The organism is Bifidobacterium sp. RTP21102st3_E2_RTP21102_210122 (assembly GCF_040916945.1).
In the GTDB taxonomy this organism is placed as follows: domain Bacteria; phylum Actinomycetota; class Actinomycetes; order Actinomycetales; family Bifidobacteriaceae; genus Bifidobacterium; species Bifidobacterium longum.
The window spans coordinates 1-41,885 of sequence record NZ_JBCPAN010000009.1 but is presented as its reverse complement, the minus strand read 5'-3'; the positions used below and the strand labels follow the sequence as shown (position 1 = coordinate 41,885).

35 protein-coding genes, 3 tRNA genes and 1 pseudogene are annotated in these 41,885 nt (G+C 59.6%); 7 read left to right on the top strand and 32 right to left on the bottom strand.

Features of this window, described 5'->3' with window-relative positions; genetic code table 11:
• From AB5287_RS09695 to AB5287_RS09680, 4 genes are all read right to left on the bottom strand, one after another.
• Positions 1-311, bottom strand: a 311-nt coding sequence (locus AB5287_RS09695; protein ID WP_368221128.1) for an alpha-amylase family glycosyl hydrolase, incomplete at its 3' end; no start/stop codon positions are given.
• 91 nt (positions 312-402) lie between these two features.
• Positions 403-1,260 carry a carbohydrate ABC transporter permease gene (locus AB5287_RS09690; RefSeq protein ID WP_038426636.1) on the bottom strand — a complete coding sequence of 286 codons (858 nt, stop codon included), beginning with the start codon at positions 1,258-1,260 and terminating at the stop codon, positions 403-405.
• Positions 1,261-1,262: 2 nt separating this feature from the next.
• Positions 1,263-2,174 carry a carbohydrate ABC transporter permease gene (locus tag AB5287_RS09685; RefSeq protein WP_038426550.1) on the bottom strand — a complete coding sequence of 304 codons (912 nt, stop codon included), beginning with the start codon at positions 2,172-2,174 and terminating at the stop codon, positions 1,263-1,265.
• Positions 2,175-2,185: 11 nt separating this feature from the next.
• The gene (locus tag AB5287_RS09680; RefSeq protein WP_007055228.1) at positions 2,186-3,520 is read right to left on the bottom strand and encodes an ABC transporter substrate-binding protein; all 1,335 of its coding nucleotides are present in this window, start codon (positions 3,518-3,520) and stop codon (positions 2,186-2,188) included.
• A gap of 181 nt (positions 3,521-3,701) precedes the next feature.
• Between AB5287_RS09680 and AB5287_RS09675 the strand changes: the two genes are divergently transcribed.
• Positions 3,702-4,727, top strand: coding sequence for a LacI family DNA-binding transcriptional regulator (locus AB5287_RS09675; protein ID WP_061870239.1), 1,026 nt, complete (start codon positions 3,702-3,704; stop codon positions 4,725-4,727).
• A 9-nt stretch (positions 4,728-4,736) separates the two neighbouring features.
• Here AB5287_RS09675 and dapC read toward each other — a convergent pair whose 3' ends face one another.
• From dapC to AB5287_RS09635, 8 genes are all read right to left on the bottom strand, one after another.
• Entirely contained in the window at positions 4,737-5,981 is a 1,245-nt protein-coding gene (dapC, locus tag AB5287_RS09670; protein ID WP_368221126.1) for a succinyldiaminopimelate transaminase, read from the bottom strand.
• A 114-nt stretch (positions 5,982-6,095) separates the two neighbouring features.
• Entirely contained in the window at positions 6,096-6,416 is a 321-nt protein-coding gene (gene fdxA, locus AB5287_RS09665; protein ID WP_007053016.1) for a ferredoxin, read from the bottom strand.
• Positions 6,417-6,476: 60 nt separating this feature from the next.
• Positions 6,477-8,003 (bottom strand): amino acid permease, encoded by a 1,527-nt coding sequence (locus AB5287_RS09660; RefSeq protein ID WP_038426553.1) that lies wholly within the window; start codon positions 8,001-8,003, stop codon positions 6,477-6,479.
• A 152-nt stretch (positions 8,004-8,155) separates the two neighbouring features.
• Positions 8,156-9,379, bottom strand: coding sequence for a UDP-N-acetylmuramate dehydrogenase (locus tag AB5287_RS09655; protein WP_007053014.1), 1,224 nt, complete (start codon positions 9,377-9,379; stop codon positions 8,156-8,158).
• A gap of 273 nt (positions 9,380-9,652) precedes the next feature.
• Entirely contained in the window at positions 9,653-9,820 is a 168-nt protein-coding gene (gene rpmG / locus AB5287_RS09650; RefSeq protein ID WP_007053013.1) for a 50S ribosomal protein L33, read from the bottom strand.
• A gap of 61 nt (positions 9,821-9,881) precedes the next feature.
• Positions 9,882-9,955: transfer RNA gene (locus tag AB5287_RS09645), tRNA-Met, on the bottom strand.
• Between the two features lie 4 nt (positions 9,956-9,959).
• Positions 9,960-10,031 (bottom strand) — tRNA-Thr (locus AB5287_RS09640).
• 1 nt (position 10,032) lies between these two features.
• Positions 10,033-10,114, bottom strand: a tRNA-Tyr gene (locus AB5287_RS09635).
• 308 nt (positions 10,115-10,422) lie between these two features.
• Here AB5287_RS09635 and AB5287_RS09630 point away from each other — a divergent pair.
• A pseudogene (locus tag AB5287_RS09630) lies at positions 10,423-10,974 on the top strand (PLP-dependent transferase).
• Between the two features lie 672 nt (positions 10,975-11,646).
• Here AB5287_RS09630 and groES read toward each other — a convergent pair.
• The 3 genes from groES to AB5287_RS09615 form a co-directional block, all read right to left on the bottom strand.
• Positions 11,647-11,940, bottom strand: coding sequence for a co-chaperone GroES (gene groES / locus AB5287_RS09625; protein ID WP_007053011.1), 294 nt, complete (start codon positions 11,938-11,940; stop codon positions 11,647-11,649).
• A gap of 172 nt (positions 11,941-12,112) precedes the next feature.
• A complete protein-coding gene (locus AB5287_RS09620; protein ID WP_011068733.1) occupies positions 12,113-13,537 on the bottom strand; it encodes a hypothetical protein in 1,425 nt (474 codons plus the stop codon).
• A gap of 80 nt (positions 13,538-13,617) precedes the next feature.
• Positions 13,618-14,283 carry a GNAT family N-acetyltransferase gene (locus AB5287_RS09615; RefSeq protein WP_007053783.1) on the bottom strand — a complete coding sequence of 222 codons (666 nt, stop codon included), beginning with the start codon at positions 14,281-14,283 and terminating at the stop codon, positions 13,618-13,620.
• Between the two features lie 65 nt (positions 14,284-14,348).
• Here AB5287_RS09615 and AB5287_RS09610 point away from each other — a divergent pair, with 65 nt between their 5' ends.
• The 3 genes from AB5287_RS09610 (at position 14,349) to AB5287_RS09600 (ending at position 16,245) form a co-directional block, all read left to right on the top strand.
• Positions 14,349-15,089, top strand: coding sequence for a 5-formyltetrahydrofolate cyclo-ligase (locus AB5287_RS09610; protein WP_012472143.1), 741 nt, complete (start codon positions 14,349-14,351; stop codon positions 15,087-15,089).
• Between the two features lie 163 nt (positions 15,090-15,252).
• The gene (locus AB5287_RS09605) at positions 15,253-15,438 is read left to right on the top strand and encodes an FmdB family zinc ribbon protein (RefSeq protein ID WP_007053007.1); all 186 of its coding nucleotides are present in this window, start codon (positions 15,253-15,255) and stop codon (positions 15,436-15,438) included.
• Between the two features lie 237 nt (positions 15,439-15,675).
• A complete protein-coding gene (locus AB5287_RS09600; RefSeq protein ID WP_368221130.1) occupies positions 15,676-16,245 on the top strand; it encodes an SAF domain-containing protein in 570 nt (189 codons plus the stop codon).
• 94 nt (positions 16,246-16,339) lie between these two features.
• Here AB5287_RS09600 and AB5287_RS09595 read toward each other — a convergent pair whose 3' ends face one another.
• From AB5287_RS09595 to AB5287_RS09570, 6 genes are all read right to left on the bottom strand, one after another.
• The gene (locus AB5287_RS09595) at positions 16,340-16,540 is read right to left on the bottom strand and encodes a hypothetical protein (protein ID WP_007053005.1); all 201 of its coding nucleotides are present in this window, start codon (positions 16,538-16,540) and stop codon (positions 16,340-16,342) included.
• A gap of 2 nt (positions 16,541-16,542) precedes the next feature.
• Positions 16,543-20,166: a helicase gene (locus tag AB5287_RS09590; RefSeq protein ID WP_032737482.1), complete on the bottom strand. Its 3,624-nt coding sequence runs from the start codon at positions 20,164-20,166 to the stop codon at positions 16,543-16,545.
• 8 nt (positions 20,167-20,174) lie between these two features.
• Positions 20,175-21,671 carry an FHA domain-containing protein gene (locus AB5287_RS09585; RefSeq protein ID WP_032746866.1) on the bottom strand — a complete coding sequence of 499 codons (1,497 nt, stop codon included), beginning with the start codon at positions 21,669-21,671 and terminating at the stop codon, positions 20,175-20,177.
• Between the two features lie 251 nt (positions 21,672-21,922).
• Positions 21,923-22,303 (bottom strand): 50S ribosomal protein L7/L12, encoded by a 381-nt coding sequence (gene rplL / locus AB5287_RS09580; RefSeq protein WP_007053002.1) that lies wholly within the window; start codon positions 22,301-22,303, stop codon positions 21,923-21,925.
• A gap of 108 nt (positions 22,304-22,411) precedes the next feature.
• Complete coding sequence (rplJ, locus tag AB5287_RS09575; protein WP_368221120.1) at positions 22,412-22,933, bottom strand: 50S ribosomal protein L10; 522 nt, start codon at positions 22,931-22,933, stop codon at positions 22,412-22,414.
• A gap of 268 nt (positions 22,934-23,201) precedes the next feature.
• The gene (locus tag AB5287_RS09570) at positions 23,202-24,032 is read right to left on the bottom strand and encodes a hypothetical protein (RefSeq protein ID WP_007053000.1); all 831 of its coding nucleotides are present in this window, start codon (positions 24,030-24,032) and stop codon (positions 23,202-23,204) included.
• A 253-nt stretch (positions 24,033-24,285) separates the two neighbouring features.
• Here AB5287_RS09570 and AB5287_RS09565 point away from each other — a divergent pair, with 253 nt between their 5' ends.
• Positions 24,286-25,680 carry an NCS2 family permease gene (locus AB5287_RS09565; protein ID WP_131205650.1) on the top strand — a complete coding sequence of 465 codons (1,395 nt, stop codon included), beginning with the start codon at positions 24,286-24,288 and terminating at the stop codon, positions 25,678-25,680.
• 428 nt (positions 25,681-26,108) lie between these two features.
• Here the strand turns inward: AB5287_RS09565 and AB5287_RS09560 are convergent, their stop codons facing one another.
• The 10 genes from AB5287_RS09560 to AB5287_RS09515 all read right to left on the bottom strand — a co-directional run bounded on the left by AB5287_RS09560 (position 26,109) and on the right by AB5287_RS09515 (position 39,717).
• Positions 26,109-28,850 (bottom strand): polyribonucleotide nucleotidyltransferase, encoded by a 2,742-nt coding sequence (locus AB5287_RS09560; RefSeq protein ID WP_007058560.1) that lies wholly within the window; start codon positions 28,848-28,850, stop codon positions 26,109-26,111.
• A gap of 275 nt (positions 28,851-29,125) precedes the next feature.
• Complete coding sequence (gene rpsO / locus AB5287_RS09555) at positions 29,126-29,395, bottom strand: 30S ribosomal protein S15 (RefSeq protein ID WP_077384659.1); 270 nt, start codon at positions 29,393-29,395, stop codon at positions 29,126-29,128.
• 190 nt (positions 29,396-29,585) lie between these two features.
• A complete protein-coding gene (locus AB5287_RS09550; RefSeq protein ID WP_347010262.1) occupies positions 29,586-31,823 on the bottom strand; it encodes a peptidase domain-containing ABC transporter in 2,238 nt (745 codons plus the stop codon).
• On the bottom strand, positions 31,820-32,638 hold the full coding sequence (locus tag AB5287_RS09545) for an ABC transporter ATP-binding protein (RefSeq protein WP_013141334.1): 819 nt from the start codon (positions 32,636-32,638) through the stop codon (positions 31,820-31,822). The genes AB5287_RS09550 and AB5287_RS09545 overlap by 4 nt, the downstream gene beginning before the upstream one ends.
• 50 nt (positions 32,639-32,688) lie before the next feature.
• Positions 32,689-35,790 carry a type 2 lanthipeptide synthetase LanM family protein gene (locus AB5287_RS09540; protein WP_230309259.1) on the bottom strand — a complete coding sequence of 1,034 codons (3,102 nt, stop codon included), beginning with the start codon at positions 35,788-35,790 and terminating at the stop codon, positions 32,689-32,691.
• Between the two features lie 71 nt (positions 35,791-35,861).
• The gene (locus AB5287_RS09535) at positions 35,862-36,599 is read right to left on the bottom strand and encodes a flavodoxin family protein (protein ID WP_010081695.1); all 738 of its coding nucleotides are present in this window, start codon (positions 36,597-36,599) and stop codon (positions 35,862-35,864) included.
• 39 nt (positions 36,600-36,638) lie between these two features.
• On the bottom strand, positions 36,639-37,298 hold the full coding sequence (locus AB5287_RS09530) for a hypothetical protein (RefSeq protein WP_131277219.1): 660 nt from the start codon (positions 37,296-37,298) through the stop codon (positions 36,639-36,641).
• 83 nt (positions 37,299-37,381) lie between these two features.
• The gene (locus AB5287_RS09525) at positions 37,382-37,582 is read right to left on the bottom strand and encodes a lichenicidin A2 family type 2 lantibiotic (RefSeq protein WP_010081696.1); all 201 of its coding nucleotides are present in this window, start codon (positions 37,580-37,582) and stop codon (positions 37,382-37,384) included.
• A 309-nt stretch (positions 37,583-37,891) separates the two neighbouring features.
• Positions 37,892-39,052, bottom strand: coding sequence for a hypothetical protein (locus AB5287_RS09520; protein WP_008783415.1), 1,161 nt, complete (start codon positions 39,050-39,052; stop codon positions 37,892-37,894).
• On the bottom strand, positions 39,046-39,717 hold the full coding sequence (locus AB5287_RS09515; protein ID WP_041920957.1) for a response regulator transcription factor: 672 nt from the start codon (positions 39,715-39,717) through the stop codon (positions 39,046-39,048). Before AB5287_RS09515 ends, AB5287_RS09520 begins: the two co-directional genes overlap by 7 nt.
• Before the next feature lie 409 nt (positions 39,718-40,126).
• Between AB5287_RS09515 and AB5287_RS09510 the strand changes: the two genes are divergently transcribed.
• Entirely contained in the window at positions 40,127-40,909 is a 783-nt protein-coding gene (locus AB5287_RS09510) for an IS30 family transposase (protein WP_328291139.1), read from the top strand.
• Between the two features lie 80 nt (positions 40,910-40,989).
• On the opposite strand, the gene AB5287_RS09505 is transcribed toward AB5287_RS09510, so the two are convergent.
• Complete coding sequence (locus AB5287_RS09505; RefSeq protein ID WP_195606529.1) at positions 40,990-41,676, bottom strand: hypothetical protein; 687 nt, start codon at positions 41,674-41,676, stop codon at positions 40,990-40,992.
• Positions 41,677-41,885: the final 209 nt, after the last annotated feature.

Below are 41,885 nucleotides of genomic sequence, written 5' to 3'. Positions count from 1 at the left end.
GCCAGCAGCTCGTCCATATCGTCGAGCGTGCCGAACAGAGGATCAATGTCCTGATAGTCGGAAATGTCATAGCCGTTGTCGTCTTGCGGAGACTTATAGACCGGGGATAGCCACAGCACATCCACGCCAAGATCAGCTAAGTAATCAAGACGCGACGTGATGCCCTTAAGATCGCCGAATCCATCGCCGTTCGTGTCTTGGAAAGAGCGCGGGTAAATCTGATAGACCACCGCGTTGGACCACCACGGATTGGGGGTGGCGCCATTGGTTCGAACGGAATCGGGAAGCACGACACGCTGCGCAGTAGTCATGATTGCAACCTTTCTAACGAATGTGACGGGAATCCCGGAGGGCGGCAAGAACCCTCCAGGATTCCACAGACTGATGACGGGATGAGACGGCTTACTTGTTCGCGCCTCGCATCACGCCGCTGATCACCCACTTCTGGGCGAAGATGTAGACGATGAGGATCGGGGCCATGGCCATCAGGTAGCTGGCAAACGCCACCGGATAGTTGGCGGTGAACTGCGAGCTGAACACGAACTGCGCCAGCGGGATCGTCTGATCCGCGGAATTGGACAGCAGAATCAACGGCAGGAGGAAGTCGTTCCACGCCCACAGCGCGGTCAGGATCGCGATGGTGGCGTTGATCGGGCCCATCAGCGGGAAGATGATGGTCCAGAAGATACGCCAGGTGGACGCGCCGTCAATGCGGGCCGCCTCTTCCAGCGACACCGGAATCGAACGGATGAAGCCGATGGCGATGAACAGGTTGGTGCCCAGGCCGAAGATCATATACAGGATGATCAGGCCGAACTTGTTGTCGAGGTTCCACCCGCCCATCTGCTTGGCCAGCGGCAGCATGATCACGGAGAACGGCACGAACATGGCTGCGATGAAGAAGTAGTACAGGAAGCGGAAGAACCGCTTGTCCATGTTACGGGCCACCGCATAGGCCACGAACGTGTTGGTCAGCAGGGTGAGCACCACGGCGGCCACCGTGATGATCGCCGAGTTCAGGGCCGCGCGCGGATAGTTCACCATGTTCGAGGCCTCGGCGAAGTTGCCCCACTGCCAGCTGGTGGGCAGGGCGAACGTGCCGGCTTCGGCCGGGGTTTTCAGTGCGGTGACGATGGTGAAGTAGAGCGGCACCAGAATGGTCAGGCTCAGCACCGCGACCACCGCGGTCAGCCACCAGTTGATCTTATGGTCCTTGCGGAACTTGTTTTTCTTGGGTTGTGCAGCAACAGCGCTGGTCATGATCACACCTTCTCCTTGCTACCGAAGAACTTGAGCTGAATGAACGCGATGATCGCGAGGACGATGAAGAACATCACCGCATTGGCGGTCTGGTAGGCGTATTCGCCACCGGTCAGGCCGCCCTGGTAGATGAGGTAGGTGACCGTTTCCGTAGCGGAGTTCGGACCGCCACCGGTCAGGGCGACCACCTGGTCGAAGGTGCCTAAGGCGCCCTTCATCGTCAGGACGAGGTTGATGGTGAAGAACGGTCCGATCAGCGGGAAGGTGATCTGCCAGAACTTCTGCCAGGCGTTGACGCCGTCAAGGGCGGCGGCCTCGTAGATGTCGGTGTCGATGGTCTGCAGGCCGGCGAGGTAGATCAGTGTGGTGTAGGCCACGCCCTGCCATACGGAGAGCACCACGATCGGCACCCATGCCAGCGATTCGGAGGTGATCATCGATTCGGACAGCCACCCTATGCCCAACGCCTTGCCGAGTTCGGGGATCGGCATCATGAAGATGTACTTGAACACGTAGCCGACCACAAGCACGGCCAGGGTGTAGGGGATGAAGTAGATGGCGCGGAACCCGTTGCGGAACGCGATCTTGGAGTTGAGCAGCACGGCGATGAACATGGACAGCAGGTTCACCAGAATCGTCACCACGATGGCGATGAAGAACGTGAACAGGTAGGCGTGCCCAATGCGCTCATCCTGGAACATGGCCTTGTAGTTGGTCAGGCCGATCCATTTGTATTTGCCGTAGCCCTTGGAATTGGTGAAGGAGTACATCACGCCGCGCAGGAACGGCCAGTACAGGAACACCATGAACAGGATCATGGCCGGAACGGTCATCCAGTAGTATGCGGGATCGACCTTGCGATGGGAGAAAGCGGAGACACGCTTCTTGCGTGGTTTTTCGGCAATGGCGGACATGGTGAACCTCCTTACTGTACGGTCCTGGCTTGGATCTGATCCCACTGCGTCTGCATTGAATTGGTGAACGCCTCAACGTTGCCGGTGGTCAGCAGGCTTTGCAGGCTGCCGGCCATGGTCATGGACGAGGGGATGTAGTGGTCGGCGAAATCAGCGATGCGTCCCTCCTTGTAGAAGTGGAGGATGTTCTGCAGAGCCTCGTCGCCGGCGTAGGTGTCCTTGAACGGGGTGAAGCAGAACTGCGATTCGGCGTATTCCTTGAGCCGGTCCTCGTCCATCAAGAATTCCACGAACATGCGCGATTCCTTGGGATGCTTGGTGGTGGCCGAAATGGTGAGCACGGTGTCGTCGCCGGCGGTGAGCACCTGCTCGTCCGGATCGTCGGTGGCGGGCAGCTGGGCGAACTTCACGTTGATGTCCGGGTTGACCATGCGCACCTGCGGCACGACGTAGGTGCCCAGGGGCAAGATGGCCGCCTTGCCGTTGGCGAAGTCCTGGGTGGCCTGCTGGTAAGTAACGCCCGGATTGTCCTGCGTGTACTGGTAGAACTCGACTTCCTTTTCCGCCACGGGACCCCACAGGTCGGCGAATGTGGCGGTGCCGCCGCTGAGCTTCGAGTATTCGCTGATCGGCACAAGAGTGCCGGCCAGGGAGGCGAACGGCGCCTGAGTGGTCCACGGTTCGGCGAGGCTGCCTTCGATCGGCGTGATGCCGGCCTGCTGGATCTGCTTCATCGCGGCGATGAACTCGGACCAAGTTTCGGGCAGGTTGTCCGGGTCCAGCCCAGCCTGACGCCACAGGTCCACGTTGACGACGTAGCCGTTGGCGTTGCCAGCGAACGGGATGCCGTACGCGCGGTCGGCGCTGGTGTCGTACAGTTTGGCCAGATCCTTGAGCAGCTTGACCATCTGCGGGTTGATGTTGTCGAGGATCTCGTCGTCGGTGAAGTCCTGGAAGATTCCCGCGGCGGCGAATTCGCCGAAGTAACGGCCGCCGTCCACGGTGAGGACATCCGGCACCTTGTTCTTGACGAAGCGCGTGCGCAGATCGGTGGCGGCATCGGCGGTGTTGATGATGTCGATGGTGATGTTGGGGTGTTCCGCCTCGAATCCCTTGACCAGCTTCTTGAACTGGCTGACTGCCTCTACCTTGTACTGGAAGAATTCGAGAGTGACGTTTCCGGCGGTGGATGTGCCACAACCGGCGAGTGCGGCCACGCATGCGGCGCCGGCACAGACGGCGGCGATGGCGCGGGATATGCTGCGGGTCTTTGCCGCCATACGGTTCGGGCGTCGATCATGCCCGGAGGACGACCAGCGCTCGGTCCAAGACGATGCGGACTTCATCTGCTGCTTCTCCTTTCATTTACACTTCACGACTTCGCTACTCCGCGACTGTCGTGATGTATACGTTAGCACCCATATTTATTGATATCAAACGGCATAATTACAGGATTTCTGTAAACGGTTACATTCCGTCATGGTATGATTGTGGCCATTATCGAGCACCCATGAGGAAGGTTCGCGCGTGATACATTCCACGATCTACGACGTAGCCGTCAGGGCCGGGGTGTCCGTGGCCACGGTGTCACGAACATTCGCCAAACCGGATATCGTCACCGAGGCCACGCGCAAGAAAGTGATCGAAGCGGCCAACGAACTCGACTTCGCCATCTCCCGGTCCGCCACCGCGCTGAAATCGAAGCACACGTTCCATATCGCTATGCTCACCGGCGAGGCGATCGCCACCTGGTTCGACTCCAATCTGTACAAGGGGCTGACCGAGGTGCTGCAGACCCATGGCTACGACGTGTCCCTCTACGGCATTGCGGACACCGAACAGCGCATGTCGTTCTTCGACGAGCTGCCCCTGCGCCGCAATGTCGACGCGGTGATCGTGGCCTCGTTCAACGTAACCATGGAGGAGATCTCCAACCTGCAGGGCATGGGCGTGCCGCTGATCGGCGTCAACGTGCCGCACAACGAGGGGTTCAACGCCACCGTGTCCATAGACAACGCCAAGAGCATGCGCATGGCCATCAATCACCTGCATGCCCTGGGGCACCGGCGTATCGCCTACATCTGCACCGACGCCTCGGAGGCGCCGATGGAATACAGTGCGGACTCGCGCCTGCAGGGATTCGAATCGGCCTGTGCGGCGTATGAGGATATCGAACAGTTGACCATAGCCCTGCCCCGCAACGACTTCACCGTGGACGAGGCGATCGCGCGCATCACCGTCATGGACCAGCCGCCCACAGCCCTATGCTGCCTGAGCGACGGGGCAGCGCTGCCCCTGCTGTACAAGCTGCCCAAAGCCGGGGTCGGCGTGCCGAACGACATGTCCCTGATCGGATTCGACGACAGCGACTATGCGGCCGAGTTCGGGCTGACCACCATTCATCAGGATCCGCAGGCCCTGGGGCGCAAGGCAGCGGAAAAGGCGCTGTCGCTGATTGATTCCGCGACGTTCGGCATTGACCTGGGCGAGCCGTTCGAGACCGCGCGCACGTTCCTGGCCATCCGCAATACCACGGCGGCGCCCCGGCGGTAGTCGGTGTCGTCAGGCGCGGGCCGGTTGCAGACGTTCGCAGGCGGAACGGATGGCCTCGTCGGTGGCGGTGGCGGAGAAACGCAGGTAGGCGGGAGCGCCGTAGAATTCGCCGGGGCTGGGGATGATGCCGATCTTGGCGAGCTCGGCCATATCGGCCCAGCAGTCGCCGGACTTGGCCTTGACCCATACGTACAGCGCGCCGGAGGGCATTTGTGCCGAATAGCCATATGCCTTCAGTGCGTCAACCAGCGCGGATAGGCGGCGACGGTAACGCCCCCATTGCTCGCGCACAGCGGCTGTGTCCTTCAGACCTGCGGCCATGGCGGCCTGCACTGGGCCAGGGATAATCTGGCCGATCTGCTTGCGGTATTCGGCCATTTCCTTGACCAGCCGGTAATCGCCGGCAATTAGAGCCGTACGGTAGCCGGCCATGTTGGACTGCTTGGACAGCGAGTAGAGCACCAGAATGCCAGCTGCCGAACCTTCACACACATGTGGATTCAGGGCACATGGCGTGGCGGAGAGACTGAATGCGATATCGGAGGCGGGCTCGTTGGATTCGGCCACCGGTGCGGCAGGCACAGACGCAGCAGATGCAGACGCGGCAGGCGCAGAGGACGCGGCTGTATTGCGGCGCACCGAACGCCAGTCCATTAACGCATAGCATTCGTCGGAGAGCACCACGGCACCGATGCGACGGGCAGCAGCCACGATGTCGGTCAGCCAGTCAGCGGAGATGACCTCGCCGGAGGGATTACACGGCGAGTTGATCCAGATGGCCTTGACGTTCGGAATATTCACCCAGGAATCGACGTCGGTCACATCATCGACTTTGACCACGGTGGCGCCGGCAAGTTGGGTACCGATTTCGTAAGTCGGGTAGGAGACAGCCGGTTGGACGACCACATCGCCTTCGCCAAGGTGCAGCAGGCTGGCCATCAGCGCCACGGCCTCCTTGGAACCCACGGTGGGTACGGCGGCAGCGTTGATGGATTTCAGATCCACCCCGCGCAGTTCGCGGAACCATGTATCGATAGCGGCCTTAAGGTCGGCGGTGCCGGCGGTGACCGGGTATCCATGGGCGTTGGGGGCGTCTGCGCCGGCAACCAACGCCTGCTGGACACTGCTCGGCACCGGGTCCACAGGCGAGCCTACGGACAGGTCGATCATGCCACCCGGCACGGTTTTGGCGGTGGCTTTGAAGCCGGCGATACGAGACCAGTCGTATGGCGACGAATATGCGTGGAAGCCCATGAGAACCCCTTTCTTGGACGGTATGTTCCTAAGATACGACGAACCCTCGGCCGTGATAGACCGAGGGTTCAATCCGAACTATGCGCTGTGTGCAGCGCTTATCCGCAAATCAGCTTACTGGTTCTGCGGCGGCAGCGCGGCGACCTGTTCCGGGTCTTTGCCGATTGGACCATTGGCGGAAGCGCCGCCCAAATCGCCGACTTCAGCGAAGAAGTTGACAGCGGCATCCTTGTACCAAGCCCACTCGTCCGGCAGATCATCCTCATAGAAGATGGCCTCGGTGGGACACACCGGTTCGCATGCACCGCAGTCGACGCACTCGTTGGGGTTGATGTACAGCGAGCGGGAACCCTCGTAAATGCAGTCGACGGGGCACTCGTCCACGCAAGCCTTGTCCTTGACATCCACGCAAGGCTGAGCGATTACATATGGCATGGAATCCTCCTTAACAAATACTGATACAAGGGTACGCGCCTGTTGGGACGCTCCTCGCTCTCAGCCGTTAACGGCCTTATCGGTTTCGGCGGACAGCGTTTCGGTCAGGTCGCCCTTGCCGAGGCGCGCATGCCAGTAGCCGTAGCCGAAGTAGATGGCGAAGCCGACCACGAGCCACACCACGAAACGAATCCAGGTGAGCACGGACAGGTTGAGCATCAACCAGAAGTTGGCCACGGCGATGAGGATCGGAATCCACGGGTTGCCGGGCATCTTGAAGGCGCGCGGCAGGTCGGGGCGCTTCTTGCGCATAATCGGGATGGAGATGGCCACCAGCGTGAAGGCGGACAGGGTGCCGATGTTGACCATGTCGGAGAGCACGCCGATGTCGAAGAAGGCGGCCACGAGCGCCACCACCGCGCCGACGACGATCTGCAGAGCGGCCGGGGTGCCATGCTTGCCGGTCTTGGACAGGCCGCGCGGCAGCAGACCATCGCGGCTCATGGCGAAGACGATACGGGTCAGGCCGAGCAACAGCACCATAACCACGGTGGCCAGGCCCAGCACGATGCCGAAGCTGATGATCTTGGCGGCCCAGTCGGCACCCACCAGTTCGAAGGCGGTGGCCAGCGAGGGGCTGTCTTGCTTGGCGAGATCGGCATAGGAGACCATGCCGGTGGTCACCACGGCCACGAGCATGTACATGACAATGATGAGCAGCATGCCCACGCCGATGCCGAGCGGCACGTTCTTGTGCGGGTTCTTGGTCTCCTCAGAGGCGGTGGCCACCACGTCGAATCCGATGAACGCGAAGAACACGAGCGCCGCGCCCGAGAGGATGCCGGGAACGCCGTACACGGATGGGGTCATGCCGGTGGCGAACTGCCACAACGGCTGGGTCATCACGCCGGTGACGGCGGAGGAGCCTTCCACGGTGGAGGCCGGCTGGCTCGGCGGAATGAACGGGGTGAAGTTGGAGGCCTTGACGTAGAAGAAGCCGACGATCACCACAAAGAACACGATGGCGATCTTGAGCACGGTCATAGCACCGTCCACGCGGGCGCCGATCTTGGTGCCGAATACGAGCAGCGTGGTAAAGAACGCCACGATGATAATCGGGGCGATATCGATATGGAAGGAGCCGAACGTCAGGTTGGTGTTGGCGTTCCAGCCCATCAGGCGCATGAAATCGTTGAGGTATACGCCCCAATACTTGGAAATCACGGAGCCGGCCATCAGCATTTCCAGAATCAGATCCCAGCCGATGATCCAGGCCATGATCTCGCCGACCGTGGTGTAGGTGAAGGTGTAGGCGGAGCCGGCCACCGGAATCATCGAAGCGAATTCGGCGTAGCACATCACGGCTGCGCCGCACACGATGCCGGCGATCAGGAAGCTGATGATCACGGCCGGGCCGGCGTGGAAGGCGGCGGCCTGCGCGCCCACCGAGAAGATGCCGGCGCCCACGGCTACGGCCACGCCCATGATTGACAGATCCCACCAAGTCAGGTTGCGCTTGAGCTTGCGGCCCTCTTCACCCGTTTCGGCAATGGTCTGTTCGACGGATTTCGTACGGAACAGTTGCATAGTGCTCTTCTTTTTTTCTCTGTTGTTTGCGCACCAAATGCGCACAATACCGACAATCGAGTATAGAAGAGCCCGCGTGTCTTGTCTATTAATAAGACTTAGAGTCCGCAATATATGGGATTAATAACCCGCTCCATCAATCAATAGCGCGATTACAGCACACCGACGCAGACCGGTTCGGGCACCAAGTCCACTCCGAACGCGCTCTTGACTGCCTGCTGAACCGCACGCGCCAAAGCTGCGATATCGGCCGCGCTCGCTCCCCCACGATTGGTCAAGGCCAGCGTGTGCTGCGTGGATAGACTGGCCGGCGCGTCCGCATCGACCTTATATCCCTTATGGCAGCCGGCATGGTCGATGAGCCAGGCGGCGGACGTCTTGGTGCCGGGAGTGCCGTCAGGCAGAGTCGCGTCGAACTTCGGCGCATCTTCGGGCAGGGCCGCCGCTTGGTCGGCGGTCAGAATCGGATTCATAAAGAACGAGCCGCAGCTGTGGCGATTGTAGTCGGGAGCAGGCAGACCGTCATCGCCAACGGGAATGCCGGCGGCCTCATTGAGGGAGGCCAGACGCTCCAGATCGGTCAGGATATTGGCCTCGCGCTTGGCGGTGGCCATGTCAGGCAAGGCGTAGCGAGTAGGGTCCTCGAGCATGCCCTTGGCGGCACGTACTGCGAGCACGGCTTTGCGGATGTCGGCGGTGGCCATACGGTCGCCCACTTCGACGCCAAGCGCTTTGGCAAGCTGTCCGTAACCTACCGTGCCTTCGGCCGAGTGGGTCAGGGCAAAGGTGACGGAAAGCACCACGTAACGTGGCGTCGGGAAGAATCGGCCGGCCGGCCGGCCGGGGCCGGCGTACATGCTGGTCTTCAGTGCGGAGTATCGATAGCCGAATCGAAGATCGGCGGGTGTGAGGTCGCGCGTTGTTTTGGTGTCTCGATCCCAGACTTCCACCGATTCGACCGAAGTGGCGACTTCCTGCCCGTAGGCACCGATGTTCTGCACCACGGAAGCGCCGACTGTGCCGGGAATGCCGGACAGTCCCTCGACGCCCTCGAGCCCGAGCTCTACGGTGAAGGCCACGAAATCATCCCAATTGGCACCGGCCTCGGCATTGACATGCACGGTGCGATCCTCGCCCTCTACCGGTGCAGCCTCGTCCGGCACAGTGATGAGGCGTCGGGCGTCTCGAACCACCACGCCGTCAAAAGGCTTATCGGAAACAAGCAGGTTGGAGCCGCCACCGACGACGACCAAGGGCAGGCCTTTGGAATCGGCTTCTTCCACGGCTTCGATGAGTCCCACGCGCGTGGTCGGCTCGATGAAATGGGCGATGGGGCCGCCCACGCCCATGGTGGTGATGTCTGCAAAGCTTGTCATGGCTTACTATCTTAGTGGCGCAGGTGCGATATCGAGGCAATCATCGGCTGAAACGGCAGAACGCCCGCGTCTGAACGAAGGTGGCGCGGGATTTCTGCCGTTTTGGCGGCCCGAAACGACAGAATGCCCGCGAGGGGTTCGTTCAGACGCGGGATTTCTGCCGTTTCTCACGCGATGCGGATATTGATTCCGCACCCTGCCACTCGCCTCCGGAGGCAATACGCAAAAACCCGGCCGAATGGGCCGGGTTTTGTAAAGCTGTGATACTTGCGATCAACGAGTCTCGCGGTGCACGGTCTGCTTGCCGCAGCGCGGGCAGAACTTCTTGAGCTCAAGACGGTCGGGCGTGTTACGACGGTTCTTAGTCGTAATGTAGTTACGCTCCTTGCACTCGGTGCAGGCCAGCGTGATGCCCGGACGGATGTCGGCGCTCTTAGCCATTGTCATTCACCTCTGTGTTCTTAGGTATAGTGCGCGCCCACCGGTTAGCGGGCGCGATTTGTAGCGAGGAAGAGGCTCGAACTCTTGACCTTACGATTATGAGTCGTACGCTCTAGCCAGCTGAGCTACCCCGCCAGAGAGCCCCGAGTGAGAATTGGACTCACGACCTCTTCCTTACCAAGGAAGTGCTCTACCACTGAGCTATCGGGGCGTGGCGGATAGTGGATTCGAACCACTGAAGCACGAAGCGGCTGATTTACAGTCAGCTCCCTTTGACCGCTTGGGAAATCCGCCAGTCTGTTTCCCGCCGCGGTGTTTGACCTCAACAGGCAACTTGGCTATATAACCACAGATTTTCCAGGTATGCAAATCGGCCCCTACGCGAACCTTGTTTTACCGCGGAATTCTGCGGTTTTATCGGCGTGTCTCACAGCGTGTTTTCAGGGCCCGCTTCGGCCCTGCAAACAGCCCCGACCAAGGCTGCACCCCGCACTTCACCCAATCATTTTTTCTTATATGGTGCTCTAGAACCTTGCAATGGCGCGGTTTTCGAGCGATGTCGCCTGTTTGCGCGGCACGGCGCATGCTGGCATGCTGGGCGCATGGCTTCTGATCTTGTACATCACGGACAATCATTCGACGACCAGCCGCTCGGATTCGGCACGCTGGCCATTCACCTCGGTAACGGGGTCGACGCCGAAACCGGCGCGATCCGTCGCCCCATCACGCTGGCGAACGCCTACGCGCTGCCCTACGACCCCTCGGCCTTGGCGATTGCCAAGCATCTCGAATCGCTGGATGTGGTGCGTTTCGTGGCGTACCCCGGTCTGGAATCGCACCTGCACCACAAGGTGGCGGCCAGCCAGCTGGCCCGCCCGGACTCCGGGTTCGGCGGCGTGCTGTCGTTTGGCCTCGACACCGACCACGACGGGCACACCCGATTCGTTTCCAAGCTCAATGTGATTACGTCTGCCGTCTCGCTCGGCCATGACTAATCGCTGATCGTGTTCCTCGGTGAGGATGACGAGCGCCAGTACCTGTACCCGCCTGAGTTCCACCGCGGCTTCTTCCGTCTGGCCGTGGGTCTGGAGGATACGGACGATTTGATTCGCGACATCGATCACGCGCTGGTGGAGGCCGGATTCGAGGTGTGAGACCGCACCGCGCGCATGATTTCGGCCTCTTCCGCCCTGCTGCCGCCGTCAGTGAGTCACAAGATGGCTCGGTGACGACGATGGCAGGGCTTTTTACGTCGGCACAGGGACAATACCTGGCGGTCTGCCGACGATGACGGCACTTATCGTCGGCAGACCGCCAGTTTTTGGACCGTCGCCGACACAAAACGCCGATTTGCCGTCGGCAATGGTCCAAAAACTGGCCCTATAACGACGCCAACGCGGCTCAGCATCGGCGCATCGCCATTTCGTGGCCCACTGCCGACGCTGGCCTCATGCCACGGCACTCAGCGTCGGTAGAGAGACAACCATTGGCACAGCGACGACACCACGAACCTGCGACACGGAAAAAAACAACATACCGTCGACCTACTGCCGTCTTGTGCAAAATGTCTTAAGCCGCTCGGCCAAGTCGCCAACTGAGCCTCTTCCATAGGGACCCCAATCCGTTACCCAGTGTAGATGCGGTGCAACGCCGAACTCAACTACGTTGCGCGCATGCACCTTTATGCATAGCAGGCATGGCTGGGCGTTTGGTGGGAGCAGCTTTCGGCTCCCCTCTCTGAGGGGGAGCCCCTTTCCGCCTAGCAAGAGAAAACCCCGACTATCCGCGGGAACAGTCGGGGTTGTTGAAGTTCGCTAGGCGACTAATCAGCCGAGGATGGCGAGAATGTCGCGGGCGCCGACGATGAGGTAGTCCTCACCCTCGTAATGGACTTCGGTGCCGCCGTACTTGGAGTACAGCACCTTGTCGCCGACCTTGACATCCATCGGGATGCGCTCGCCCTTGTCGTCACGACGGCCCGGGCCAACGGCCAGGACTTCACCCTGCTGAGGCTTCTCCTTGGCATTGTCCGGAATGTACAGACCGGAAGCGGTCTGGGTCTGGGCCTCGGCCTGCTTGACGATGATCTTGTCTTCCAACGGTGTGAGCTTAATCGACACTGTGGGTCACCTCGTATCTACTTGTAGTTCGATAATGCCGCGCCAGAACGCCTCAAGAGGCTGACGATCACTTGCGTTGTCCCTTTGCGCTAGGACACATCGTAGCGCGATTATTAGCACTCTGCCAACTCGAGTGCTAACGCTGTGAGAGAAAATCGTCGAATCGCAACGCTCAGTTGCCGCGGCGGGCAAGAATGGAGTCCAGGCCTGCGCCCAACGAATCGGTGGTCGCCGCTGGCGCTTCGACGTCGGCACGCTCCTCGGATTCGTGGAATGCGGCTCGCTGGGCGGCGTTTGCAGCCTCGTCATCGGCGTCCGTATCGGCATCATCGCGCTGCTCCGGCTCAGTGTCTACAGCGTTTCCGGCGCTGACAGCCTTGGCGTCGTCCGCGGCCTTGACGGCTCGGGCCTCGTCAATCAACTTTTCCGCCACTGCGGGTTCGACAGGTTCCGCCTTGGACACCTGACGGGTCGACTTGATCTCCAAGCTTTCCGGAGCGTTGTCGGCGTTATGTTCCCCACCCAAAGTGAAGGAGATGAGATCCTGCGAGGTGGACATATCGAAGACGTCCAGTGCTCGGGCAGGGCGTACGCTGACCAGTTCCGACGTGGCATCGGCAGCGGCAGCGGCATCGTCGCGCTCATCGCGCTCGTCACGCACCGTAAGCGATGGTTCAACTCGAGGGGCGACGGACTTGTCCGACTCAATCGACTTGTCTGTGCGAACGGAGGCATCAGGTGTGGCGGAAGATTCGCTGGTTTCGGCAGCGGACTTACGGTCGGCGGATTCATCGACCATAGCAGACGGCTCGGCGGCAGGCTTATCGGCGGCGGACTGTGCAATATCAGACTTCTCAGACTGTTTGGCGTGCTCTTCTGCGGCCTGATATGCGGCGGCGGACTGACGCAACGCCTTGGCCTTGGCCTGCTCAATCTCGGCATCGCGTAACGCGCGGCGAATCTGCCGCTGTTCCATGACCTCGGTGGCAGCATCCTCAATCTGCTCGGCAGGCTTCTCGGCAGGCGCAGTTACGGCCGCAACCGGTTCGGCCTTGTTCACACGCTTGCTGTCCTTGGACTCGGCAGACGGTTTCTTGGACCAGCCCGTACCGCTATGAGCCCGCTCGTAGCGGACCACCTTGCGCTCCCATTGCCGGGCCTGGCGTGAGGCATTGGCTCCCAGCACCAGCACCAGCAGCAACAGCACGAACGGAATAAGAGCAAGCAGCGGACTGAAATGCAGGGGGAACGATACGGCAAACACCAACACGGTTATGGCAAGCAGGCATACGGCGAGAATCTGCCGGCGGCGGATGGCCGCGCGGCGCAGTTCCCGCACATGGGCGATGTGCTCAGATGTCAGCCTCGCTGACGGTGTTGATGCTGGCATTGCTGCCCCTTTCGCCTTATGCGGCTTGATGTCTCCGAATCGTCTGCCGTTCTCTGCATCAACGATATGCAGGGAAGGCGAATAACGATCCTGCCGGTGCTCGTCCACACGTTTCATGCCGTTGGCCGTACGTACGGGCAGCCATACAACGATAATAATCGCCACAATCACCAGCACGACGACAGTGCTCAGTGACTCATAACCCATAGAGTCAAGGATAGGAGACGTGCCGACGAACTGGGGCTTTCCGTCCGGGCGTGTCGGAGCGGAATTCTTCCGGTCGACGCTTATCTGGAACCGGCGGCGGCGAGTCTAGCGGCGAACCCTTGCCCCATATCTTCAGCCAACAGCGCAAACGTTACGTGGTCACGCCACTGGCCATTGACATACATATACCGCTCGCGCAGTCCCTCATGATGGGCTCCGACCTTACGCACCACAGCCAAAGAACGCGCATTATCCGGCAGAATGGCGATTTCCAGCCGATGCAACGCGGGCCCGAATGGGTCTCCGAGCGCCCAATCGGCAAGCATGGCCAGTGCCATTGGCGCGAATCCGCGGCCGGCGCACCGTTGATCGACCCAATAACCAACCACGCCGGTACGCATGGCACCATACACGATGGCTCCCAACGAAATCTGGCCGACGATACGCATCTGGTATTCGATGGCGAAGATCACGCCGACGCCATGCTGCTCGTTACGGCGCTGCCGCTGCACCCATTGATTGAATGTGATGGAGCCGCCATGCATCGGGTCACCGGATTCCCAAGGTGCCAGCCAGTCGTTGTTGCGCCAGCGCACTTCGTTCCAGCCGTCCTCATCATCCATGGTCAGGGGGCGCAGGACTATCGGAAAACCGGGATGGGTGAGACGTGGCGGGCGGATCTGGTGGTCCAGCTTGAACGCCTCTTTAATCGACTGGAAAACTGACACGGCCTTTATTGTAGCCATATGAAGGTCTTGCGCCGCTACCGTGGCCACTTTCGTTTTACGATGGAAACACTAGATTGTGCGGTATGAGCGAAGTGGGCAGTGGCATGAATATCGGCAGCGACTACAGCGGCACAGAGAAAACAGAGAAGACGGATAAAGCGACGCTGCGCCACCATATACTGTCTCGGCGCAAGCGCGTTCCAGCGGAAGAACGCGGAGCGGCCGGTGAATTGCTGGTGCGACGGTTCCCAGCACACATGATTCAGGATGGTCCCACAGTGGCGGCATATGTGTCGATGGGTTCGGAAATCGAAACCCGGCCACTGTTGCGATGGCTGCGGGCTCATGGCTGCCACGTGTTGGTGCCAAGGTTGGGGTCTGGGTTGGAAATTGGCTGGAGTGTGCTGGATTCATTGGAATCATTGCGCTCGATGGATGCAGTGGGTGGCGCGAACAATGCCGGTAGCTGCAGCTCTCCCAGCACCGTCCATCACAGACCCGATGAGCCAACTGGCGCAGTTCTACCGCCCGAAGCGTTGGAGAAGGCCGATCTGGTCATCGCTCCGGCTTTGGCAGTGGACCCGCAGGGCAATCGTCTGGGGCGTGGAGCCGGCTGGTATGACCGGGCCTTGGCTCGCCGCAAGCCCGCATGTCCCCTGATTGCGGTGTGCTGGCCGTGGGAGGTGTTGGACATTGATTTGCCGGCCGAACCACATGATGTGCCGGCCGACGGAGTGCTGACGCCGGAGGGATACCGGCGGCTTAGCTCATCGGGCCTGTTGAGCTGGCCGGCCGGCCAAGATACTCGGCGCAAGCCAGACTGACCAACCAGCCACGCACACTGGCCGATGGAACCAGAGTGGCAACAGCAAGCTGGCTAGTAAGACCGTAACGCCAATGTGTCAGGGCGGCGACTAGGATATGAACGGTTGCGTGGCATGGCGTTTGGGCCATCCGCGAAAAATATGACTTTGTTGGAGGAATCCGTTGCCTACCTATCATTACCGTTGCAAGAACTGCGGCTATGACTTCACCGAACAGCAGTCGTTCAATGACGACCCGATTACCGTGTGCCCCAAGTGCTCGCAGGAGCAGGTGCGCAAGGTGTATTCCGCCGTGCCGATTGAGTTCAAGGGTCACGGCTTCTACCGCACCGACAAATCCGGCAAGTAAGGTCTGTACACCCGCTTTTCCTCTGTAAACGACGGTGTCGACGGCGGTATGCCGCGGATATTGGCACTACGGGCACTGTCTGTTGCACGGGTTTGAAGCGTTGTGGATAACTTGGCAAGCTAGAACCACATAGGTCGATTTGGCTTGCGCTTACGAAAAACTTCAGGTCACCATGGTTGCATGGTGACCTTTTCGTTTATTAAGCCGCCTGCGCGCGGCTCATTGCGGCGACGGCGCATGGCGGATGCCTTGCGCCGACTCACTGCTGCGTTGTGCGTGGGACTCGCAGTGCTGTTTGGGCTTGAAGCCGTATTGGCCGTGGTGGAGACCGAGCCGATGGTGGTGGCCGCCCGCTCGATTCGACGGGGTGACATTATTCTGGCCGCCGACGTTCAGTTGGCTGATATGCCGGTATCTGCGGCAGGCCCGTCTTGGACAGGCAATATTGAGGATGTGGTGGGCAAGGTAGCGCAAATCGATATCGAAGCAGCCGATCCCATTTTCACGCATATGGCCAGAGATGCGCCCGTAGCACCGACCGGCACTACGGTGATTGAAGTCCGCTTGGCCAGTAGCGTCGACGATGTATTGGCCGGCGATCAGGTGAGACTGGTTTCCGCCGTCGGTTGCGAAGGTGCTGATTGCACGCTGGCCGAGAACGCCACGGTGATGAATGTCGGCAAACCGGATGCGACTGGCGCATTGGGAGGCAACGACCGACTGGTGTCGTTCGCAATGCCGCCGGAGGCCGCGGCCAAGGTTATGGAGCTGCAACAGGCCGGAGCGATTATGGCCGTTGTGCGGTAGGAAGCGGAATCGGCCTTCGGCCGATACTGTGTTTTCCGCAGCCTGTCGGCTGCGGAAAACACAGTGTTGGGGCGCACAGAGTGCGCCCCAACTCCTACTCGCGCTCGTTAAAAACGGCCCAATGCGGCGGCAGTTCGCCGAGGATGCGTTTGTCGTCGTCGGATTGCCGTTGTTGGTCGGTCTGCATGTCTCCGGGCTCGAGTTTGACACCGTCAGCGTCAAACTGCTCAGTGCCCTTCATCACCACGCGCTTGTGCTTGCGCGGTGTGCGCCGTGTAGCCGAGTATTCCGCCATGGTTATTCAACCTCGCGATAGATCTCACCGATACGGCTGACGATACGGTCGACTTCCTTATCGGGGTTCACGAAGGCGGCGACACTCCAGACGGTCATCACATTCCAGCCCAAGGAAATGAGATCCTGTGCCGACAAACGATGACGCCTACGCGTGGATTGCACGGACATAAAGTTCGCGTCATCGGTCTGCACGGCCAAGGCAAACGGCTTGTCCTTCAATCCCACCACGAGCGGAATCTTCACGCCCTTGTCGAATCCATAATCAACAGCAGCGTTCAGTCCTCGCGCGCGCAACCTGTCGGCGATATCGTCGAACAGCACGTTGCCGCCTGCCGCATCACGCAACGGAAGCACCGGACGGTCGTCAAGCTGTTCGGCCCACGTCAACATGGTCTTCAGGAACCGAGGACCGGATTGGTGCAGTCGTTCTTCATCCAAATCTTCGGAACCAAAGGCCGACACAATATCCAAGCTGTGGTCCGCCAATGCCAGGGCATCCAGCAACAGTCCGCGACCGCCTGTGCTTTCGAGCGGACCGAACTGCTGAAGCAGACGTCCGTGCGTGGTTTTCGCATAGCACATCGACAGAATCACGTCAGTGGCACGACCTCCGGCCACGTCACGCAAGGAAACCAACCGCACATGGCGCAGGAATCGGCCCATCGCCTTGGATTTGCCTGCCAACGACTTCAATTCGGCACCCAAGCGTGTGCGGAATGCGTCGGTCAACATCACGACCACAAGTCGATAGCTGGAAGGAACCACGGCAAAACCGGCGGCACGTTGCGTAATCAGACGCACCACTTCATCAATCTCCGGCTGGCTGGATTCCACCAGACCAGAAGACATAACCGGCACACCGCTCGCTTCCACACGGTGGAATCGCACCTCACCGGCAGCCGGCTCGGTGGCCACATCATAGCGAACAGGACCATATCCCTCGGATTCAAGGAATGCGGACAGGCGCGGCGCACGGCGAGACGGGGCAGCATCCACCTCGATATGAGGCAACGTGTCGATCAGCTGCTTGACGCTTTCGCTGGTTACCGTCGCGCAGTGGGCGATCACCACCACCTGCTGCACGCGGCCGATGATGGACAGCAACTCGATAGCGGGAATGTGCGCGCACGCATCGAGAATCGCCACATCAGCCAGCACACCCGGCTCGGTGAGTGCGGCGAGCGTACCCGGCGCGGCCACCAGAATCGGCTTGGCCGCGGCCAGAATCTCCGGATGATCACGGCGAATCCTGCTCAGCGACACACTGGCGCGCCCTGCCAGCACGGTGTGCATCTGGTTGGCTTCCTGAGTGCGGGAGAACAGCATGTCGCACAGGCGGCGCATGGATTCCTGCGACACCATCGGTCCGATGGAGCGCACGTGCTCCACATCGACCTGCGCAAAGCGGTCGGATGCGGCCTGCAGCGCGGCACCATCCTGGTTGGAGATGATGGCGGACGAACGCACAATGTCCTCAAACACGGTGGTCCACCAGGCCAGCTGCACTTCGCCGCGCACCTGCTCCACGCTCACTCGGCGAGCGTTGAGATCGGCGACCAGTTCGTTCAGTCCGGCAGAGGCGAATTCCTGCTCCAGCAGGCAACGCTCCGGCAAGGTGTCCAGTGCCTTGCGATCATCCAGCAGTGCTTTCAGGCGTGCTTCCACCTTCTCGAAATCGGCGGTTTCCAGATTGCCACCAGCGGGTGTGGTGGAAAGCACGGTATCCAGCGCGGTCATATTGCTGACCAGCGCCTCTTGGGTGGAGATGATCTCGTCGAGCTTGCTGGGCAGCACCGGCCAACCGCCGTGAGGCACGAACTGATGCCACTGCTCCCCTTGCTTGGCGACTACCTTCAACGCTTCGTGCAAGTCCTCGACCTGCGCGCCGACGCGCAGCAGATCCTTGGCTTCCTTGATGTGGCGGCGGCGCTCCCAGAATCCCATCGACGTGCCCTCGGCCTTGCGCTGGCTCTTCGGCTTGGTGGCCTCGATCATGGAGCTGATGTCTCGCTCGAAAATCTCCGGCTGGAACACGTCAAGCACTCGTCGCAGATTCTTCAAAACCGTAACCTGACGCTCCCACTCGCGGGTGGTGGGAGGAACCGGGAATCCGCAGGTCTGCACGGTGCGTGCCACCTGCTCACGGGTGGCGGGCAGGAAGCGACGCAGCAAATCGTCCACGCGCTGGTAGGCGGTTACTGCCTGTTCTTCAGTGGTGATGGACGCCTTGTACCATGCGGTGTCTTCCGGGCCGATGGTGTATTCGCCGAGCTCGCCGGCGCGTTCCATCTTGCCGATCCATGTGTCAATATCGTTGGCGATGCTCAGGGCACTTGACTCGTCAAGTCGAACGTGGGTGGCAGGGTGCGTCGGGAGCACGGAGATACGGGCCAGATTCTGAATGGTCTCGTATGCGGACACATTCCACTTATCATTGCCCCCGTGCAGGTCGCCCAAGTAGCGGGTCAAGCGCGAACGCACGCCCACGAGTTCGTCGGCCAACTGGTCGAATCGCTGGGTGGCGACTCCCGGTTGGAATCCGACTGCGGCAATCAGCTGCTTATCAAGCGCGGCGTTGGCGTGTTCATCGGATACATCCAGTACCTGCGCCTTCATCTCATTGGCGGAAGCCGTCTGGATGAACAGACGCTTCTGCTCGGCCACGCCGGGCACGTACAGCACGGAACGACCATTCATCAGGCAGCGCGATGCGATGGCCACAGCCTGCTCCGCGGTGCCCTTCGGGAAGGCGCCGTCGACCACGATGCTATGGCCATTGGCGGCAAGTGACGCGGCATATCGCACCGTATTGTCCACATCGCCGACTTCGTACTCAGCATGCGGGTCTACGTCGAAAGGACTGTATTGCGGAATATTGGCATCTTTGAGCGCGGTGCGGGCGGATTCGTCGCCGGCAAGCGCGTCCAACAGCACATTGCCGGTGGGGCCGTTCTCCAGCTGGTCGATGAACTGTCGGCTTTCGCTGATCATCTGCGACGAGGGGTCCATGAAGCATCCGAGCACAATCTGGCGCTCGATGGCGAAGTCGGAGATACGCTCCGACGCTTCGGACGAAATACGGGCGAACATCGCGGAAGTTTCGGGAGTGCCACTGTCATAGCTGGCACCGTCAAACAGGGAATCCTCATCCAGGAACACCCCCTGCTCACGCAATGTATTGACGAACGCGACGTTCAGGGTCACGCGACCGGTGAATCGAATGGTGGTCGACAAGCCATCATCCTCGATCGTGACGCTCACCGGGTACAACAGCACCGGCAGCGCGTTGCCCTTCCATGTGGCCACGCCGACCACGAGCGACAACTCCGCCACGCCGGAAATCCTGCGTTTGGCGGCCTGGTCATCCAGCACGCGCCCAATATGGCGTTCGGCGGCCTTAAGCACACCCGTGTCGCGGAACAACGAATCCAACCGGACATGGCCGGAAGCGAACAGCTGGGCGATGCCGGAGGGATGGGCATGGGTCATCTCCAGCTTCGCGGCCAGTTGATTCACATCCTCGAGCGGCGATGGCGGCTGCATGCTGCGGTATTGGTCACGCCAGCGACGGATGCGATTCAGACCTTCCGTGAGATTCTGGTTCTGAGTCTGGCTCTGGGTCATCTCTCGACTCACTTTCCAACCGCTTCGCGGTATTCCTGATAGCCCTTGTTGTGAGACAGGGCTTCGTCAATATCGGCCTCGCCACGGGCGGCGAGCCAAGAATACATGTCGTCGTACAGGTACGGATTCATGGCGAGGAACGCCAGCAATTCGGGATGACGGGCGACTTCGAATTGAACATTGAAATCTTGCGTGGTTTTTGCCTCGTCAGAGGTCAGGCCATCGACTTCGACTGCCGGCTCCTGTGCTTTCAGCTCGCCCTTGGCCACACGCTCGAACACCGAGCCGGGCTCGAAGACCGGAGTGTGTACGCCCGCGTGGAGTCCGATATCATATGCTTCGGATACCGACTGCTGGGCGGTTTCGGCAGCCGGCTGCTGGTCTGCTACGCCTGCTGCGGTGGCTTCTTGATATGCTTCGGCTGCGGTCCGCTGCTGATCGTCCGGTACGTCAGCTGCCGGCTGGTCGGTTTCAGACTGGGCGGTTGCCGGCTGAGCGGTCTCAGGCTGGGTGTTTTCAGATTGAGCGGCTTCGGCTTCCCGGGCGGCTTCAGGCTGGGCAACTTCAGCATGCTGTTCGACAGTGTCCGCCGGCTGAGAATCGCCGGCATTCCTGGTATTCGGAGCGGACTGAACGTTTTCGGCTGACTTGCTTGCGCCAGCCGCTGCATCGGATTCAACAACCGCCGCCGACGCCACTGCCGGCTCGCTTGTGCTGGGAGCGTGCTTAACAACGGCATGGGCGATGGCATCTACTGGAACAATACCGGAGATCCTGCTGTGCTTGGATGCAGGCGTTACAATCGTCGACTCAGGTTCGGTCTGCTGCTTCGGCAGTGCCACGGAGTTCATGGCCTGCTGGTTTTTGCGTTCGGTCTCCTGCTCGGCATGCTGGGCCAACGCATCCGCGAACAGATCACGGGGTATGGCCGGCTCATCGTTTTTCGTCACTGGCTGCGTGATATTCAGCGAGCCAAGTTCAAGCTCGTCGACCTTGCGTCGAACATTATCCGCGCTGAAGATGGCGGTCGGCTCGCCGGCCCGCAAATCAAGAATATCGTCGACGGACATATCCGCCGCATCCGGCTCCTGCGGTGCTTCGTGAACCGCATAGCCAAACAAATCAGGCACCTTGAGGTCGAGCGGCTTTGCCACTGGATCGTCGACACGAATGAAGTCCGCAGGCACATCGCCGAACTGCATGCGCATGGGAGACGTCGGCAACAGGAACTCGGCATTGGCCGGCAAGCGCAACAAATCGCCATTTTCCCGCACCACATACGATCCATTGGTCGATCCAAGATCACGGACCGAGGCCGTGCCATTGCTTTTTACCGTGAACATGGCGTGCCGTTTGGACATCGATTTGGTTTGATCGGCGACGTCAAGGCGGGTGTTGCCATCATCGGCAAGGGGGCGTAACGGCTTACGGCCGATTTCCACGCACTCCCCCGGCTTGACGCTGATCCGGTCGACACCGTTGATCTTCACCGTCCACTCGCTCACCGTGACCGCCTTCCTGGACACACTATTTGACCACACTACGTGCCATTGTGTCATCTTTTACCGGCTTTTGGCGGATTACTGGGCACAGAATTGACAACTTTCGCTCATTGCCAGCTTTGTGTTTCCACGCCGGATCGCGTTCTCCGCCTCGTCCTCGTCAACTAGTCTACTCAGTATGCGGAAACCCCGCAGCCTGAAACACAGGTGCGGGGTTCCTCGAAAAGCTGTGATTGCGGCTTATGCCGCACAAATCACTTGAGCTCGACGCTGGCGCCAGCCTCTTCCAGCTGAGCCTTGGCCTTCTCGGCATCTTCCTTCTTGGCCTTCTCGAGGACGGCCTTCGGAGCGCCGTCGACAAGAGCCTTGGCCTCGGCCAGGCCGAGGTTGGTGATGGCGCGGACAGCCTTGATGACCTGGATCTTCTTGTCGCCGACGGCGGAGAGGATGACGTCGAACTCATCCTTCTCTTCCTCAGCCGGAGCAGCAGCGCCAGCAACAGCGGCAACAGCGGCAACCGGAGCGGCAGCCTCGACGTCGAACTTCTCCTCGAAGGCCTTCACGAACTCGGAGAGCTCGACCAGGGTCATCTCGCCGAAGGCTTCCAGCAGCTCATCGTTGGTGTACTTAGCCATTATGGCTTCCTTTCAATCTTGGCGGCGGACGAAGTGGTAGATCCGCTGCCTAATAAACCTTATTGTTTAAATTATCGAAGCGACTGATTCATGCCGTGAGGGCGTAAATCAGGCAGCCTTCTCCTGCTTTTCGCGCAGGGCGTCGATCGTGCGCACAGCCTTGGTAGGCAGAGCGTTGAACAGGTACGCGGCCTTGGCCATCGATGCCTTGATGTCGCCGGCGAATTCGGCAAGCAGCTGCGGGCGGGACTTGAGGTCTGCCAGCTTCTTGGCGCCCTCGGCATCGTAGACAGTGCCGTCAGCGGCGGCACCCTTGATGACAAGAGCCTTGTTGTCCTTGGCGAAGTCACGGATGACCTTCGCAGCCTCGATGAAGTCGCCCTTCACGAAGGTGATGGCGGTCGGGCCGGAGAGAATCTCGTCGAGACCCTCAATGCCCGCTTCCTTGGCGGCGATGCGTGCCAGCGTGTTCTTTGCCACGGTGTAGGAAGTATCGCGGCCTAGCTTTTCACGCAGATCGGAAATCTGCGGAACGGTAAGCCCGCGGTACTCGGTCAGGTAGACGGCGTCAGTGTTACGGAATTCTTCCGTAAGCTGAGCGACTACCGCTTCCTTTTCGGGCCTCTTCATGGCGTTCCTTCCTAAGTCGGCCGTTGACTTGGAGTTCGGAACTTTCGGCCGGGCAACAAAAAAGCCCTGCGCACAGGCAGAGCAATATAATCTCGCGAAGCGACCTTCGCCGGCCCTTGACGGGCTTATATCTCTCAACCTGCGCTGGCTTGGCGAACCAAACTTCGGAAATGCACTCGCGCGCACTTCAACCAACGGTCTGTGGTTTACGGATGATTAGATTACGGATGGTCAGCGACATTGCAGAATTCGGGCGTGTCGCGGGGCATTACAGCGTGGCGGCGTACTGGGCTACGGACGCGGTGACTTCCTTCAGATAGTCGAGCGAGCGACGCCAGTGGCCGGGCACCTCGATCGAATGGTTGGCATCCGGGTATTCGTGCACGTGCGGGGTGAGCGCGTTGGCGCGGGCTTGATCGTAGAACGGGTCGGCGGTGCCGGCGCAGATCAGCGGTGCCGGGCCGGAGTATCGGGAGCTGGCGGCGTGCGACTGGCCGGCCTGTTCCGCGCGGATGATCGCCCTTGCTTCGGCCACGCTCGGGGCCTCGGATTCGGCGACGATATCATCGCCGACAGCCGGCACCGGAATCACCCGGGCGGATGGATCGAAGTCGGCGTGATGCAGCACCGGGGTCAGCAGCACGAACGGCAGACCGTAGTGTGAGGCCACATGTGGGTAGGTCATCGTCGTCAGCGACTTGCCGATCAGCAACAGGCGAGGGCCGGACGGGGTGTCGGAATCACGGTTCGGCGAGCCAGCTGCGCCATCGGCCAGCACGGTAGCAGAATCATCGGCGGCAACGCCATCCCCGGAATCACCGGCTTTACCCGCGCCGGACTCGCGCGCGGCGGCCACCCAGCCGTCAATCGCCTGATTGAGGACCGGAATCACCGTGGACAGGTCGTCGGAAGCGTTGCGTACGTTCATGCGGTCGATTCGCCAGCCGGCCTCGACCAGAGCCTGGGCCGACCAGTAGAGCAGCGGACGGTCGCAGTTGTAGCCGGTGCCAGGCATCAGCAGTACGCGGCCGTACTCCTGACCGGGCTTGACGACATTCTTCTTCCAAGAGGTGATGCTGACTTCGACGGCCGGTTTCATCGCGCGCCTTCCTTCCACGGGTGTGCCCTGCGTGTCCCTGAGTTGTTCCGAATTATTCTGGCAGTCAGTCTACTCCCGGACCCGTTCACGTTACCTCCACAAGCTATAATCGGCTACGGTTCTGATTGGATGCGCAGCGCCTGACGCGCGTTGGGCAGGCCGATCAGGGCGAGTCGCAATTCTCGCCGGGGCCAGCCGCAGCATTATGCGCGCGGTGCGCAGCCCCGCATAAAACCAAGGAAGTAGAGAGTAAATGGAGAAGTTCTTCCATTTGAAGGAAAACGGCACGACCGTCTCGACTGAGATTCTGGCCGGCCTGACCACGTTCTTCGCGATGGCCTACATCATCGTCGTCAACCCGCAGATCCTGTCGCAGACGGGTATGCCGTGGGGCGGCGTGTTCCTGGCCACCATCATCGCGGCCATCATCGGCACCCTGGTCATGGGCCTGTTCGCCAATGTGCCGTACGCCCAGGCCGCCGGCATGGGCCTCAACGCGTTCTTCACCTACACCGTGTGCTTCGGCCTCGGCTTCAGCTGGCAGCAGACCATGTGCATGGTGTTCCTGTGCGGCCTGATCAACATCCTCATCACCGTCACCAAGATCCGCAAGATGATCATCATGGCCATCCCGGAGTCCCTGCAACACGCCATCGGCGGCGGCATCGGCCTGTTCGTGGCCTATGTGGGCATGCTGAACGTCGGACTGATCAAGTTCACCCCCGGCGACCCGAAAGCCGCGGCCAAGGGAGGCGCCGTGGCGGCGACCCCGGGTCTGGCCGACTTCAACGACAAGGTGCTGTGGGTCTTCCTGATCGGCCTCGTACTGGCCATTGTGTTCACCGTGATGAAGGTTAAGGGCGGCATGCTGCTGGCCATCGCCATCACCACCGTGATCGGCATCCCGTTCGGCGTTACCACCTGGTCCAACTCGCAGTCCATCAGCGAAACCTTCTCCCAGCTGCCGCAGACCTTCGGCGCGATCTTCTCCGCTGAGGGCTTCCCGGCGCTGTTCTCCGACGTCTCCAAGCTGCCTCTGGTCATCGTGACCATCTTCGCCTTCTCCATGTCCGATACGTTCGACACCCTGGGCACTTTCATCGGCACCGGCCGCCGCACCGGCATCTTCTCCGCCGAGGATGAGAAGGCTCTGGAGAACGGCCACGGCTTCTCCTCCAAGATGGACAAGGCCCTGTTCGCCGACTCCATCGCCACCTCCATTGGCGCTATCTGCGGCACCTCGAACACCACCACCTACGTCGAGTCTTCCGCCGGCATCGCCGCAGGCGGCCGCACCGGCCTGACCTCCGTGGTTGTGGCGATCTGCTTCGCCCTGTCCGCGTTCCTGGCCCCGGTCGTCTCCGCCGTGCCGTCCGCCGCAACCGCCGGCGTGCTGGTGATCGTCGGCTGCATGATGGCCGCTTCCCTGAAGGAAGTCAAGTGGGACGACATCGCCGAAGCCATTCCGGCGTTCTTCGCCGCCGTGTTCATGGCCTTCTCCTACTCCATCTCCTACGGCATCGCCGGAGGCTTCATCATGTACTGCATCGTGAAGACCTGCAAGGGCAAGGCCAAGGAGGTTCACCCGATCATCTGGACTGTGGCCGCGCTGTTCATTCTGGACTTCGTGTGCATGGCGATTCTGTAACGCTGATTGACAACGGATTAGCCTTTAAGGATTAATCCGCCGCCATACGGCATAAAGGCCGGGCTCTCACAAGGGCCCGGCCTTTGTTGTTGCCACAGTGATCAACGCCCATGAGTACCTTCGATGATCATCCACCATTCTTGATGCATGGGAATAGTTGTCAACCGACAACTAAACGTACATGGCGGCAGCACGAGTGCCTTATTCAACATCGAAATATGCAGCGCGAAGAAGCCCCGAAAAACCAAAAAGGCTTCTATACCGAATGAAACGGTATAGAAGCCTTTTGGTTTGCGATCAAGCCCTTCTCACCCGAGAGAAGCTAGAGAACGATCACTCCTCGAATGCCGAACCGTTAAGCGGGAAGCCCTACGGGCTTCCCGTAGGTGAGGGGAGCGGCTATGCCGCGACCGATCCGTGAGAGGGATTTAGTCCTCGAACGGATCAAAGTCGCGACGGACGCGGCGACGCGGGCGCTCAGTACGCTCTTCGCGGTCGGCGCGGTAGTCGTCGTAGTTGTCGTCGGTGGCGTAGCGCGGGTTACGGTCCGAGCCACGGCCACGGCCACGGGAACCGCCACGGCGGTCATCACGATCGCCACGGTCATCGCGATCGGAAGAGCGACGGCGACGCGGACGATCATCGTCACGGGAGTCGCGAGCATCACGGTCATCGCGATCGTCGAAGTCACGGTCGGCAGAACGACGGCGACGCGGACGATCATCATCGCGATCATCGCGATCGAAGTCACGGTCATCGGAGCGACGGCGACGCGGACGGTCGTCGTAATCATCCTCGAAGTCATCGGAGCGACGGCGACGCGGACGGTCGTCACGATCGTCGAAGTCACGGTCATCGCGCTCGGAGCGACGGCCACGGCCGCCACGGCGATCGTCACGGTCACCACGGCCACGGCCGCCACGGCGGTCATCACGATCGCCACGGCTCGGGCGGGCGTTGTTCTCCTGATCCTCGAAACCAGGAATGGCCAGGGAGATCTTGCCGCGATCATCGACACCCTGAACGATCACCTCAACGGTGTCGCCTTCCTTGAGCACGTCTTCGACAGCGTCAATACGCTCGCCGTTGGCCAGGTTGCGGATCTGGGAGATGTGCAGCAGGCCGTCGGTGCCGGGGGTGAGGTTCACGAAAGCGCCGAACGACGTGGTCTTGACGACCTTGCCGTTGTAGGTTTCGCCGGCCTCGGGCACGTGCGGGTTGGCAATCTGGTCGATGATGGCCTTGGCCTTCTCAGCAGCCTCGCCACCCTCGGAGGAGATGAAGACGGTACCGTCATCCTCGATGGCAATTTCAGCGCCGGTGTCTTCCTGAATCTGGTTGATCATCTTGCCCTTCGGGCCGATGACCTCGCCGATCTTCTCAACCGGGACGGAGGTGGTGATGATGCGCGGAGCGAACTCGCTCATCTCGGCCGGGCCGTCGATGCACTCGTTGATGACCTCGAGAATCGTGGCGCGGGCTTCCTTGGCCTGCTGCAGAGCGGCGGCCAGGATGTCGGCGGGGATGCCGTCGAGCTTGGTGTCGAGCTGCAGGGCGGTGATGAACTCGGAAGTACCGGCCACCTTGAAGTCCATGTCGCCGAAGGCATCCTCGGCACCCAGAATATCGGTGAGGGTCTTGAAGATGTGCTTGCCATCAACGTCGCCGGACACGAGGCCCATGGCGATGCCGGCAACCGGAGCCTTCAGCGGCACGCCGGCAGCCAAAAGGCTCAGCGTGGAGGCGCACACGGAACCCATCGAAGTGGAACCGTTGGAACCGATGGCCTCGGAGACCTGTCGGATGGCGTAGGGGAACTCTTCGCGGCTCGGCAGCACCGGCACGAGAGCCTTCTCGGCGAGGGCGCCGTGGCCGATTTCGCGGCGCTTCGGGGAACCGACGCGGCCGGTCTCACCAGTGGAGTACGGCGGCATCTCGTAGTTGTGCATGTAACGCTTGGACTGCGGACCGGACAGCGCGTCGATCTGCTGCTCCATCTTGAGCATGTTCAGCGTGGTGACGCCCAGAATCTGGGTCTCGCCACGCTGGAACAGGGCGGAACCGTGCACGCGAGGCACAATGTCCACCTCGGCGGACAGGGTGCGGATGTCGCGCAGGCCACGGCCGTCGATGCGGTAGTCCTCGGTCAGGATGCGGCGACGCACAATCTGGCGCTGCAGTTCCTTGAAGGCGTTGCCCAGCTCCTTGTCCTTCTCGGCGTCATCCATATCGGTGAACTCGTCCGCGAGCACCTCGCGCACGTGCTCCTTGATCTCGTGGATGCGGTCCTGGCGCGGCAGCTTCTCGGCGATGGAGAGCGCCTCGTCCAGATCCTGATGGGCGATCTCGTCGATGCGGGCATACAGCTCGTCGGTGTACTCCGGGAAGAGCTGGAATTCCTTGGTCTCCTTGGCGGCGATCTTCTTGAGCTCGTCCTGAGCCTCGCAGATCACCTTGATGAACGGCTTGGCGGCTTCAAGACCACCGGCCACGACCTCCTCATCGGGCTTGGTCTGACCCTCGTCGTAGATGAGGTGCCAGGCGTTCTTGCCGGCACCGGCCTCGATCATGGCGATGGCGACGTCACCGTTCTCGATCACGCGGCCGGCGACCACGATCTCGAACACGGCGCGCTCACGCTCGCTCCAACGCGGGAAGGCGACCCACTGGCCGTCGATCAGCGCCAGACGCACACCGGACACCGGGCCCTCGAAAGGCAGGCCGGAGATCATGGTGGAGGCGGAGGCGGCGTTCAGGGCGATGACGTCGTATGCGTCATCGGGGTTCACGGCGAGCACGGTCTCGACGACCTGCACTTCGTTGCGCAGGGTGTGCGGGAACAGCGGGCGCAATGGACGGTCGATGATGCGGCAGGCGAGGATGGCCTCGGAGCTCGGGCGGCCTTCACGGCGGAAGAACGAGCCCGGAATCTTGCCGGCGGCGTACATCTTCTCTTCGACATCGACGGTCAGCGGGAAGAAGTCGTAGTTCTCCTTCGGGCTGGAACCGGCGGTGGTGGTGGACAGAATCATGGAATCGTCGTCGAGGTAGGCGGCCACGGCGCCATCGGCCTGCTGGGCGAGGCGGCCGGTCTCGAAGCGCAGCGTGCGCTTGCCGAACGATCCATTGTCGATTACGGCCTCAACGGCCTTGATTTCGGGACCCTCCATAGGGTTCCTCCTTCTTTAATTTTCTAATTATTCCTACATACTGTGCTGCGGTTTGGCGACTCGCTTGAACCGCAACTGTCCTCTTCAGCGGACGTCACATACCTTGTTTCGACTGGCCCCATGGCCGTCGTTCCTCGTGTCAACCCCTTCATTCGGGTTCTCCTGTCGGCCTCACCTGCTGGCCTATCCTCTAACCCTCTTGCCGTTGTTGCCGTTGGCTGGCGATATGTAAAACGCCCGAGCACCATCCTAGGTACTCGGGCGGAAGTCTTCAATTATCGACGCAGACCCAGACGCTCGATGAGGGAACGGTAACGCTCGATGTCAACGCGCTTGAGGTAGTCAAGCAGGCGACGACGGTCACCGATCATCAGCTGCATACCACGACGGGAGTGGTGGTCGTGCTTGTGCTCCTTGAGGTGCTCGGTCAGGTCGGCGATACGCTTGGACAGCAGAGCCACCTGGACCTCGGGGGAACCGGTGTCACCTTCGTGCGTCGCGTACTCGTTGATAATCTGGGTCTTCTCGTCAGCCGTCAGTGCCACGGCGTCCTCCTTATTGTGTCGTTGCGCGGTGTTTCGTGCAGGTTCGCTCGAAACGCTCTCTATCCGCGGGCGAAATTACGCCAAATGAAAACTATACGGCAGGGGCCGGACTGGGGCCTCATGAGCCGAGGGTGTAAGGGATAAGGTGTAAAGGGTAAGGGTTTAAAGGCGTAAGGGTGTAAGGGGACACTCACTCCTGCCGGTACAGCCGCGAATACAATCCGCCGGCCTGCAGCAGTTCGTCATGCGTACCGGATTCGACGATCTGCCCATGATCCATGACATGGATGTGGTCGAAATCCCGAATCGATGCGAGTCTGTGCGCCACGACGATGCACGCATTGTCGGAGTCGAGCAACGCCGTCATGACATGTCGCTCGGTATCGTTGTCCAGAGCACTGGTGGGTTCGTCCATAAGTAGGAAGTCCGGTCTTCCGACGACCGCACGCGCGATGGCGACCTTCTGCCGTTGGCCGCCGGACAGGTTCATGCCGCGTTCACTGACCATGGCGTCCAAGCCGACGACCGGATCCATCATCCCCTCGTTGATGCCGGCAACCTCGCACGCCCTGACGATGTCGTCATCCGTCAGCCACGGACGGTGCAGCGTGATATTGTCGCGCAAGGTTTCGTTGAACACCGTGGATTCCTGATGCACATACGCCAGCCTGCCGGCCTTCCATCGGCTGTCCGCGTCGTAAATCCGGCATCCGCCGTCGTTGATGGTCACCGTGCCACAGACGGGTTCGATGAGTCCGGCGAGCAGTTTCAGCAGCGTGCTTTTGCCCGAGCCAGTGGGGCCGACGATGGCGATCTTGTCGCCTTTGCGGATGTCGCAATCGACATCGGAGAGAACGGGAGCGTCGAACACCGTGTACGAGTATCCCACGCCGGTGGCATGCAACCGTTCGAGTATGCCATCACCCGATTCGTCACCACTCGGCCCACCACATGCGGACCGTCCGCCGTCACCCAGTCCGACGTCACCCGGTTCGCCACCCGGTTCGTCGCATGCAAGCGACGCACCGCCGCCTTCACCGGCGGGAATCATCTCGCAAATCTTGCGCATATAGGTGGCGAACGCCATGATCTGGCTGATGACGCCGACGATGCCGGAGAATGGCGTGACGAATGCGGACGCCAATGACATGAATCCGACGACGGCACCCAGTGCGAGCGTGCCGCGTCCCACGAAGGTCATGCCGAAGGCGACCACGCATAGCGGCAACACGAACACCAGCGCCGAGGACAGGCTTGACAGCAACGCCGAAAGCCGCCCTTGCCGAGTCTGGTAGTCGAGCTGCGCTCCCAGACGCGCTGACCAGCGGTCGTAGCAGTGGCTTTCCAAATTGAGGCTTTTGACAGTTTCGATGCCGGAGAAGGTTTCGATGAAGGCGCGTTGCACGTCAGCCTGCGCGACGGTCGCACGCTCGACCAGCGTCCTGTTGCGCAGGGAATAAATGACGGATACGACGAGCACCGCCGCGCACACCGTCAGGGTCAGCATCGTCAATGGCACTGAATAGGCGATCATCATGATCAGGTAGACCACGAGGAACACCATCGACACGACCGTCGACGGCAGACTGCCGGTCACGATCTGTTCGACGACCATGACCAGGTTCGCGCGGTAGATCAGGTCACCACCGGAACGGTTCACGAAGAACGGGAACTCCCGATCGAGCACGCCGGTCATGTATCGGCGGGACAGGTATCGTCCGAATCGCACCTGCACGCGGGTGAGCATCATGGTGTTCAACGCGCCGACCGCATAGTAGACCAGCAGCGAGGCAAGCAGCATCGTCGCGACCAACGGCGGGAAACCGCTTTGGGCGGCGAGCGACCCATGGTCGACCATATAGCCGGTGCCTGCGGGCACGATCAATGTCAGTCCCTGGACGACGAGCGAGAACAGCAGGCTCAGACCGATGGCGGGCATGTTCCGGCGGAGGAACCCGGTCAGGATGGAGACGGTTCCGCTGCGAGGCCGTATGGGAATGGTTGCGCAGCCGTCGTTTGTCGGTTGCGGAATCAGCACCGCGCCAGAACAGTGGGCCGCGAGTTCGCCGGGCGTATAGGCATGGCGCCCGTTCGCCGGGTCAGCGATGCGGAATCGGCCGTATGCGTAATGGTCGAGCACGACGAAATGGTTGTCGTCCCAATGCAGGATGCATGGCGTCATGACGGTTTTCAACGCTTCGGCGCTGGGGGTCGTGACCGCGCGTACGCGGATGCCGGAGTCGGACAGCACCGTTACGATGTTCGCGAGGCTCAGTCCGCCGCGTGGAGCGCCGTACCGGCGGCGCAGCTCGTCCATGGTCACGGGATGCCCGAATGCGGCGAGGATCATCGCTGCGGCGGCCAGCCCGCATTCGCTGTGCTCGCCTTGTTCGATAAACGGGACACGGTGGCGATGCCATGATCTCATGCTTGCCGTCCGCGCGCGGGAAGGCCGAAGTCGACGTGTGTGCGGTCACGCCCGAGCGTGGACGCCTTGGTGAACGCCTCATAGTCGTCGAATTCGGCGAGCATCATATCCTTGACGAGGTGTTTGTCGTCAAGGATGATGATCCGGTCGGCCACATTCCAACAGTATTCGAGGTCATGGGTGACGGTGAGCAAAGTGCGCTCGTCAGCGCGAAGCTGGTTGACGTAATCGACGAGCAGCGAGCGGGTGATCGGATCGATGGCGTTGCTTGGCTCGTCGAGCATGATGACATGCGGGTCGAACAGCATGCCGGCGACGATGCCGACCCGTTTGCGCAGACCGGTCGAGAGTTCCGCCACCTTCTTGTCGAGATGCCCCTCCAATTCGAAGGCACGGACGAGCGGCTCATCCTCCAGCCGTTTCGAGTCGACGGTATGGCCGCCGTCCGCGATTCCCTTGCCGGACCGGAACAGCAGTTGCCGGAAGTGGATGTTGTCACGCACGGTCATCGTGCCGACGAGATTGCCGTTCTCGGTCATCTGGAACACGTCGCGCATCGACGGCACCCGACGCCTATCGATCACGCATCGCCCTTCACGGGGGCGCAGCAGTCCGACGATGAGTCTGAACAGCGTGGTCTTGCCGACGCCGTTGTATCCGAGGATCGCCAGCGACTGGCCTTGCGGCACGGTGAAGTCGATGTCCTCCAACACGGTCTGTCTCTTCTTATAGCCGAAGGTGACGTGTTCGACGGCGATGATGGCATGTTCGCCGTTGTCGGTGCGGTCGGCGTGGTTGATATGGTCGGCGGTCATATTGTCTTTCCTTGTCGTCGATTCGGTTGTGTTCGTATCCGTCATGTCCGTCATCGCGTTTCCAGTGCGAGTATGGAGGGCGTGGACGAGTCGTTCAGACGAAGCATCGTGTAGGCGACGCCGACCGGCCCTTGGAAGTACGACAGATCCACGAATTCACGGGATTGCCTCAGCCGGAAACGTCCCGACGAACGGGCCTGCGCGATCATGTCGTCCATCAGACGCTGTGCCTGCATGCGATACCATTCGTCACCGTTGGCATTGCCGATGGATATCAGGGTGTCGATCATGCCGCATCGTCCATGGCACACGCCGTCGTCGTCCCAATCCGCGTTCCCAAGCAACGCCGTGATATCTGCCTTGTCTGGGAACGCCCGTCCGCTTTCATCCTCGAAGAAACGTTCGCCGTCCGCGCCGGCAGTGGCCGCCAGCTCATTGCGTGCCCAGAGCACGCCGACCTTCCCACGGCACCATTTGCCGGCGTCCTCCTGTTTCGCACCGCTTCTTCGAGCGTCCGATTTCCGCCAAAGCATTCGGGCGAATTCGGCGAATTCGCGATTCCCCGTCGCCGCGTAGAGCTTCCAGAACGCCACGGCCATGCCTTCCAGTCCGTGCGCGGCACCGGTTGGATACGGCATGTCATCGGATTCGTCGGCGTTCCGCTGGGTTTCGGGAAACGCACGGATGACGGTTCTCCCCAGCCGGCTGGTTTGTTCCACTATGCGCATGTCATGGAATACGTCGTACAGCCGCAGATACAGCATGATCGAACTGCCCGCCCCGGTCAGGTAATCCAGATGGAATGACGGCTGAGGATTGTCGCGCTGCAGGAGCTTCGGCAGCATATCGTCGATGTATGCCGGCAGCATACGAACCGTCTGCGTCATGCAACGGCGAGCTTCGGGCGACGTGATGCCGGCATTGGCCATGCGTAACGCGCAATAGCTTCGCGACAGGCCGGAAGTGAAGCCGGAATACGTAATGCCTCTGTCCTTGCGGCGCATCAGACTCCGCATCATACGCGTGCACAGGTCACGCCAGCGCTCATCGTGTGTCCGCCGATACAGTTCGGCGGCGAACATGCCCGTCCCGGCCATGCCGTCGTAGAGTCCCGAAGTCGGCGCCCCCGGTTCGTACCGTTCATCCACGGTCTTGTCCGCGGCCATGGTGTCGGATCGGTTCGCTGTAAGCCATGATACGGTGCCATCGGTTTCCTGGAGGATGGCCGTGTCGGCTATCCTCGTGCCGAGTTCGATTGGGTAATGCTCCGCATCCGTGTCCGACGACACCGAAGCCGTCGGATGCGCGTCCTCCATGCCGGGTTCCATGCGCAAGGCGTTGCGGATAATGCGCGATTGCAATGCGGCCTGTTCGTCAAGATGCCCGATGGTGTCAAGCACCCGTTCGCGTACCGAACGTTCGCAGACGCCGTCAATGGTCGTTCCATCGGGAGCGTGCAGATCATGTCCCGTCAGCTGTGCGGTGAACATGGGGATGTCCCCGGCGAGCATCTGCCGGTATTCGCTTGCGAAGATGCGCTTGTCACGGAATGGGTAGACATACAGGTTCTCCAGTATGGCTTCGACGTCCAGCATGTCCTTCAACGCCGACGGATGATGGATGAAATCCGCAAATCGGGCGTAGGCGCTGGTGTTGCGCACCAGCACACGCACGGTCGTATCCTCGCCGGACAGCATCGCATCCCATTCATCCGCGTCGATGGTCATCGCCGCGGCGACCGTATTGCGGAATCCTTGGAGAATCTGTCGCTTGTAATGATACGGATCCACAACGGCGTCATCCAATGTCACCGCGCAGCCGTCCTTGCTGAACGTCACGGCGTTCCTCTCGTAATGGGCATCGGCGGAGTCCAATCCCACCGGGGACGCGACGATGCCGGGCATCGTCTGCTCACCGGTTTCGAAGGCGCTGATGTCGACGGATGTACCGTCGGCCGACATCGCCGTTTTCGCCGGCAACAGACAGGAGGATGCCAGTGAATCCCGCAATATCGTGGATACGCGGATGTCGGCATCGGTGCCGTCGGGCATGTCCATGGTCACATGGTTCGTGGCGATCGTCTCGAAATCGACGACCATCGGATATTCCCCGCTGGCGATGATGTTCTCGTGGTGCATGTCGTCGCCGTGCAGGAGCCATACCAATCCGAGCAGCTGACCGTATCTGGTGTAATAGCGCTCCACCTGACGTGCATCCTCGCAGGTGCCGTGTTCCACGAATTCCTCATAGGCGTAGCCGGATTTCGTCAGCACGTCCGACACTCGCATCGGAAGGAAACCCTTCGTCCGTTCGCATCGCCTCACCAATCCGGCGAAAAGCTCATGGATATGCAGGTCACGCGGCTTGTATACGATTTTCCGTCCGCCGATGGTGAGCATGGCCACGGCTCTTCCACCGTCGTGCGCGTCGCCACGGTCGATGGACATATCTTCCAACCTGAAATCATCGCCGACGCCTGCGAAGGAGGCGAGCTCGTCGCGATCCATGGATACGCGGTCGAGCATTTCCTTGACGAAATCGATGTAATGGACTGTCGTCTGCGTGACAAAACGAAGCAGTACCGGATATTTCGCATACATATGGCCACGGTATTCGTCGGTGGCCAGCAGTTCGAAATATCGCCGCAATTGTCGCTTCGCATCGCCGTCGCCCAACGAACCGGCCTGACGCGCGACATGCAATTCCCATACGACGGTTTTCAATCCGATGCCCAACAGACGCTCGACGTATGCGCTCAGGCACTGTTCGATAAGGCGCTCGTCATTCATCGGCAATGAACAGGCCGACATATGCGCTTGCAGTTCCGCTTTCACGTACGCGACGAACGGTGCGAAGGCGGTGGCATACCCCGTGCGTTCGACTCGCTCTTCCTCGCTGTCGTAACGGTTCAGAATCGTCTGCAGTTCAACGGACCATGCCGGCTCGACATGGCCGCTCAGTTTCCGTTCCCGATCCGCGATGATGGTTTCGACCACGGATGCGTCATCGCCGAGCGCGTCGGCGATGCCTTGATAGTCCTCGTCCCGCAGTGGGTTCCGTCGGTTTTTCCATTCCACCGTTGCCGAAAGCATGTCTTCCGCATGCGATGCCCGATACTGTCGCAAAGCATCCGGCATGGCGGTTGCCGCCATGCACCGTTCCTCAAGGGTCGTGGCAGAAGCCGCCCAGGTCGTTCCAACGTTACCGTTCATGGAAAGTCCCCCTACCGTTCGGCGTGGACGGATTCCGGCAGCTTCCGCCGCGTTTCGACGTATTCATGGAACGTCGCGCAGTCGAACATGCCGCGTTCCCGCCAATACCGCGATTCTGCATCGCTACCGTCTCGTCGGGCGTAGTCACGCTTGTAGGATTGGAATGCCAGCTCCTGCCTTTCGCTGGTTTCAGGCACGACGCCATCCCGCAGTGTGTTCAGCGCCCGCACGATGGCCGCGGCGGTCTGATCGGCCATTGCCTCATCGAATGGCGTAAAAGTGGTGTGGTATGCGGTTTCATCAATGATGATGCCCAGTGATTCCATGAACCGTTCCATCAGTTCGCCGACTTCAAGGAACCCGTTGGTTGTGGCGCTGACCATTGCCATGCCCGGTTTGCCCGCCAGATGGAACAAATGCCCCCAATAGGTGAGTCGATCCATCAGAATCTTCATGTCGCCGGAAACGTTATGGCCATAGGTCGGCGAACCGAGAATCAGATAATCGCATCGTTCGATTGCTTTTTTGACCCGGGCGGAATCGTCCAGTCCGTTCAGCTCGATATGATCGACACCGGTGGAAAACTCGCTCGCAGTACCATCCGACGGCAAGATCGTCGTGTCATTCGGCGTCAGAATCGTCCATTCCGCGTCAATGTTCCCACTGACCGCATCCTGTATCAGACGAACCGACCGCAACGTCTGCGACTGCGGATTACGCGAAGCGACATAGGCCACCATGCTGGTCATGGAAATCCACCTTTCCAAAAGCTTCGAATCCAGTAGATGTCACAGCTCGATATTGGTGTTGATAAAATATCGAGAGAATACTCCGGTTGAAATACCGATGGCGACCACTACCAATACGACATAACCAACCGAGAACAGGCACAGCGGCATCACGTTGACGATCACAAGCGTATATGCCAATTGGAGCAGGATCGCAATCAACACCAAAACCAGTTGTGCCATTGTCGGATCGCTGTTCCGGGAGACATAAACCATCGGCATTGCGCCCAAAGAACAGACGATTGTTCCTAAGACTGATACGATAAGAGCACCAATTGCATCATCTGCTCCAGCGGTTATCTGAAAGCCTGATGACAAAACACGCATAAAAGCCAGATTCAAAAGCACGGAAATCACTGTCAGGATAACAGGAAACAGGCACTTACACCAGCAGTAGCTCCAATAGGAACGACCAGACTGTATATAGAGCTCAAACAGTCCATCTCGGAAATCCTGATACAGGATGGAGACCATCACCGAGCATGACGAATAGATGAAAAACGGTCCAAAAAAGACAGCCCAAGTAAATGGGTCTAGAATGCCTGCGCCACTGGCAACCATCTCCACGAATATTGCCGTGACCATAATGATAAGAACCATACCCCAGTTCTTGAATGACTGGAAACATGCCTTGCAGTCACGAAACAGAATCGCCTTCATGCCACTTCCCCTTAACGATAACAAGTGTCAGGTATGGGTCGGATGTTTTACGCAATCCATACCTGACCCATGTAAAGCAACGTTCACTTGCAGTTCCCACAGGATGCAAGTCGGGTGACGACCGTTACCGAACATGCCGAGAAAGACACGCTCAGAACGGAAACCGCGAACGACAGCGACGCCGGCGCGACGCCATCATCGTTGCGACCGGTCAGCATCGCCATATCGGCCGCCGACAGATCCTCGAAGGATTCACCGACAATGGACTTCTCATTGATGCTCATATAGGCCTCCTTACCTAATTCCTGCCCTTCAGGCGAAGAGCTACTGTAAGCATGACGCGCTTTCTCCCGCTTCGCAATGACTTGTATGCCATTAGGGGACAAGGACTTTTATATGAATCCATGTTGTGCAATGATCATTGACACACCCCGACGCAAAGGAACCCTCATGAGAACACCGCTTTTAATACTTACGGTACTTGGTTTGACATTCGGAGCGTCAGCCAGCACTCCAAGCAACAGTTCAACGGAGGAAGAAATATCAACATATTCACTATGCCCTGTATGGTTTCCATTATGCCATATCAGAAATTAGGTCAGTAGCGGTAACATGCAATAGAAAGACCATTCTTCGCCGTCTTTTTCATATCTGATGAATCCTCCTTGTCCAGATATCAAACGGGAATATATACTTAGCCCTTTTCTTGCTCCCAAAGTCACACATCGCCGACTCTTTTGTCGACATTTATTCACCTGAACAATATCAACAGCATTATTTGAAAATGTGACAATGACGGAATATTCACTTTTGTCAGCATAGCGTTCAATATTCGTGTAAATTTCACGCAACAGGTTAACGATTATTTGATTCCACGAGTTCAACATTGCGCTGGATACACCGCGAAGAGATGAATGACCGCAAAACCCTTTGTCATGCAACCGACGGTCACTTTCACTCAATGTAGCTTGAATATGTTCGGCAAGACTTACATGAAATACATCATCTTGTTTATGGTCATCATCCGATAGATAATTCATAACCGAATGCAGATCTTGGAATATCCTATTGATACCGTTCTGCAATTTTCTCCATCGCTTAAGCTCTTCTTCCTTCGATGCATCAATACCTTCCTGCACTATGACCAACATTCGTGTCAACTCACCAGACATGGCATCATGCATCCCCTCAGCAAGCTGTAAGTTATATCGAACAATTTCAGCTTTCTTTTCTAACTCTTTTTTCTTTTCAAGTCCGTTCCTTTGCCGTAGCCAAACCCCTAAAAGAAACACAAACCAAAGCAACACCACCAAATTAATGGAACCATCGAACGAACCAAATTCACTATTCTCCCGATATATCGCATAATTCAGCAAAGCGCTAATAGACAACAGCACCGTTGCCGTCACACCATTCCACCAAACAGCAGCATAGCCTTGAATCGCAAGAGATACCAGAACACCCCATGACTCATCGCATTGCGATAAGCAAGGCATCAATTCATTCAGGAATGCGATGACGATAATCCCCCATGTTGCCGGTACCGGATATAACGGCAACATACTCACAGCAAGCATGTACACGATGCGAATAAACCCATCATTCAAACTCTCAGGAGAATCAAGAATCCATTCGGCGATACATGCGGCAAGACATGTCATGGCCACTATCGATAGAACAAGATTTTTTTTCGATACTCCCAAGCATTTCTTGCGAACCACAAGTATCGTTTTCATTGCCAATCGTCTCACCATCGTTCCCGCCTCCACCAATAGGCAATCAGTTCGGCTCTGGAAGTAAGATGGAGTTTGTTCTGAACACGGTCAAGATAGGTTTTCACCGTCCCTGCCGAAACATCCATCATCCGGGCAATCTGAGTGGGCTTATACGACTGTGAATATAGTTCCATGGCATATTTTTCCCGTTCCGACAATCTTTCGATTCTATTCACGGGAAGTCGAACCAGACGATGATATGCAGCATCTACATCCTCGAATCCAATAGTCTCCCCTCCTACTCGAACACAGAGAGTATGACCATCGCTGACGAGCTTGACCGCTTTACACAGTGCTGGAAAATCAGCTTTTGACACAATGCCTTGAGCACCACCCTCAGCAGCACGTCGCGCATAGCGAATTAAACTGAACGATGTCACCGCCAGCAACGGCAACATCCTGTTACGACTTCTGATTTCCCGGCACACCATGTCTCCGGGCATGTCCTCCAGACTCATGTCAACCAGCAGAATGTCCGCTTCATTTGCGGGATCCGTCGCATATTCCAGAGCATCGGTTCCGGTATTCGCCTTCCAAGCTAACCGAACATTCGGCAGATGACGCGACAAGAACGCTGCCAAACCCATCAGCACGAAGTCGTCGTTATCGACTATCGCCAGTCTGATTTCATTTGGATTCCCCATAGCGCACATGATAGACGTTTTTCGTACGAACATGCCCGCCCCGTTGTCTAATTGAAAGTGCAACACCCGTTGGATTGGAGATTGTCCGGATAACCAGTCCGAAGGGATGTTGCACCTATGGGGGAAGTATATTCGCACCTGTCGGAAGAGGAACGCCGGGTCATCCGGATCGAGATCGGCAACGGCACCATCATCTGCGGGATCGTTCTGATGCTCGGCCGCAACGCCTCGACGGTCGGCAGGGAGATCAAACGCGACACGTGGTTCCCGTCCAACGAGAACGAGTCCTACCGGCCGTACCGGCCGAAACGGCTGAAGACGGGCCCGTGGACGGGCGGATACTACATCGCCGGCCCCGCCGCGGCGCAAGGCCGGCCGCAGGCGCGCCGAACCGCGCAGGCGCTACCGCCTGTCATGCGAACGCCTGTGGGCGCGGGTGGCCGAATGGCTGGGTCGCGGCTGGTCGCCGCCGCCCGTCAGCGGCAGGCCGCGCGTCCTGTTCCCCGACGACTCCGCCATGCGCGTGTGCCCGGAGACCGTCTGCCGTTGGATCCACGCCGACCGCCGTCGCCGTGAACGCTGGGCGCGCTGCCTTCCACGTGGCCACGGGAGGCGGCGCAGGCGTGGCGGCGGGAGGACGTCGCGTTTCCCGATTCCCGGACGGGTTCCCATCTCCGAGTGTCCGCCGGAGGCCGGCGACCGCAGCGGTTTCGGCCATTGGGAGGCCGACGGCGTGATCGGCGCCGGATGCTACCCGCACACCGAGGTCGAGAGGAAGACCAGGTTCCTCATGGCCAGGATCGTGCCCGACAAGACCGCCGGGGAAAGCGTCGGGGCGCGGCTGGCGATGTTCTCGCCGCTGCCGGCCGGCGCGCGCGTCAGCGTCACGCACGACAACGGCACCGAGTTCGCCCGCCACACGCGACTGCGCGACGGGCCGGGCATGGACACGTACTTCGCCGACCCGTACTCCAGCCGGCGGCGGGGAGGCAACGAGAACGGGAACGGCATGATCCGCCGGTATCTGCCCGAACGCAGCGAGATCCGGATGGGCATGGCCGGGGAACTGCGGGAGATTGTCGACGAGGCCGACAACCGTCCCATGCGCGTGCTGGACTACCGGACGCCCGCCGAGGCATTCGCCGACGAACTGCTAGAATTGCAGGACCAACAGGGGGTGTTGCACCTCTAAATAGACATCGGGCACACGGTTTGCGCGGCGGTGAGCAGTGAGCGGTGAGTATTGAGCAACGTACGGCGACTCACGTACGCTCACACAGTGGTGAGCAATCCGCCAAACAACACCACGAGCAGGGCGATGGTTTCAATCACGAAGTACAGAATGAAACTCGCCCAGCTTTTGGTCAGCACGTTCAGCGGCGAGGTCTTCCGGATAATCACCAGCAGACCAACAAACACCAGGGCATATACGGCGATGCCGATCGCCGCACCCATAATGCCCAGATTCGCGGCATTCGCCAGGCCGGCCTGCTTACCGTAGACCACGTACGTGGAATACCAGAAATTGAGATTGAGCATACTGAGTCCCGCGATGAACTGCTCGCCGGCCAACCCGATCACGAACACGATCAACCACGGCCAGGACGGCGAGACGACCACCGCCATCGCCAATCCGACGTACGCAATCACCACGGTCACCCAACCGACCAGTGCGATGCCTTGCGGAGACACTCCCCCGAGCACGGCCACAATGGAGTCAGTATTATTCACCGCCAACGAACGGCCGAACCAGTACGGCGCGATGATGGCGCACAGTACGGCAAGAATAATCAGCACCCAACGCAACGGATGCGAACGACGGCGCTCGATATCCGCCAGAGACAAATCGGTCTCGGGTATGGAAGCCTCGGGGTGCTTGGAAACCTCGACGGTCTCTACTTTGCCGCCTACGATTTCCGTCGCCTCGTTAGGTTCTTGCTCGTTGGATTCCTGCTCCATGCACCGCCTCGCCGATTACCTGCTCATTGCCATGTATTGCGATGCCCATCTTAGCGTGTGTGTTAGGCAAGTCTCCGATACCCGGGTTCTAAATAGAAGTGCAACACCTTGTCTAGGGTTGGAAGTGTTCGAAGTTTCTAACTTAAGAAGGTGTTGCACTCATGGGCCAACGATATTCGCACCTGTCGTCCGATGAAAGGATCCTGATC

Coding starts and splice junctions, on each gene's coding strand:
- AB5287_RS09610 (WP_012472143.1), top strand. CDS start 14,349: ATGAGCGAAGTGGGCAGTGGCATGAATATCGGCAGCGACTACAGCGGC.
- rpmG (WP_007053013.1), bottom strand. CDS start 9,820: ATGGCTAAGAGCGCCGACATCCGTCCGGGCATCACGCTGGCCTGCACC.
- AB5287_RS09595 (WP_007053005.1), bottom strand. CDS start 16,540: ATGGCGGAATACTCGGCTACACGGCGCACACCGCGCAAGCACAAGCGC.
- AB5287_RS09530 (WP_131277219.1), bottom strand. CDS start 37,298: ATGAAGGCGATTCTGTTTCGTGACTGCAAGGCATGTTTCCAGTCATTC.
- AB5287_RS09590 (WP_032737482.1), bottom strand. CDS start 20,166: ATGACCCAGAGCCAGACTCAGAACCAGAATCTCACGGAAGGTCTGAAT.
- AB5287_RS09545 (WP_013141334.1), bottom strand. CDS start 32,638: ATGACCGCCGACCATATCAACCACGCCGACCGCACCGACAACGGCGAA.
- AB5287_RS09690 (WP_038426636.1), bottom strand. CDS start 1,260: ATGACCAGCGCTGTTGCTGCACAACCCAAGAAAAACAAGTTCCGCAAG.
- AB5287_RS09620 (WP_011068733.1), bottom strand. CDS start 13,537: ATGGGTTATGAGTCACTGAGCACTGTCGTCGTGCTGGTGATTGTGGCG.
- AB5287_RS09615 (WP_007053783.1), bottom strand. CDS start 14,283: ATGGCTACAATAAAGGCCGTGTCAGTTTTCCAGTCGATTAAAGAGGCG.
- AB5287_RS09680 (WP_007055228.1), bottom strand. CDS start 3,520: ATGAAGTCCGCATCGTCTTGGACCGAGCGCTGGTCGTCCTCCGGGCAT.
- rplL (WP_007053002.1), bottom strand. CDS start 22,303: ATGGCTAAGTACACCAACGATGAGCTGCTGGAAGCCTTCGGCGAGATG.
- AB5287_RS09515 (WP_041920957.1), bottom strand. CDS start 39,717: ATGGGGAATCCAAATGAAATCAGACTGGCGATAGTCGATAACGACGAC.
- AB5287_RS09535 (WP_010081695.1), bottom strand. CDS start 36,599: ATGACCAGCATGGTGGCCTATGTCGCTTCGCGTAATCCGCAGTCGCAG.
- dapC (WP_368221126.1), bottom strand. CDS start 5,981: ATGGGCTTCCACGCATATTCGTCGCCATACGACTGGTCTCGTATCGCC.
- AB5287_RS09505 (WP_195606529.1), bottom strand. CDS start 41,676: ATGGAGCAGGAATCCAACGAGCAAGAACCTAACGAGGCGACGGAAATC.
- AB5287_RS09655 (WP_007053014.1), bottom strand. CDS start 9,379: ATGACAAGCTTTGCAGACATCACCACCATGGGCGTGGGCGGCCCCATC.
- AB5287_RS09550 (WP_347010262.1), bottom strand. CDS start 31,823: ATGAGATCATGGCATCGCCACCGTGTCCCGTTTATCGAACAAGGCGAG.
- AB5287_RS09600 (WP_368221130.1), top strand. CDS start 15,676: ATGGCGGATGCCTTGCGCCGACTCACTGCTGCGTTGTGCGTGGGACTC.
- AB5287_RS09540 (WP_230309259.1), bottom strand. CDS start 35,790: ATGGCGGCAACCGCCATGCCGGATGCTTTGCGACAGTATCGGGCATCG.
- fdxA (WP_007053016.1), bottom strand. CDS start 6,416: ATGCCATATGTAATCGCTCAGCCTTGCGTGGATGTCAAGGACAAGGCT.
- AB5287_RS09570 (WP_007053000.1), bottom strand. CDS start 24,032: ATGAAACCGGCCGTCGAAGTCAGCATCACCTCTTGGAAGAAGAATGTC.
- AB5287_RS09560 (WP_007058560.1), bottom strand. CDS start 28,850: ATGGAGGGTCCCGAAATCAAGGCCGTTGAGGCCGTAATCGACAATGGA.
- AB5287_RS09520 (WP_008783415.1), bottom strand. CDS start 39,052: ATGGTGAGACGATTGGCAATGAAAACGATACTTGTGGTTCGCAAGAAA.
- AB5287_RS09660 (WP_038426553.1), bottom strand. CDS start 8,003: ATGCAACTGTTCCGTACGAAATCCGTCGAACAGACCATTGCCGAAACG.
- AB5287_RS09565 (WP_131205650.1), top strand. CDS start 24,286: ATGGAGAAGTTCTTCCATTTGAAGGAAAACGGCACGACCGTCTCGACT.
- AB5287_RS09525 (WP_010081696.1), bottom strand. CDS start 37,582: ATGAGCATCAATGAGAAGTCCATTGTCGGTGAATCCTTCGAGGATCTG.
- rplJ (WP_368221120.1), bottom strand. CDS start 22,933: ATGAAGAGGCCCGAAAAGGAAGCGGTAGTCGCTCAGCTTACGGAAGAA.
- AB5287_RS09685 (WP_038426550.1), bottom strand. CDS start 2,174: ATGTCCGCCATTGCCGAAAAACCACGCAAGAAGCGTGTCTCCGCTTTC.